Consider the following 56,167-nt stretch of genomic DNA (forward strand, 5'->3'; position numbering starts at 1 on the left):
TCTCAAAGGAAACCTCTTGACGAGGTTCATAAATTTACTGGCTATTCGGCACGCTGTTGAGTTCTCAAAGAACACGCGCACACCGTCACTCGTCACATTTAGTGATTCGATCCGGGGCTTCTATGTTCCGCCGCACTCCGTTCCGGTTTCTCTCCGGCCCGTTCCGTGCTGACATGGAGAAAGTTACACCCCGCCGAACGCGGAGACAAATCGGGGTCCTGGGGCCATGTCTTCGCAGGTGGGAGCACGTGCAACGACCCTAGATCCGGATCATGTGTGATCGGGACCACTCAACCGAGTTTTCCGTGCGGCGCCGACGGCAAGTGCACGGCCACCGACAGCCCTCCGCCGTGCACCGCCGTGGCGTGCACTTGACCCTCGTGAGCTGCGACAGCAGCCCTCACGATGGACAGCCCGAGCCCGGTGCCGGTGCGCGCGGTCCGGTCGGTGCCACCCCGTCGGAACGGCTCGAACAGCTCTTCCACCCGATCCGGCGCGATCACCGGCCCGGACGACGACACCCGCAGCAACGTCCATTCCGGGCCGCCTTCAGTGCGCACCTCGATCCACCCACCAGGCAGGTTGTGGCGCACGGCGTTCTCCAGCAGGTTCCCCGCGATCCGCTCCAACAAGGCGGGATCGCCGACGGCGGGCGCCGGGGCCGTCACGAACGACACCCGCAGCTGACGGTCCTCCGCCTCCGGCCGCGCGGCCTTCCACGCCCACTCCACCACGGCGTTCAGGTCCACCGGCTCGCGCACCGCCAGCCCGATCCCGTCCGTGCGGGCGAGCAGCAGCAACGCGCTGACCAGCTGCTCGGCACGTTCCGTCGCGGCACGCACCACACCGGCCATGCGACGCAGTTCGTCGACATCGGCGTCCGGGTCGGCGAGCGTCACGTCGAGTTCGGTGCGGACCACGGCCAGCGGTGTGCGCAGCTCGTGCGAGGCGTTGGCGACGAACCGTCGCTGCGATTCGAACGCCGCCTGCAACCGGTCGAGCATCTCGTCGAACGTGTCCGCCAGTTCGGCGACCTCGTCGCGCGGGCCTTCCAGGCGCAGCCTCTCCCCCAGTGACTCGGCGGAGAGGCGGCGGGCCGCGTCGGTGACGTCGTGCACGGGTTGGAGCACGCGCCCGGTGATGGTCCAGGCGAGCAGGGCGGCGGCGGCCACGACGCAGAGGAATGCGACCGAGCCGGACCGCAGCACGTCGTCGCGGGCCTGTTCGCCGAGCAAATCGATGAGGGCGCCGGCGTCCACCTCACGTCCGTCGACGATGACGGTGCTGCCTTCCGCGAAGCGGGGCGACGAGGCGATGACGCGGCCGACCAGCAGCCAGCCGAGCAGGAGCAGCAGGCCGCTGACGAACGCGACCAGGCCCGTCGCGAGGAGGGTCAGCCGCGTCCGCAGCCCCGGTCCGCGCCTTCCGGCCAGCTCTGAGTTCAGCGTGGGCCTACTTCGGGGAGACCTGCCGTGGGCACGCGGTAGCCGGAGCCGACCACCGTGTCGATGATGCCCGGCTCGCCCAGCTTCTTGCGCAGCGTCATGACCGTGACGCGGACGGTGGTGGTGAACGGGTCGGCGTTCTCGTCCCAGACGCGTTCCAGCAGCTCTTCGCTCGACACGACCGACCCCTTGGCGGCGAGCAGCACTTCCAGTACGCCGAATTCCTTGCGGGTCAGCTCGACGGGTTGGCCGGCGCGGCGGACCGTGCGGCGGGCCGGGTCGAGTTCGACGTCGCGGGCGGTGAGCAGCGGTGGCGTGGCCGGGGTGGCGCGGCGGGCGAGGGCCCGGACGCGGGCGACCAGCTCCGGGAACGCGAAGGGCTTGGCCAGGTAGTCGTCCGCGCCGAGGGACAGGCCCGCGACCCGGTCGTCGATGCCGGCACTGGCCGTGAGCATCATGACCCTGGTCAGGGCGCCGGAGCTGAGGATCTCCTTGCACAGTTCGTCACCGGACATGCCGGGTAGGTCGCGGTCCAGCACGACCACGTCGTACCGGGTCACGGTCGCCTTCTCGTGGCCGGTCTCGCCGTCGTACGCGACGTCGACCGCCATACCTTCGCGCCGCAGGCCACGCGCGATCGCGTCGGCCAACGGCACCTCGTCCTCGACTACCAGGATCCGCACGCCACAACGGTGCCACACATCCCTGAGAGGCTGCTTAGCGTGAAGCTGTCGGTGCCCTGTCGGCGTGCTGTCGCAGGGGTGCCCCTGGCCGGGGATCCCCTCGCACATACCCAACCACGAGGGACCGACAGAGCGCGGGCGTCGGCGACTCGAACGCGCGACTCGCGGCGTCTGGGTGGAGGGCTCGCGTGTTCTGAGCGTTGAACTCGGGGGTCCCGAACGTAGGACTCACGTGTGCTGAACGTAGGACTCACGTGTGCTGAACGTAGGACTCACGTGTTCTGGGCGTAGGACTCACGCGGGGGTGAGACGCGGCAGCCCCCGGGGTGGCCGGGGGCTGCGGGTGCGGAGCGTGCGGTGTAGCGGAGCGTGCGTGGTGCGGAGCGTGCGTGGAGCGGTGGGTGGGGTGGGTGGGTGGGGTTAGTTTTTGGCGGTTGCGGGGGTGGCGGTGGGTTGGTCGGCTACTACCCACTCGGTGATGCGGCGGGCTACGTCCTGGGCGGTCAGGCCGCAGTCGGCCAGGACCTCGGCGCGTTCGCCGTGCTCCTGGAACGCCTGCGGGATGGCCAGGTCGCGGAGCGGGACGTCGACGGAGGCGTCGCGCAGTGCGGCGGCCAGCGCCCAGCCGAAGCCGCCGTGGCGTCCGCCGTCCTCGACGGTCACCACGAGGCGGTGTTCGGCGGCCATGGCGACCAGGTCGGCGGGTACCGGGAAGACCCAGCGCGGGTCCACGACGGTGACGCCGATGCCCTGGTCGGCGAGGCGCTGAGCGGCGGCCAGGCCCAGGGAGCCGAACGCGCCGACCGTCACCAGCAGGACGTCGTCGCCGGAGCGCTGGAGGACGTCGACCTTGCCGACGCGCTCCACGGCGGGCAGGTCGGGCCCGACCGACGCCTTCGGGTAGCGGACCACGGACGGCGCGTCGGAGATCCGGACGGCCTCGCGCAGCTCCTCGCGGAGCGTGGCGGCGTCACGGGGCGCGGCGACGTGGATGCCGGGGATGAGGCCGCAGATGGACAGGTCCCACATGCCGTGGTGGGACGCGCCGTCGGGGCCGGTGATGCCCGCGCGGTCCAGGACGACGGTGACGCCCTGCTTGTGCATGGCGACGTCCATCAGCAGCTGGTCGAACGCCCGGTTGAGGAACGTCGCGTAGATCGCCACCACCGGGTGCATCCCACCCATGGCGAGGCCCGCGGCGGACGTCATGGCGTGCTGCTCGGCGATGCCGACGTCGAAGCAGCGGTCCGGGTAGAGGCCGGCGAACTTGTCCAGCCCTGTCGGGCCGCGCATGGCGGCGGTGATGGCGACCAGGTCCGGCCGCTCGCCGCCCAGGGTCGCCAGCTCCTCCGCGAACACGTGGGTCCACGTGCGCTTGGACGGGCCGATGTTCTCGCCGGTGATGGGGTCGATGACGCCGGTGGCGTGCATCTGGTCGGCCTCGTGGTTCTCGGCGGGCGCGAAGCCGTTGCCCTTGCGGGTCACGGTGTGCACGATGACCGGTCCGCCGAACGACTTGGCCCGCCGCAGCGCCGACTCCAGCACGGCGTGGTCGTGGCCGTCGACCGGGCCGATGTACTTGAGGCCGAGGTCCTCGAACATGGCCTGCGGGCTGAGCGCGTCCTTGATGCCGCGCTTGGCCGCGTGCAGGGCCGCGTAGACGGGCTTGCCGACGATCGGGGTGCCCTGGAGGGCGTTCTTGCCGCGTTCCAGGGCGCGTTCGTAGCGGGGCTGCAGGCGCAGGGAGGAGAGGTGGTCAGCCAGGCCGCCGATGGTGGGCGAGTAGGAGCGGCCGTTGTCGTTGACCACGATCACCACGGAGCGGTCGACGCCCGCGGCGATGTTGTTCAGGGCTTCCCAGCACATGCCGCCGGTCAGCGCGCCGTCGCCGACGACCGCGACGACGTGCCGGCGCTCGCCGCCGAGCTGGTAGGCCTTGGCCAGGCCGTCGGCGTAGGAGAGGGCGGTCGAGGCGTGGCTGTTCTCCTCGATGTCGTGCTCGCTCTCCGACCGCGACGGGTAGCCGGAGAGGCCGCCCTTCTGGCGCAGCGTGTCGAAGCCGTCACGTCGACCGGTGAGGATCTTGTGCACGTAGCTCTGGTGGCCGGTGTCGAAGACGACCGAGTCCTGCGGCGAGTCGAAGACCCGGTGCACCGCGATGGTCAGCTCGACGACGCCGAGGTTGGGACCGAGGTGTCCGCCGGTCCGGGAGACTTTGTCGACCAGGAACCGCCGGATCTCGGCCGCGAGCCGCACCAGCTCGTCGGCCCCCAGCCGTTTCAGATCCGCCGGTCCGTGCACGGATTCCAGCAGCGTCACTGCGCTCCACCTCGCCCTGTGGTCGGCTCCCCGATTGCCCGGTCAGTCTACGGACGGAGGGCTGAGACGGCGCTCAGCGAACGGGCTTGAGCAGCGCGATGCACTCGACGTGGTGAGTCATCGGGAACGCGTCGAACGCCCTGAGCTGGGCCAATTCGTAGCCCTGATGGGCGAAGGAGGCGATGTCGCGGGCCAGGGCGGCCGGGTCGCACGCGACGTACACCACACGAGAGGGTCGACTTCGTGCGATGGCGGTCACCACGACCTTGCCCGCGCCCTTGCGCGGCGGGTCCAGCACCACGACGTCGGGTGGCAGGTCGGTGAAGTCGGCCGACTCCAGCACCGTCTCCGTGCGGCCCACGTACCAGTTGACCTGCGGCTGGTCGGACAGGTTGAGCTTGCCGTCCTCGACCGCGCCGTACGACGACTCGACCACCGCGACGGAACCCGAGACGCCGACCTGCTCGGCCAGCACGGACGCGAACAGGCCCACGCCGCCGTACAGGTCCCAGGCCCGTTCGCCGGGCTGGCAGTCCGCCCAGTCCCGGACCACGGCCGCGAACGTGTCCGCGGCGGCCGGGTGTACCTGCCAGAAGCCGTCCGCGCGCAGGTTCCAGGTCCGGCCCGCGGCGAGTTCGGTCGCCGTGCCGCTGCCGGCGCGGCGCCGTGCGGGTCCGGGCACGGGACGGCCGCGGCGCACGACCGGCGGGCCGATCTCGGTGAGGTGGACCTGCGCGCCCGCGTCACGGGTGACGACGAGCTCGGACTTCGGGGGCCACGTGCGGTCGACGACGTCCTTCAGCGCGTCCGGCACGGCGATGACGCAGTCGTCCACGGCGATGACCTCGTGGCTGCGGTGGGCGCGGAACCCGGCGCGACCGTCACGGCCGACGGCCATCCGCATCCGGGTGCGCCAGTCCTCCGGCCCGCCGGGCAGGTCCTCGACGATGACCTCCCAGTCGAGCTTCGCCAGCCGGTGCAGCTGCTCGCTGATCACGGCGGCCTTCAGCTCGCGCTGCGCCTGCCACGACGCGTGCTGCCAGTCGCAGCCGCCGCACAGGCCGGGGCCCGCGTACGGGCACGGCGGCTGGACCCGGTCCGGGGACGCCTCCAGCACCTCGACGGCGTCACCGCGGCAGAACGAGCCGCCGGTGTCCTCGGTGATCCGGACGACCACCCGTTCGCCGGGCAGCGCGTGCCGGACGAAGACGACGCGGCCCTCGTGCCGGGCGACGCAGTGCCCGCCGTGGGCGACCGCGCCGACCTCCACCTCGATGAGCCGCTGCTTCCAGGTCGCCGTCACTTGCCGTTCCTCTGATCCTCTTGGCCACGCTTGTCCAGACCGCGCCGGATGGCGCCGGGCGCGACGACGTCGTCTTTGTCGGTCACCTTCGAGGATGACGCCAGCTGCCAGGGCACGCTCGTCACCATGACGCCCGGTTGGAACAGCAGCCTGCCCTTCAACCTCAGGGCGCTCTGGTTGTGCAGGAACTGCTCCCACCAGTGGCCGACCACGTACTCCGGGATGAACACCGTCACCACGTCGCGCGGGTTGTCCGTGCGGACCCGTTTGACGTAGTCCAGGACCGGCCTGGTGATCTCCCGGTACGGGGACTCGATCACCTTCAGCGGCACCTTGAAGTTCTCCTTCTCCCACTCCTGCACGAGCCGGCGGGTGTCCATGTCGTCCACGTTGACCGTCACCGCCTCCAGGATGTCCGGCCGGGTCGCCTTGGCGTACGCCATGGCCCGCAGCGTGGGCATGTGGAGCTTGGAGACGAGCACCATGGCGTGGTTGCGGGCGGGCAGCAGCTTCTGCTGCTCCTTGTTCAGCTCCTGCCGGCGCAGTTCCTCGGCGACGCGGTCGTAGTGCCGGCGGATCGCGGTCATCAGGCCGTAGATGGCGGCCATCGCGGCGATCGCGATCCACGCGCCCTTGGTGAACTTCGTGATCAGCACGATCACCAGGACGGTGGCCGTCATCGCGAGGCCGAAGGTGTTGATCGCCTGCGAGCGGCGCATCCGACGCCGGGCGGCCGGGTCCTCCTCGGTCGCCAGCAGCCGGTTCCAGTGCCGGATCATGCCGGTCTGGCTCATCGTGAACGACACGAACACGCCCACGATGTAGAGCTGGATGAGCTTGGTGACCTCCGCGTCGAACGCGATGACCAGCACGATCGCCGCGCCCGCGAGGAACACGATGCCGTTGCTGAACGCCAGCCGGTCGCCGCGGGTGTGCAGCTGGCGCGGCAGGTACCGGTCCTGGGCGAGGATCGAGCCGAGCACCGGGAAGCCGTTGAACGCGGTGTTCGCGGCCAGCACCAGGATCAGCGCGGTGACACCGGTGATGAAGAAGAACCCGACCGGGAAGCCCTCGAACACCGCGCCCGCGATCTGGGCGACCATCGTCTTCTGCTCGTAGCCCGCGGGCGCGTTGACGAGCTGGTGCTCCGGGTCCTCGGCCATCTTCACGCCGGTGAGCTGGGCCAGCACGATCAGGCCCATCAGCATCGTGACCGCTATCAGACCCATCATGAGCAGCGTGGTCGCCGCGTTGCGCGACTTCGGCTTGCGGAACGCGGGCACGCCGTTGCTGATCGCCTCGACGCCCGTCAGCGCCGCGCTGCCGGACGAGAACGCCCGCAGCACGAGGAACATGAACGCCAGGCCGACCAGGTGGTCGTCCTCGGCCCGCAGCTCCAGGCCCGCGCTCTCGGCGCGCATCTCGTCGCCGAGGAAGAAGCCCCGGAACATGCCGTAGCCGACCATGAAGAGGATACCGACCATGAACGCGTAGGTCGGGATGGCGAACGCGCTGCCGGATTCCCGGATGCCGCGCAGGTTGATCGCGGTGAGGACGACGATCGCGACGACCGCGAACGCGACCTTGTGGGTGCCGACGAACGGGATGGCCGAGCCGATGTTCGCCGCCGCCGACGCGATGGAGACGGCGACGGTCAGGATGTAGTCCACGAGGAGGGCGCTGGCCACGGTGAGGCCCGCTCTGCGGCCCAGGTTCACCGTGGCTACCTCGTAGTCGCCGCCGCCCGAGGGGTAGGCGTGCACGTTCTGCCGGTAGCTCGCCACGACCGTCAGCATCACGACGACCACCGCCACGCCCACCCACGGCGCGAGGGTGTAGGCCGACAGACCCGCCACCGACAGCACGAGGAAGATCTCCTCGGGCGCGTAGGCCACGCTCGACATTGCGTCCGAGGCGAACACCGGCAGCGCGATGCGTTTGGGCAGCAGTGTGTGGGAGAGGCGATCGCTGCGGAAGGGCCTGCCGACGAGGAGGCGCTTGGCCGCGGTTGCGAGCTTGGACACGGGTCGAAAGCGTAAGGGGTCGCGTCCCCTGGTCGGACTAATCGTGGGTAGGTTCTCCGAAGACGTCGTTCGGGAGGCTTTCGTGCACGTGGTGATCATGGGCTGTGGCCGGGTGGGCTCGTCCCTGGCCAGGGCGTTGGAGCGCCTGGACCACCAGGTCTCGGTGATCGACAAGGACGCGCAGTCGTTCCGGAGACTCGGCCCGGACTTCCACGGCCAGCAGGTCGTCGGCAACGGCTTCGACCAGAAGGTGCTGGTCCAGGCCGGTATCGAGCGGGCGGGCGCGTTCGCGGCCGTGTCCAGCGGCGACAACTCCAACATCATCTCGGCGCGGGTGGCGCGGGAGACGTTCGGGGTGGAGGCGGTGGTCGCCCGGATCTACGACGAGAAGCGCGCCGCGGTGTACGAGCGGCTGGGCATCCCGACCGTGGCGACCGTGCCGTGGTCCACCGACCGGTTCCTGCGGATGCTGCTGCCGGAGGGCACGGCGACCGCGTGGCGCGACCCGTCCGGCACGGTGGCCGTCCTGCCCCTTGAGCTGCACGAGGACTGGGTGGGGCGTACGGTGCGCGACCTCGAGGACGTCGCGCGGTGCCGGGTGGCGTTCGTCATGCGGTTCGGCACCGGCGTGCTGCCCGACTTGCAGACGGTGCTCCAGGCCGACGACCAGGTGTACGTGGCCGCCCTGTCCGGCACCGTGACCGATGTGGCCGCGGCTGCGGCTCACGCGCCCGAGGAGAGCTAGTGCGTATCGCCATTGCCGGGGCCGGCGCGGTAGGCCGGTCCATCGCGGCCGAACTGGTGTCCGACGGGCACCAGGTCATGCTGATCGAGCGGGACCGCAACCACTTCGAGCCGCACACCGTGGAGCAGGCCGAGTGGGTGCAGGCCGACGCGTGCGAGCTGTCGTCCTTGGAAGACGCCGGGATGCAGCTGTGCGACGTGGTGATCGCGGCGACCGGTGACGACAAGGTCAACCTGGTGGTGTCGCTGCTGGCGAAGACCGAGTTCGCGGTGAAGCGCGTGGTGGCCCGGGTGAACGACCCGGCCAACGAGTGGCTGTTCACCGAATCGTGGGGCGTCGACGTGGCCGTGTCCACGCCGCGCATCCTGTCCGCGCTGGTCGAGGAGGCGGTGACGGTCGGCGACGTGGTTCGGCTGATGACGCTGCGCCAGGGTCAGGCGAACCTCGTGGAGATCACCCTTCCCGGTGACACGCCGCTGGCCGGGTCCCCGGTGAACGGGCTGGCGCTGCCGCGCGACGCGGCGCTGGTGACGATCCTGCGCGGCGGCCGGGTCATCGTGCCGACGCCCGAGGACACGCTGGAGGGCGGGGACGAACTGCTGTTCGTCGCCTCCGCCGCCGTGGAGAACGAGATCCGCTCGGCGCTGGGGTACTGACTCAGGCCCGCTCGGGTTGTCCCCTGGCGGCGGTCCGCCCACCTGCACGAATTGCCGTTCTGGTGACGTCGCTGCGGCTTGCGGCGCGTGGTTACGGGCTACCTGTGAGCCGGCGCGGAAGGGCCGTGACGCGGGTGCGTCCTGGGCGGCAGCCTCGTGGTGGAAGGCGCCGCGGATCGGTGAGGCCTGCCTCGATTCAGCCGGGTGTCCGGGCGGGCGGACGACGATGCGCCGCCCGTCTTCGCAGCTCGAGCCGGTGACGCTGTGCCGTCCCGGTGGTCCGGCTAGCGCGGGTAGTCGATCGCGCCGAATACCGTCCTGCTGCGCGTCATGATGTCCACGGACACGATGAGCTGGGCCTCAGCCAGGAGGTTGGCGCGCTCCTGCGAGCTGAGCGGCCACTGGCGCGCGGCGTTCAGCAGGTTCTGCGCGATGTCAACCGTGGTGGGTTCTTTGTCGAAGATCTTCACGCGACCCCCTCCGAAGACAGTCGCTGCTCGCATGCGACACACAACGCGCGCGAGCGCACACCAAGGATAATCGCGGAAGCCGTGCCGGCCACCGGGAGCACGTGGACGGCGAGCCTGGTGGCTGCACCTGGTGCCAGCGGGTCAGCCGCTCCCCCGTGACCGTGTGCCTGGGGCGGTCGCCAGTGCGTTAGCGGTGCGAGCCGGAAACGTCGTGATCTGCGCGGGCCGAGGTGCTTCAGCCGATCCGACCCCGCCTCACCGGCCCGTGGGTGTTCCCGCAGGGGCCGGTGAGGTGGGTCGGGGTGAGTCAGCGCTCGTCGGCCCGTGCGGGCTGCGGGCGGTGTTCGGCGGGGGCGTCGAGCATCTGCTCGTAGATGGTCGGCTTCGCGGCGTCGGGGTCGGACTCGGCCTGCGCCCGGAGGCGTTCCTCGGCAGCCCGGTTCTCCTCCTCCTCGACGGCGAGGACGGCCTTCAGCCGCTTGTCCGAACGGCGGACCGCCCACACGGTCACGACCAGCGCCACCGCCATCAGCGGGTAGCCCATGGCCAGCTTCGCCGCGGCCAGCCAGCCGACCGACGCCTCGTCGTACAGCCACCGCTGCACCACGAACCGGGAGCCGAAGACCAACGCCCACACGAGCGTGGCGATGTCGTAGTCGCGGACGCTCGCCTTGTCCTGTCTCCAGGACTGGCCCTGGCCGTTGAGGGCCGACCAGATCACGCCGGCCAGCGGCCACCTGACCAGGATCGAGCCCAGGAACACGCCGCCGTAGACGAGGCTCTGCCAGATGCCGAACAGGAAGAAGCCCTTGGCGTCACCGGTGCGGTAGGCGATGAACGCGGCGATGCCGACGCCGAAGACCGCCGAGATGGCGGGCTGGATGGAACCCTTGCGCATCGCCAGCACGATGCCGATCACGACGGCTGACGACAGCGCGCTCCAGATCGCGGGCATGAGCCCTGCGAACGCGTTCACCAGCACGAACACCACTACCGGCAACGAGGAGAACAGGAGGCCGCTGACGCCGCCCATCTGCTCGAGCATGGTGGGCTGCTTCTCGGACTCGTCCACTTGTGTCATGAAGCGTTCTGCAACTCGTAGTAGGGGTTGTAGAGCACCTTGCGGCCGTCACGCACCGCGATCCGCCCTCTGGCCTTGATCGTCCTGCCCGGCTCGATGCCCGCGATCCGGCGACGACCCAGCCAGACGAGCGTGACGCCCTCGGTGCCGTCGTACAACTCAGCCTCCAGCGTGGCGGCGGCGTCACGCGGGCAGAGCTCGACACTGCGCAGCCTGCCCAACACCGTCACCTCCTGACCGGACTTGCAGTCGCACGCGCGGATGGCCCCGACGGCCTCGGCTTTTCGGGACAGGTCGTCGGCGTCCAACTCACTGACGTCGGTGGTAAGCCGACGCACGAGGCGGCGCCAGTAGCCACCCCCAGTACCAGTCATCCCCGACTCCTGGAATGCGCGGGGCCTCGACGTCGAAGCCCGTCCAACAGCCAGCGTAACCGGGTACACCCGGTCGGGTATCCGACTGGGGGAGGATCTGGCGTCATGGGATCGTCACCCGCCGTTCTGCTGCCCGGCACCGCGTCCGACGAGGTGTTCGTGGCGTCGGTGTTCGCGGGGCCGCTGGCCGAGGCCGGGTTGACGTTGGTCGCACCGGCGTCCCGTGGTGTCCGGGCGCACATAGCGGCGTTGGACACCGCCTGGAACGGGACTCCGCTGGTCGTGGGCGGGGTGTCGCTGGGCGCGCACGTGGCGGCGGCGTGGGCGGTGCGGCACCCCGAGCGGTGCGCGGGCCTGCTGCTGGCGCTGCCCGCGTGGCACGGGGCGGCAATCGGGGCGCCCGCGTCGCTGGCGGCGTCGGCCAGCGCCTCCGTGGTGGAGGAGTCGGGCGTCGAGGCTGCGCTGGACGGGGTCGACGGGTGGCTGGGCGCCGAACTGCGGCGCGCCTGGCCCCGGTACGGGACGCGACTGGCGGAGGTGCTGCGGGAGGCCGCCGGGTCGTCCGCGCCGACGTTGGCCGAGTTGAGAGGGCTGCCGGTGCCGACGGGGGTCGCCGCCTGCACCGACGACCCCGTTCACCCGTTGGAGGTCGCTCGGGAGTGGGTCGGGGCGCTCCCCCGCGCCGCTCTGCGAACGACCACGCTGGCGGCGCTGGGCGCGGACCGGGAGTCCCTGGGCCGCGCCGCGCTCACCGCGTACCTGGACGCGTCGGGCTAGGCCTCCTGCTGGGCCTGGACGTGCCGGGCGATGGCCTCGGGCAGTTCGATCGGCAACGGCGTGCGCACCGGCATCGCCTGCTCGCCGCGCACCACGACCGTGTCCCTGACCAGCGCGTACAGCGCCTCGGTCGCCCGCAGGCCCAGCTCCTCCGTCGGCGCCGCCGCGATACCGCGCAGCATCCACCGGGGGCCGTCCACGCCCACCACCCGCAGGTGCACCTCGTTGTTGCGCGCCGCGATCTCCTCGCCCCACTCGCCGTTCTCCCGCAGGATCCGGAAGCCGTCAGCCTTGAACTGGGCGATCATCTCGCTGCTGACGTCCGGCCACAGCCGGTCCGACTTCGGCGCGGCGAACGCGCTGACGGTGAGCTGGCCGACCGTCGTGAGCAGGTGCACCGCCCGCACCGCGCCCGCCGGGTCCATCTCCACCTGGAGCTGCGCGCCGTCGGGCACGGGCAGCCGGATCGAACCCAGGTCCAGCCGGTTCAGTCCGTCGTCCGGGGCCAGCGACTCGTCGAACGGCCCCTCCTCGGCCTCCTCGACACCGTCGAACTCGACCTCGGGTTGCGCCGTCCCCCGGTTCGCGGAGTGCCTACCGCGCTTGCGGCGCCTACCGAACATCGCCTTCACCCCTCCGTCCGGGCGAGCACGTCGTGCCCGCCTGTAGAGCCGTAGCCGCCCTCTCCCCGTGCGGAGACGGGCAGCTCTTCGACTTCGCGGAACACAGCGTGCTCCACCTTTTGCACCACGAGCTGGGCGATCCGGTCACCCCGCGCGAGCACCACGGCTTCGCGCAGGTCGTGGTTCACCAGGCAGACCCTGATCTCACCCCGGTAGCCCGCGTCGATCGTGCCCGGTGTGTTGACCACGCTCAGACCGACACGCGCGGCCAGGCCCGAACGCGGGTGCACGAATCCCGCATAGCCCTCGGGGAGCGCGATCGCGATGCCGGTGCCGACCACCGCGCGTTCGCCAGGTTCGATCACCACGTCGGTGGTCGTCACCAGGTCCGCGCCGGCATCACCCGGTCGGGCGTAAGCCGGGACTGGCACGGCGGGATCGAGCCGGGACAACAGGACCTCGACGCTGGGCACGGCGGGCGAGACTACCCTGGTGACGTGAGCGAGAGTGCTGTGACCGCCCCCATCGTGTTCCGCGAGCGGCTGTACGTCCCGTGGTGGGGCTGGCCGCTGCCGCTGGCCGCCGCCGCGCTGCTGGCCGCCGAGATCCACATGGGGTTCCCCGGCGTGCGGTCGTGGCTGCCGTACGTCATCACGGTGCCGCTGGCCGTGCTGCTGATCGTGCGGATGGGTTCGGCGAAGGTCGAGGTGTCCGGCGGCGAGCTGCGGGTCGGCCAAGCTCACGTGCCGCTTGACCTGCTCGGCGAGGTCGAGGTGTTCGACTCGAGGTCGAAGCGGATGGCGATGGGGCCGAACCTGGACCCGATGGCGTTCGTGACGCACCGCGGGTGGGTCGGGCCGATGGTGCGGGTCGCGATCGACGACCCCGCCGACCCGACGCCGTACTGGCTGTTCAGCGTGCGTTCGGCGGAGAAGCTGGCGGCCCTGCTGCGCGATCGGTGACGGACTGCCGGTGGTCGGCGGCGAACCCGGACCGGCTCGCGTCGACTGGGACCGGGACGCCACCCCGGCGGTGGGGGTGAGCGCCCTGGTCTGGTCGTAGCTTCTTACTTCTGCGTTTCCTACTGCTACGTGCTTACTGCTGCGTGCCTGCTGCCCGTGTTGCGTACTGCTCTGGTGGGTCGCGTGTTCCGGTCGTGCGTCAGGCGCAGTCGCGGCAGATGTACTGGCCGTTGACTTCCTCGGCCAGCCTGCTGCGGTGGTGCACCAGGAAGCACTTCGAGCACGTGAACTCGTCCGCCTGCTTCGGCAGGACCTTGAACGTGAGCTCCTCACCGGACAGGTCGGCGCCCGGCAGCTCGAAGTTCTCGGCGGTCGCGTCCTCGTCGACGTCGACGACCCCGGACTGCGTTTCGTTGCGCCGCGCCTTCAGCTCCTCTAGGGAGTCCTCAGCGAGTTCGTCCGCCTCGCTGCGACGCGGTGCGTCGTAGTCGGTCGCCATGCTTCTTTCACCCCTGCGGTCTACGGAGACTGTTCGTGTCGCTGGTTAACGCACCAGCGCCCCAATTTGTGCCCCCCGTCCCCAGTGACGGAGGTCTCGCTCGTGCGGCCGGGCGTCAACCCCCTGTACGTCGACGCTTTCCGGTGTCCGGCGGTGCCCGGAGCGCCGAGAGGGTAGCTCATCGATCGGAGGGCCGCGCAGCGGGTTCCCCCTAATTGAGCAGACGGGTGACAGGCCCTCCGCACGCAGGCCCGATAGGCTTTGCACGGGCATTGCCCACCCGGCTCTCCCGTGCTGTGATGCCCGTCATGGGCGTTGACCGTCCGCGACCGGGTGGGTGCACCCCGCTACATACCCGCCCGAGACGCGGGACCGCGGGGCGCGGCATAGCCTGATCACCATCAGCATCGGTCCAGGGGAGGTCGACGGACGTGGGACCCGGTATGGGGAGCAGCGGGTCGTCGCGGTACCGGAAGCGACGGCCGTTGCCGGCGCTCGTCCTGTTCCTGGTGCTCGCCGTGACGGCGGTGGTGGTGTGGAACCGCGTGCTGGCGGACGCGGGGGACGTGGACGCCGCGATCAAGTGCAACCCGCCCGGACCTGCGCCTTCGGTCGCGTCCGCCGCGCCACCGGCCGGGCCGCAGGCCGCGCTGGGCTCCGTGCTGGAGCACGAGGCGCTGGACCGGACGGAGCCGGTTCCGGTCGGCGAGGTGCAGTTCCGCGTGTTCAACGCCAGCACGCAGCGGAACCAGGCGCGGTTCGTCGCGACGACGCTGGTGGAGCTGGGGTTGAAGCAGGCGGCGGAGCCGGGCAACGACCCGGTGTACCCGGCGCAGGACATGGCGTGCCGCGGGCAGATCCGGTTCGGCGCGCCCGGTGCGGGTGCGGCGCGGACGTTGAGCCTGATCGAGCCGTGCCTCGAGCTGGTGCGGGACGAGCGGCAGGACGCGACGGTGGACCTGGCGATCGGCCAGAAGTTCAGCGAGGTGAAGCCGAACAGCGACGCCCGCAAGGTGCTCGACCAGCTGGCCGCGTGGGCCGAGCAGCAGCCGGAGCAGCAGGGCGGACAGGCGGCCGAGGGCTCGACCCCGCAGTCCCTGAACGCCGACAACCTCCAGGCCGCCCGCGACGTCCACTGCTGAACCACCCGCCACGGGCGACCCCACGATGGTGATTCCCGTGAGTCCTACGTTCGCATCGCGTGAGTCCTACGTTCCGAACGCGTGAGTCCTACGTTCGGAACGCCCGAGTTCAACGTTCAGAACAAGGTCGGCCGGCTCTGGCCGTTCTGAGCGTTGAACTCGGGGTACGCGAACGTAGGACACGGAGGTTCCGAACGTAGGACTCACGGGCTCTGAACGTAGGACTCACGGTTAGACCTTGGCGAAGCCGCACTCCACCAAGGCGGTGAACAGGGCGTCGGCGATTCCCGGGGCGGCGGCGAACGTGGCGTCCGCACCCAGCTCCGGCGCCTCCCCCGGCAGGTGCACGACCGCACCCGCCTCACGGGCCAGCAACGCCCCCGCGGCCCAGTCCCACCGGCCCAGGGTGTGCTCGGCGTACGCGTCCAGCCGCCCCGCCGCCACGGCGCACAGGTCCAACGACGCCGCACCGGCCCGCCGCATGTCCCGCACCCGCGTCGCCAAGCCCGCCCACGCGTCCGCCTGACGCTGCCGCCGCTCCGCCCGGTACGCGAAGCCGTAACCCAGGAGGGACAAGTCCAATCGGGTGGCGTCCGACACGGCGAGCCGCCGCCCGTCCAGCCACGCCCCACCACCGCGCGCCGCCGTCCAGACCCGCCCACTGGCCGGCTCCACGACCGCGCCGGCCACCGACTCGCCGTCCACCTGGGCGGCGATCGACACGGCGTAGTGCGGGATCCCGTACAGGTAGTTCACCGTCCCGTCGATCGGGTCGACCACCCAGGTCAGCCCTTCGACGGCGGCGGTGCCCCCTTCTTCCTCGCCGATCACCGGCTCACCGGGCCGCAGCTCGGCGAGCCGCCGGCGGACGAGTTGCTCGGACGCGCGGTCGGCGGCGGTCACCACGTCGGTGGCGCTGCTCTTCGTGTCGACGTCGGTCACGGCGGCTTCGCGCATGGCCACCGCCAACTCGCCCGCCTCGCGGGCCACGAGCACGGCAGTGTCGACCAAGGAGCGCGGATCGAAACGCAACTGTTCCTCCTGCGTCACTCTCACGGGACTATCGGAGAACCGCAGGCTAATGTCTGCGGCCACGGTTACTGAATCGAGTAGGAAGGGCCACGGGGATGGGCATGACCCGCGGGTTCGGTGTGGACATCGGCGGTTCCGGCATCAAGGGCGGGCTCGTGGACCTGGAGGCGGGTGCACTGGACGGCGAGCGCCTGCGCATCATCACGCCGCAGCCGTCGACGCCGGACGCGGTCGCCGACGTGGTCGCCGAGATCGTCGAGAAGTTCAACTGGGACGGTCCCGTGGGCGTCACCCTGCCCTGCGTCGTCAAGCACGGTATCGCGCACAGCGCCGCGAACGTCGACCAGGCGTGGATCGGCACGGACGCGGCGGCGCTGTTCGCCCAGCGCCTCGGCCGGCCGAAGGACCAGGTCGTCGTGCTCAACGACGCCGACGCCGCCGGTATCGCCGAGATGCGCTTCGGCTCGGGCGTCGACCGGGACGGCCTGGTGGTGCTGCTGACGTTCGGCACCGGCATCGGCAGCGCCCTGTTCCTGGACGGCAAGCTCGTGCCCAACACGGAGTTCGGCCACCTCGAAGTCGACGGCCACGACGCGGAGAAGCGCGCCGCGGCCTCGGTGAAGGAGGACAAGGGCCTCACGTGGGCGGAGTGGACGCCGCGCGTCTCCCGGTACATCAACGTGCTGGAGGACCTGATCTGGCCGGACCTGGTGATCGCGGGCGGCGGGGTCAGCAAGAAGGCCGAGAAGTGGCTACCGCTGCTCGAGGTGCGCACCGAGGTGGTCGCCGCCGCGTTGAAGAACGACGCGGGCATCGTGGGAGCCGCGGTAGCCGCCGCGCAAGGTCTCCGCCACTGATTTGCGCACGGTTCCACCTGCGAGAACGCGTGTCGGACCACTCCGGAGGACGCCGCGGCGCAACGGCACGCGATTCTCGTCGTTACAATGGAACGGTGCCCCGCTGACGAACGATCCGGCGGGGGATCCCCCGTACTCAGGCGACCGAGGTTCGCGCCCTTCGGTTTGCCTTGATCGACAGTCGTGAAAGGGCGTACGTGGCAGCCGCGAAGACGACTCAGGCAGCTAAGGCTGACGCCGAGGAGACGCCCAAGGCCACCTCGGCGAGGAAGGCCCCGGCCAAGAAGCCGGCGGCGAAGACCGCCGCGGCGGGGAAGACGGCCACGCGGGCGCCGCGCAAGACGGCCGCCAAGGCCGCCACTGCCGCGCCCGGCAAGGTGAAGAAGGACGGCGAGGATCCCGAAGACCTCGAAGGCGCTCCTGATGCCGAAGACCTGGTCGAAGACGTCGAGCTGATCGACGAGCCGGTCGAGGAGGAGCCCGCCGAGGAGGAGGCCAAGCCCGGCGAGGGCGACTTCGTCTGGGACGAGGAGGAGTCGGAGGCCCTGCGGCAGGCCCGCAAGGACGCCGAACTCACCGCCTCGGCCGACTCGGTCCGCGCCTACTTGAAGCAGATCGGCAAGGTCGCGCTCCTCAACGCGGAAGAGGAGGTCGAACTCGCCAAGCGCATCGAGGCAGGCCTCTACGCCGCCGAGCGGGTGCGCCGGGCCGAGGACGAGCAGGAGAAGCTGACCCCGCAGATGCGCCGTGACCTGCGGTGGATCGTGCGGGACGGCGAGCGGGCGAAGAACCACCTGCTGGAGGCGAACCTCCGGCTCGTGGTGTCGCTGGCGAAGCGCTACACCGGTCGTGGCATGGCGTTCCTGGACCTGATCCAGGAGGGCAACCTCGGTCTGATCCGCGCGGTGGAGAAGTTCGACTACACCAAGGGCTACAAGTTCTCCACGTACGCGACGTGGTGGATCCGCCAGGCGATCACCCGCGCGATGGCAGACCAGGCCCGCACCATCCGCATCCCGGTGCACATGGTGGAGGTCATCAACAAGCTCGGCCGCATACAGCGTGAACTCCTGCAGGACCTGGGCCGCGAGCCCACGCCCGAGGAGCTCGCCAAGGAAATGGACATCACCCCGGAGAAGGTGCTGGAGATCCAGCAGTACGCCCGGGAGCCCATTTCGCTGGACCAGACGATCGGCGACGAGGGCGACAGCCAGCTCGGTGACTTCATCGAGGACTCCGAGGCCGTGGTGGCCGTGGACGCGGTGTCGTTCACGCTGCTCCAGGACCAGTTGCAGTCGGTGCTGGCGACGCTGTCCGAGCGCGAGGCGGGTGTGGTGCGGCTGCGGTTCGGCCTCACCGACGGCCAGCCGCGCACGCTGGACGAGATCGGCCAGGTGTACGGCGTGACGCGGGAGCGGATCCGGCAGATCGAGTCGAAGACGATGTCGAAGCTCCGGCACCCGTCCCGGTCGCAGGTCCTGCGCGACTACCTGGACTAACAGCACCACCAAAGATCACTCAGAGCAAGGGCCTCGTCGGTTGACACCGGCGGGGCCCTTGTTCTTTTGCCGCAATGTCACCCGATCGGAGGACTGCTAACGATCACTCTCCGTGCTGTCCTGGAAGTGGCGCAGCTGCCGGGGGGCAGCATTGGGGACGCGCCGTGCAGGGGGAGAACCATGAGTGAACGTCGCACTGACGCACGCCTTTCACGCCTCGCCGCGGCCGAGGCACTCGACCGGCACCAGTGGCCGGAGCACGCGAACAACGGGGAGGAAGGCGACTACCCGTACGTCGCCAACTACTCCAAGGGCCTGCCGCACGACAAGGTCGGCGAGGTCCAGTCCGAGGCCTACAACACGATGTTGCGCGCCTTGGCGACCGGGCGGTCCGAGGACTTCGAGCGCATCCCGCTCGACCAGGGCACCCGGTTCACCAACCCGCAGTCCGGCCTGGCGTTCGACCTGGAGGGCCCGGACGCGCAGTCGCTGGCCATGCCGCCCGCGCCGCGCATCGACAGCCCGCGCAACTCGGCCGAGATGGTCGAGCTGTACTGGATGGCGCTGACCAGGGACGTCCCGTTCACCGCGTACGACACCGACCCGCTGATCGCGGAAGCGGCGGACGAGTTGTCGCGGTTGAGCGACTACCGGGCGCCGAAGGTCGGCGGGCGGGTCACGCCCGACACGATCTTCCGCGGCCACGCCAGGGGTGACCTGCGGGGACCGTTCCTGTCGCAGTTCCTGCTGCGCGACATCCAGTACGGCACGCTGCGCATCCCGCAGCTGCACGACACCGTGCGGCCGGACCGCGACTTCCTGACCGACTTCAAGGAGTGGCGGGCGGTGCAGGAGGGCGCCCGGGTGCCCGGCATCGAACGGGACCACGTCAACCGCCGGTACCTGCGCACACCCCGTGACCTGGGCAACTACGTGCACTTCGACGCGTTGTACCAGGCGTACCTGAACGCGGCGCTGATCCTGCTCGACCTGGGCGCGCCGGTCGACACCGGCAACCCGTACGAGCACTCGGTGAACCAGGTCGGCTTCGGCACCTACGGTGCGCCCCACCTGCTGTCGCTGGTGACGGAGGTGGCGACGAGGGCGTTGAAGGCGGTGTGGTTCCAGAAGTGGTTCGTGCACCGGCGGCTGCGGCCGGAGGCCTTCGGCGGACGGGTCCACGCGCACCTGTCCGGGCTGCGCGACTACGACATGATCGACCGCGAGGTGCTGGACTCGGAGGCGGTCAAGCTCACCCACGAGAAGCACGGGTCGTACCTGCTGCCGCAGGCGTTCCCGGAGGGCTCGCCGACGCACCCGTCGTACGGCTCGGGTCACGCGACCGTCGCGGGGGCGTGCGTCACGGTGCTGAAGGCGTGGTTCGACGAGTCCTGGGTGCTGCCCAATCCCGTCGTGCCGAACGCCGACGGCACGGCCCTGGTCCCGTACACGGGTGGCGACGCGCTCACCGTCGGCGGCGAGTTGGACAAGGTCGCGGCGAACATCGCGACCGGCCGGAACATGGCGGGCGTGCACTGGCGGTCCGACTTCACCGAGTCCGTGCGGCTCGGCGAGTCGGTCGGCATCGGCATCCTGCGGGACCACGTGCGGGTCGGCCACGAGGACGCCTCGTTCGGGCTGACGCGGTTCGACGGTCGTCGCGTGACCATCTGACGGGTGGGGGAAAGGATCGTGAACCGGCCGATCGTGTCCTGATCGTGTCCGGATCGTGGAATCGGGAGCCGTGTTCGCTCTGGGCTGACCAAAGTGTTACCGATCACAGCTCCGACCCCCGGTGACCCACCTTTTGGCCCAACGAGTGTGCGTCCAACGCCGTATCAGCAGGTCATGAAACCGTTGCCACGACAGCGGAACGTGAGCACGGACCGTTCGATCCGGTGGAACCCAGAGGTTCGGACCACTCCGACGCCGGGTAAATGACGAGTGACGCGGGTCGCCACGGTCAGGGGAACACTGACTTCCGCCCGAACGTCTGCAAGAGTGAAGGCAGCGAACACGGCGCACCCGCCAGATGCGAAGTGGTCGCAGCTAGGTGTGAGGGCACCGATCCCCGGTGCCGGGACGGAGGGAGATTTCCATGACTACGACGCTCACCCGCCCCGCGTTGACCGCTGCCGACCGCTGCGACCGCTGCGGGGCTGCTGCCCAGGTTCGCGCCGTGCTCCCCTCCGGGGGCGAGTTGCTGTTCTGCGGGCACCACGCCCGTGAGCACAGCACCAAGCTGCGCGAACTCGCTGCCGAGCTGCAGCAGGGCTGACCACCACGAGCCCTGACTGGGCTCGTAGCACCCTAGCCGTCCGGGGCGGGGATCCGAGAGGGTCCCCGCCCCCCTGCATTTTCCTGGGCCGTCTGAAGGCTTCCCGACGCCGGCGGACGTTGACGCGGAGTCCGTTGCACGCCACGGAGAGTCGCGGTGCTGGAGTCGCGGTGCGGGAAGTCGCGGTGCAGGGAGCTGCGGGGCACGGAGCAGCAGGGCACGGAGCTGCGGTGCCGCTCAGACCTCGCCGAGCACGGGCTCGAAGGCGAGTTCGGCGGCGCCGATCAGCTTGGCGTCACGGCCCAACGGCGACGAGACGATGCGGGTGCCGCCGACGGCGCGGGACACCAGGGATCGCTTCTGCACGGTGCGCCGGAGCTGGTCGACCATGGACTCGGGCAGCGCGGTGAACAGGTCGCCCAGCACCACCAGTTCCGGTCCCAGCATGTTGACCACGGTGACCAGGCCCATGGCCAGCCACTCGGTGAACTCGCCGAGCCGGTGCGCCACGCTGTCCGGCGACCCGGCCAACGACCGCAGCTCGGCCACCACGGTGCCGCGCGGCGAGTCCTCGGGCAGGGACAGCGCACGGCAGAGCGCGGCCTCGCCGACTTCGGTCTCCCAGCAGCCCTGACAGCCGCAGTAGCAACGCCTGCCGCCGGGGCGCACGACCATGTGCCCCAGCTCGCCCACGTAGCCGCCGGTGCCGCGCAACGGCTGGCCGTTGGAGATCACGCCGCCGCCGATGCCGACGTCGGCCGAGATGTAGACCACGTCGGACGACTGGCGGGCCGCGCCGCGCACGTGTTCCGCCAGTGCCCCCAGCTCGGCGTCGTTGCCGACCTGGACGGGCACCTTGAGCACCGACGACAGCCGTTCGCCCAGCGCCACGTCGGTCCAGTGCAGGTTGGGCGCCTCGTGCACGAGCCCGTCCGCACGCCGGACCACGCCGGGCACGGAGACTCCGACACCGACTGCTTGCACGTCGAGCTCGTCGGCGAGGAGCTTCGCCGAGTCGGCGACGTGCGTGATCACCTCGCCGGGGTCGCGGGACCGGTGGTGCAGGTTCCACGAGTCCCGGCCGAGGATGTCCCCGCCGAGGCCCACCATGGCCATCGCCACCTGCTCGACGCGGACGTCGATGGCCATCACGACCGCGGCGTGCGGCTGCGGCAGCACGAGCAGGGACGGGCGGCCCGCGCCGGAGCGCTGGGCCGGCACGCGCTCGGCCACCACCCCGGACTCGGCCAGGCCGTCCACCAGGGCCTTGATCGTGCTGCGGTTGAGACCGAGCTCAGCCGCCAGCGACGCCCTGGTGGACGGGCCGTCCACGTGCAGCCGGCGCAGCAGCGCCGTGCGGTTGTGCCTGCGGACCTCGTCGGGTCGTGCTCCCGCGGTCGGTGTGCTCACGTCAGCGGACGGTGGTGGCCGCCCGGCGGCGGGACAGCGCGTCGACGCTCGCGGCGAGCAGCAGGACGAGGCCGGTCACGATGAACACCACGGCGGCGGGCTGCTTGAGCAGGCCCATGCCGTTCTGGATGATCGCGAGCACCGCGCCACCGATGACCGCGTCGCGCAGCTTGCCCTTGCCGCCGAACAGCGACGTGCCGCCGATCACGGCCGCGCCGACCGCCATCAGCAGCGTGTTGCCGCCACCGGCGTTCGGGTCGACCGAGCCGACCTTCGACGAGTAGACGATCGCGCCGATGGCCGCCAGCGTGGAGGCGATCACGAACACGCTCATCCGGATCTGCGCCACGTTGATGCCGGCGCGGCGGGCCGCTTCCTTGTTGCCGCCGACGGCGTAGACGTGCCGGCCGTAGCGGGTGCGTTCGAGCACGAACGTGCCGATGACCAGCAGCACGAGCACGATCGGCACCACGAACGGCACGCCCGTGATCACCACGACGCTGCTCTGCGAGCGGTTCAGCGTCAACGCGTAGGTGGCGACCGCGGCCAGCAGCACGACCGCGCCGACCTTGGCCAGCACCATCGGGGTGGGCGACGCGACCAGGCCGCGGCGCAGCCGGCTGAAGTGGCGGCCGAGCACGACCGCCGCGTAGCCGCCGGTCGCGAGGACGAACAGCGCCCACGAGCCCGCGGTGCTCAGGTTGCCGTTGGCCACGTTGAACAGCGTGTCGTCGTTCAGGCCGAGCGTGCCGCCCTGACCGATGAACTGGAGGATGACGCCGCCCCAGGCCAGGAACAGCGCCAGGGTCACGACGAACGACGGGATGCCGACGCGGGCGACGAGGAAGCCGGTGATGGAGCCGATGGCGGCACCGACGCAGACGGCCAGCAGCATCTCGACCCACGCGTTGGCCGGCACGCCGAACAGTGCGATGCCCAGCGCCACCAGCGACAGCGCCGTGCCCGCCCAGATCCGCATCATGGCCGCGAACACGGCGGCCAGCACGAGGATGCCGCAGAACAGGTAGAAGACGGTGTCGCCCATGCCGCCGAGCAGGTTGCCGCCCTTGACCAGGTGCAGCGCCATCACCGAGGCGCACACACCGGACGCGGTGCCGGCGGACAGGTCGATCTCGCCCAGGAGCAGGACGAACACCAGGCCCATCGCGATGATCACGACGCTCGCGCCCTGGGCGAGCAGGTTCGCGATGTTGCCGAGGGTCAGGAAGGTGTCGGCCAGCGAGCTGAACACGATGAGCAGCACGATCACGCCGAGCAGCGCGGGCAGGGAGCCCAGTTCGCCGCCGCGCAGTCGGGCCACGTAGTCGCGCGCCGCCTCACCGGTGGACTGGGAGGTGGTGTCGATGCCGAAGTCGGAGATTGCGGCGCCCTGCGGGGTGTCCTGCGGGGACGTCTCGCTGGTGGTCTTGGACATGCTGCGTTCCTCGTCGTGGGGTGCTTGGCCGGGCGGGCGGCCGTCACTGGCGGACATCAGATGGTGGCGGTCTCGGGGCGGGCGATGCCCAGGTCCCCGGAGCGCCCGGCGGTGATCAGCTCGACCACCTGGCCGTGGGTGACGTCCTTGGTGTTCACCTCGGCTGCCATCCGGCCGAGGTAGAGGCACGCGATGCGGTCCGCGACCTCGAACACGTCGTTCATGTTGTGGCTGATCAGCACCACGCCCAGGCCCTGCTCGGCGAGTCGCCGGACCAGGTCGAGGACCTGGCGGGTCTGCGCGACGCCCAGCGCCGCGGTCGGCTCGTCCAGCAGCACGACCTTGCTGTTCCAGAGCACGGCCTTGGCGATGGCGACGGTCTGGCGCTGCCCACCGGACAGCGACGCGACCTGCGTGCGCACCGACTTGACCGTGCGGACCGAGAGCGAGGTCAGGGTCGTGCGGGCGGCCTGCTCCATGTCGGCTTCGTTGAGCATGCCGAGCTTGCCGCGTTCCCGGCCGAGGAACATGTTCTGGACGATGTCGAGGTTGTCGCACAGCGCGAGGTCCTGGTAGACGACCTCGATGCCCAGGTTCGCGGCGTCGCGCGGCCCGTGGATGTGCACTTCGTCGCCGTTGAACAGGACCTGACCGGAGTCGGTCGGGTGGATGCCCGCGATGCACTTGACCAACGTCGACTTGCCCGCGCCGTTGTCGCCGACGAGGGCGGTGACCTGGCCGGGGTGCACGTCGAAGTCGATGTCGTGCAGGACGTGCACGGGACCGAAACTCTTGTTGATGCCGCGAAGTTCGAGGATCGGCTCGCTCACTGGATTTCCTCCGTCTAACCCTTTTTTGCCCCACACACGGGTGGGCGCGCCGAGGCGGGGTGCGTCTCCCACACCCCGCCCCGGCGCGAGCTGGACTACTTGATGCCGAGCTCGGTGCAGACGGCGGCCAGGTCGCCGGCGCAGATCTCCGTCGCCTTGACGAAGCCCGCGTCCACGACCGTCTTGACCTTGTCCTTGGTGATCAGCTGAGCGGGCAGCAGGACCGACTTGACGTCGCGGTTGCCCTTGGTGTCCTTGGTGACGCCGGTGGCCAGCTTGTCGGCCGCCGCCGTGTCGCCCTTGGCCAGCGCCGCGGCCAGCTTGGCGGTCGCCTCGGCCTGCTCGTTGATCGGCTTGAACACGGTCATGAACTGGTCGCCGCGCAGGATGGCCTGGAGGCCCTCCGGGGTGGCGTCCTGGCCCGTGACCGGGACCTTGCCGTTCAGGCCGTACTTCTTCAGCACGGTGATGACCGCACCCGCGAGGCCGTCGTTGGCGGCGACGACGCCGTCGACCTTCTGGCCGTTGCCGGTCAGGATCTGCTCGAAGGTGGTGCCACCCTTCTGGTTGTCCCAGTTGTCGATCGGCTGGGACTGGACCAGCTTGAGGTCGCCCGAGGCGTACTTGGGCTCCAGGACCTTCTTCTGGCCCTGGTGGAAGAGGGTGGCGTTGTTGTCGGTCGGCGCGCCCTCGATCTCGATGATCTCGGCCGGCTTCTTGCCCGGCGCGAGCGCGGCCAGGCCCTGGACCATGCCCTCGCCCTGGAGCTCGCCGACCTTCACGTTGTCGAACGAGACGTAGTACTTCGAGCTGCCGCCCAGGTTCAGCCGGTCGTAGTCGATGACCGGGATGCCCTGCGCCTCGGCCTTCTTCGCGACCGTCGCGCCGATCTCGCTGTTGGGCGTCGCGATGATCAGGACCTTGACCCCGGCGTTGATCATGCCGTCGGCGAGGGTGGAGAACTTCTGGACGTCGCCCTGGGCGTTCTGGATGTCGGCTTCGAGGCCTTCGGCCTTGAGCGCCTTCTCCAGCAGCGGCTTGTCGAAACCTTCCCAGCGTGCGGAACTGGCGGTCTCGGGGAGAATGACGCCGACCTTCGCGCCGCCCGAGCCGCTGTTCGTGTTGGTGTCCGTGGTGTTGCCACCGGTGGACGTGTTGGCGCCACATGCCGTCATGGCCACGGCGAGGCCGGTGCCAACGGCGATGAGAGCGAGGCTCTTGCTGCGCATCCGCCATCCCTTTCACGCAGAAGCGAAAATGTTGTGGCGCACAACGTATGCCGGGACAGGCGGTGACCGGAAGCACACTTGACCGGTCAAGTAGGCACGATGCGCTAACGACGAGGTAACCGAACGGTCATCTGACTACGCCTAATGTCGCAGTTGGCTACACCAGGTCACCAAGAGCGCAGCGTGGCGATGCGCTCTTCGAGCTGCTCGATGCTGGCCATCGCGGTCGGCGGACCCCCGCAGTACTCGCGCAGCTGGTTGTGGATCTTGCCGTGCGGCTTCTTGGTGCGGTGGTGGTGCATGGCCACCAGGGTGTTGAGCTCCTTGCGCAGCTGGGCCAGCCGTTCCTGCACGCCGGCCGCGCGGGCCGGTGCGGGCGGAGGCGGCGCGGCGACCGGGCGCTTGCCGGCCTCGACCAGCTGCTTCTCCTGCCGCTGCCGCAGCAGCGCGCGCACCTGATCGGGTTCCAGCAGACCCGGCAGGCCGAGGTACTCCTGCTCTTCGTCACTCCCCGCGAACGCCGCCGTGCCGAACGAGGAGCCGTCGTAAATCACCTGATCGAGTTCGGCCGACGCGCCGAGGGCGGTGAACGCCCGCTCCTCCTCGCCCGGCTCGTCCTTGACCTGGTTCGCCTGGGCCAGCAGCTCGTCGTCCCAGCCGTCCTTCTCGCGGTGCGGCTTGCCGAGCACGTGGTCGCGCTGCTGCTCCAGCTCGCTGGCCAGGCCGAGCAGGACGGGCACGCTGGGCACGAAGACGCTGGCCGTCTCGCCCTTGGCGCGCTGCCGCACGAACCGGCCGACGGCCTGGGCGAAGAACAGGGGCGTCGACGCGCTGGTGGCGTACACGCCGACGGCCAGCCGCGGCACGTCCACGCCTTCCGACACCATCCGGACGGCGATCATCCACCGGTCCCGGGTGGCGCCGAACTCGGCGATCCGGCCGGACGCCTTCGGGTCGTCGGACAGCACCAGGGTCGCGTCGTGGCCCGTGTGCCGCTTCAGGATCTCCGCGTAGGCCTTGGCCACGGTCTGGTCGGTGGCGATCACCAGGCCGCCCGCGTCCGGCATGCCGCCCTCGCGCAGCTGGGTCAGGCGCATGTCGGCGGCCTTGAGGACCGACGGCATCCACTCCCCCGTCGGGTCCAGCGCCACCCGCCACGCCCGCGCGGTCTGCTCCTGCGTCAACGGCTCGCCGAGCCGCGCGGAGAACTCCTCCCCCGCGCTCGTCCGCCAGCTCGCCTCACCGGAGTAGGCGAGGAAGATCACCGGCCGGACCACGCCGTCGCGCAACGCGTCCGCGTAGCCGTAGGAGTGGTCCGAGCGGCTGCGCTGGACGCCGTCCGGGCCCGGTTCGTAGCTGACGAACGGGATCGGCGAGTCGTCCGAGCGGAACGGGGTTCCCGTCAGGCACAGCCGGCGCACGGCGGGCGTGAACGCCTCGCGGATCGCGTCGCCCCAGGACTTCGCGTCGCCGCCGTGGTGGATCTCGTCCAGCAGGACCAGCGTCTTGCGGTTCTCCGTGCGGACCCGGTGCAGCATCGGGTGCGCCGCGACCTGGGCGTACGTGAGGGCGACGCCGTGGTAGTCGCGGGACGTCACCGCGTTGGTGTTGCGGAAGTTCGAGTCGATCGCGATGCCCACGTCGGCCGCCGCCTGCGACCACTGGTGCTTCAGGTGCTCGGTGGGGGCGACGATGGTGATCGCCTCGACCGTGCGGTCAGCCAGCAGTTCCGCCGCGACGCGCAGGCCGAACGTCGTCTTGCCGGCGCCGGGGGTCGCGACCGCGAGGAAGTCCTTGGGCTTCGCGGCCAGGTACTTGGTGAGGGCGCGCCGCTGCCAGGCGCGGAGGGGACGGGTCGTGGCGACTTGCGGTTGCGACAACCTCGAAACCCCTTCTGCGCTGATCAGCGGCGGTGCCCTGCGGGTGGTGCGGCGTCCGTGCGGCGCTGTTGCGGTGGTGGACACGCAAATGCCCTCGGTGCGGGTGACCGTCGAGGGCATGGACAGCCTACCCGCTGCGCCCTCGGCACACGGGCGCCGATGCCGCGAAATCACCCGGGATGCACCATGCTTGATGTTGCGATGGGTTCGCCGAGGGACGAGACAGCACGCAGCGCGGGTCGCAAGGGGCCCCTGCGTCTGTTGGCGCGCACGCTGTCGAAGGCGTGGGAGGGGAGCATCTTCTCCGAGGCGGCCGAGGCGGCGTTCTGGCAGGTCTTGTCGTTCCCGCCGCTGTTGCTGGGATTGCTGGGCAGCCTCGGGTACCTCGGGGACTGGTTCGGGCCGGAGGTCGTCAGCGCGGTCAAGGACCGGATCATCTCGACCTGCCGGACGATCTTCAGCCAGGACGTGGTCAACGAGGTGATCGTGCCCACCGTCGACCAGATCCTCACCACCGGCAAGGGCGAGATCGTCTCGGTCGGGTTCCTGATCTCGCTGTGGGCCGGGTCGTCGGCGATGTCGTCGTTCGTGGACGCGATCACCGCGGCGCACGACCAGTACGGGGTGCGCAACGAGGTGTGGCAGCGGATCTTCGCGCTGCTGCTGTACATGGCGAGCCTGGTGCTGCTGATCGTCGGCCTGCCGGTGCTGGCCCTCGGCCCCGACCTCCTGCCGCAGGTGTTCCCGGATTCGTGGCAGCCGGTCATCGAGTCGTGGCTGAGCGCGTTCTACTACCCGGGCATCGCGGTGCTGCTGGTGGTGGCGTTGGCGACGCTCTACAAGGTGTCGCTGCCGAACAAGCTGCCGTGGCACCGGCTGATGCCGGGGGCGGTGCTGGCGATGGCGGTGTTCCTGCTGTCGTCCATCGGGCTGCGGCTGTACATCCAGTGGATCACGACGACCGGGTACACGTACGGGGCGCTGGCGACGCCGATCGCGTTCCTGCTGTTCGCCTACCTGATCGGGCTGGCGATCACGCTGGGCGCCTACTTCAACAGCGCGTTGCAGGAGATGTGGCCGGCGCGGATGACCCGGCGGCAGCGGCGGCGGTGGCAGCGGCTGGAGATCGAGCGGGCGGCCGAGCGGCGGCGGGCCGACAAGGGGCGGCAGGTGTCGCGGGGTGACGCCGCCGGACCGAGCGGGTCTGCTGGTTCGGGCGGTTCGGGCGGTTCGGGCGGTTCGGGCGGGTCTGCCGGGCCGAGCGGGTCTGCCGGGCCGAGCGGGGCGGCTGGTTCCGGCGGTGCGGCCGGATCTGCTGCGGCTACCGGCACCGCGCCGTCGCCGGCGGACACCAACCACACGGTGCCGTTGCCGGTGGAACGGGTGAAGCCGCGGCCCGAGCGCGAATCGCGCGGTGTCTGAATCGCACGACTCACCCCGGCACGCGGGTGGCGCGCCGGGGTGTCGGACTTCCGCGGAGGTCTACTCGCCGCCGCCCTTGGGCAGGCCCTCGTAGATCTTCTTGCAATCCGGGCAGACGGGGGACCCCGGCTTGGGCGACTTCGTCACCGGGAACACCTCGCCGCACAACGCCACCACGTGCGTGCCCATCACCGCGCTTTCCGCGATCTTGGCCTTGCGCACGTAGTGGAACATCTTCGGGGTGTCGTCCCCGGTGTGGTCCGTGCCTTCCGGCCGGGTCTCCACCTCGGGCAGAGTCTGCGTGCTCACGGGCTCAGCGTACCTGGGATGATGGACCCTCGTGAGTACGCCGAGCATCACCGACGAAGTCCGATCCGCCCTGGCCGAGAACCGGCCGGTGGTCGCGTTGGAGAGCACGATCCTGTCCCACGGGCTACCGCCCGGCCGCAACCGCGAGGTCGCCGAACGGCTCGAAGGCGTGGTGCGCGCCGCGGGCGCGGTGCCCGCCACGATCGCCGTGCTCGGCGGTGTGCCCAAGATCGGGCTGACCCCCGCCGAACTCGATTACGTCTGCGATCCGGCCAACGACCTGGTGAAACTGTCCCGCCGTGACCTGGGCGCCGCGTACGCGTTGAAGCGCGACGGCGCCACGACGGTCGCCAGCACGGCGGCGTTGGCGGCTGCGGCCGGGATCGGGGTGTTCGCCACCGGCGGTCTGGGCGGCGTGCACCGCGGCGCGCGGGAGACGTGGGACGTGTCCGCCGATCTGGACGTGCTGGCCACGACACCCGTGCTGGTGGTCTGCTCGGGCGTGAAGTCGATCCTCGACATGGGCGCGACGCTGGAGCTGCTGGAGACCCGGTCCGTGCCGGTGCTCGGCTTCGGCACGGACCGGTTCCCCGCGTTCTACCGGCGCGAGTCGGAGTTCGACGTGCCGTGGCGGGTGGATTCGGTGGCGGACGCGGCGGCGGTCGTGGCGGCGCACCGGACGGTGCCGGGTTCGGCGGGCGTGCTGCTGGCCAACCCGATCCCGGTCGAGTTCGAGATGGCCGCCGACCTGCACGAACGGCTGCTGACCGAGGGCCTGGAGCTGCTGCGCGAGCGTGACGTGCACGGCAAGGAGGTCACGCCGGTGCTGCTGGAGCACTTCCACACCGCGAGCGCCGGGGTGAGCCTGGACGCGAACGAGGCCCTGGTGGTGTCGAACGCCTCGTTGGCCGCGCGGGTGGCCGTGGAGCTGGCGGCGTGACGGGGATCGTGGTCGTCGGCGACGCCGGGCTGGACGTGGTGGCCCGGCACGCGGGGCCGATCGTGCACGGCGGCGACTCGCGGGCGTCGGTGACCATCGAGCCCGGAGGTGCGGGCGCGAACACGGCGGTGTGGCTGGCCGCCTGCGGCACGTCACCCGTGCTGGTGGCGCGCGTCGGCGCGGACTCCGCCGGTCGGCAGGTCCACTCGGAGCTGACGACGGCCGGGGTGCGGTGCGCGTTCGCGGTCGACCCCGAGGCGGCTACGTGCTGCGTGGTGGTGCTGGTGGACGACACCGGCCAGCGGAGCATGCTGCCCGACCGGGGCGCGAACGCCCGGTTCTCCCCCGACGACCTCGACCCCGGGCTGCTGCGGGACGCGTCCCACCTGCACCTCTCCGGGTACGTGCTGCTGGACGCGTCGTCGCGGGCGGCCGGGGTGGCGGCGTTGCGGGCGGCCCGGGACGCGGGGCTGACCACGTCGGTCGACCCGCAGTCGGCGGCGTTGATCTACGACGGGTTCCTGGACGACGTGCGCGGGGTGGACGTGCTGCTGCCCAACACCGAGGAACTCGTGGCGCTCACCGGCTCGGCGTCGCCCGCTTCGGCGTCCGCGCTGCTGGACGTGGTGGGTGCGGTGGCGTTGACGTCCGGCGCGGACGGTGCGAGCTGGGTGGACCGGGACGGCGTGGTGTCGGTGCCGGCCGAGGGCGTCGAGTGCGTCGACTCGACCGGGGCCGGTGACGCGTTCGACGCCGGGTTGCTGGCGGCGTGGCTGTCCGGGGCGTCACGGCGCGAGGCGCTGCTCGGCGGTGTGCGTGCGGCGGCTCGGGCGGTGTCCGGTGTCGGCGCCCAACCCGTTCGACCGGGGGTGCCTCCGGGGGTTTCTCAGCCGTCGATGACGTGATGGTCGCGGGCTTCGAGGGCGCGGTGCTCCTGGGCGAAACGGCTGGGCTTCTCCGCCTTGCGGGGAGGCCGGTCGTTCGCGATCAGCACCGCCATCCACGGCAGCGGCACGGACAGCACGATCAGGGCCAGGGCCAGCCACCAGGTCTCGTAGAACACCATCGCCAGGATGAGGCACGGGATGCGGGCGCCCATCATGATCGCGTACTTGCGCTTGCGCGCGGCGTGCTGCTCCTCGAAGGAAGGAGCCGCTTCGGTGATGAGCACCGGTGTGCCTTCGCGCTCGGGACTGGCCATGCCTCCATCGTCCCACTGCGTGGTCCTGACCGGTACCTGCCCGGTATCGAATTCACAATCGCCGCGCGTCGGGCCCGCTGACCGTACGATCCCGCTGTGGTCGCCCTTGATCGCCTGGTGGACGTGCTCGGGAGCCTCGGCACGCACCTGAGCTGCGCGCCGCGGGGGCGGGACGTGCAGCTGCGCGGCGTGGCGCTGCACGATCCGGCGGAGCACACGCAGGCCGCGCCGGACGACGTCCTGCTCGGGTTGGGTGTGCCGACGCCCGCCGCGGCGGCCCGGCTGGTCGGTGGGACGTCGGCGGCGGCGGTCGTGCTGCACGGGTCGCCCCCGTTGGACGAACGGGTGGTCGCGGCGGCGAAGCGGTCCGGGGCGGCGGTGCTGCTGGTGGACCCGTCGGTGCCCTGGGGGCAGTTGGCGAACGTCGCGCAGACGTTGGTGCTCGGCGGTCAGGGTTCCGGTGACCTGTTCGCGGTGGCGGACGCGATCGCGGCGGTGGTCGGCGGGCCGGTGACGATCGAGGACCAGCAGTCTCGGGTGCTGGCGTACTCGTACCGGCAGCAGGACGTTGACCCGGTGCGGGTGCAGACCATCCTGGGGCGGCGGGTGCCGGAGGAGGCGTGGCAGGCGCTGGACGCGTACGGGGTGTTCACCCACCTGGCGCGGTCCGACGAGCCGCTGTTCGTGCCGAAGCTCACCGACCGGCTCGGCGGGCGGCTGGTGGCGGCGGTGCGGGCGGGGCGTGAGCTGCTGGGGTCGGTGTGGGTGGAGGTGGACCGCAACGTCGACTCGGGGCGTGCGGCGGCGCTGGTGGACGGGGCGCGGACGGCGGCGTTGCACCTGCTGCGGGCGCGTGCGTCGGCGGACCTGGAGCGGCAGGCCGAGGCCGACCTGGTGATCGAGGCGCTGGACTCCGGTGCGCCGGGGAACCTCGTCCGGCTGGGTTTGCCGTCTTTCGACCTGCGGGTCATCGCGGTGCAGGCGCACGCCGGTGAGGGTGAGCACGGGGCGGCGTTGTTGGCGTTCTCCCGGGCGACGGCGGGTTTTGGCTGGTCACGACCAGGGCGCTCGGCGTTGTTCGGCAACGTCCTGTACACCGTGCTGCCGTGCGGGGAGGACCCTGCGGCGGCCGTGGAGTGGGTGCGGGCGCTGGCGCGTGAGCTGCCCGCGGAGGCCGTGGTGATGGCGGGGATCGGCGGGCGGGCGGACGCGACGTCGTTGCCCGCCGCGCGGGATGAAGCCGACGAGTGCCTGGCGCTGTCGGACGGTGAGCCCGTGGTGTACGACGCGGCGTGGGCTCGGGTGTTGCTGCGGCGGTTGGCGGGGGTGGCGGAGGCCGGGCGGTTGCCGACGCGGGGGCCGGTGGCGGACCTGGTGCGGCACGACGCGGAGCACGGGACGCAGTACGCGGTGACGTTGCGGGCGTGGTTGGCGGCGCAGGGCGACGCGCGGGAGGCGGCGCGGGCGCTGGCCGTGCACCCGAACACGTTGCGCTACCGGATGCAGCGGATGGCGGCGGTGACGTCGTTGCCGTTGGACGACCCGGACCAGCGGTTGGCCCTGGCGATCGCGCTGGCCGTGACGCTGGGCGCGTTCTGAGCGTTGAATTCGGGTGTTCTGAACGTAGGACTCACGCGACCGGAACGTAGGACTCACGCGTTCGGAACGTAGGACTCACGCGTTCCGAACGTAGGACTCACGGTTCTGGGGGTTGGGTGGGCGGGGGTGGGTGGGGCGCGGGACGATGGCGGGGTGCTCCCTGATCTTTCTGCCGACCTGACCGCCCGGCTGCGCGCGGCGTTCCTGGCCGCCGACTACGACGCGGACGGGGTGGTCGACGTGCTCGGGCCGCAGGCCCACGCCGCGCTGGGCCGCGGTGAGCCCGAGGCCGCCCGGCGGGCCACCCGTGACGCCGGTGCGCTGGGCACCCTGACCCGCCTGTTCCTGCTCGGTGACACCGAGTCCGAGGCCGCCGTCCGGCAAGCCCTGCCCGACGTCGACCTGGACACCGCCGTCAAGGCCGAGGTGCTGCGCGCCGACGGGGACGGGTTGCGGGCGGGGCTGGACATCCGGCCCTACGGCGACGACGAGGGCTCCTGGTGGGTCATCGCCGACCAGGACTCCGAGCAGCGCGGCGGACCGGTGCCGACCGACCACGTGCTGGGTGTCGGCCACGCGTCCATCAGCCTGGCCCGCGCCACCTCCCGCCGTCAGGTCGGCACGCTGCTCGACCTGGGCACGGGTTGCGGCGTCCAGGCCCTGCACGCGAGCCGCCACGCGCAGAAGATCACCGCCACCGACCTGAGCGAGCGCGCGCTGGCACTGGCGGCGGGCACCTTCCGCATCAACGAGGTCGACGTCGAGCTCCGCCAGGGCGAGTGGTTCGGCCCCCTGCGCGGCCGGCGGTTCGACCAGGTCGTGTGCAACCCGCCGTTCGTCGTCGGCCCGCCCCGCGTCGACTACGTCTACCGGGACTCCGGCCTCGCCGGTGACGACGCCAGCGCCCTCGTCGTCCGCCAGATGCCCTCCTTCCTCAACGAGGGCGGTGTGGGCCAGCTGCTGGCCTCCTGGCTGCACCGCAAGGGCGAGGACTGGGCGGACAGGGTCTCGGCCTGGCTACCGCACGGCGGGGTGGACGCGTGGTTCGTGCAGCGGGACATCGCCGACCCCGCCCTGTACGTCGGCACCTGGCTGCGTGACGCGGGCGTTGACCCGCGCAGCGACGAGGGTCGCGCCAAGGCCTCGGCCTGGTTGGACTGGTTCGCCGAGAACGACGTCGAGGGCGTCGGGTTCGGCTTCGTCACGCTGCGCCGCACCGACACCGAGCACGCCGAGGTCGTCTGCGAAGACCTCCGCCAGGCCTACGACGACCCGCTGGGCCCGGAGTCCGCCGCCTGGCTGGACCGGGTCGCCTGGCTGCGCGCCACCGACAACGCCAAGCTCCTGGCCACCCGCTTCGACGTCCCGGAGACGGTCCTCCTGGAAGAGGTCTCGGCTCCGTCGGAGGAGGGCTGGGAGTCGGTCGTCCGCCGCCTCCACCGCACTGACGGCCCCGGTTGGCAGCACGAGCTGGACGAGACCGCGGCGAAGCTGCTGGCGGGTTTCCGCGGCGCGCTCCCCCTGGAAGACCTGGTCGCGCTGCTCGCCTACGCCCACGACCTGGACGCCGACGCGCTCGCCGAAGCGGCGCTGCCGGTGGTCCGCGAGCTCGTCCGGCACGGCATGGTGGTGCCCGCGTGAGAGCGGTGGTGGCGCGCGTCACAGAGGCGTCCGTCACCGTGGACGGCGAGGTCGTGGGCGCGATCGAGGAGCCCGGCCTGTTGGTGCTGCTGGGAGTGCATGTCGACGACGGCGCCGACAAGGCGCACGTGATGGCCCGGAAGCTCCACGAATTGCGCGTCCTCAGGGACGAAGAGTCGTGCGCCACAACGGGTGCACCGCTGTTGGTCGTGAGCCAGTTCACACTCTACGGCGAGACGAAGAAGGGGCGGCGGCCGTCCTGGACCGCCGCCGCACGCCCTGAGCACGCGGAGCCGTTGATCGATCAGGTGGTCGCGGAACTGCGGCGGAAGGGCGCCCGGGTGCAAACCGGGCGGTTCGGCGCGATGATGTCCGTACGGAGTGTGAACGACGGTCCGTTCACCGTGTTGGTGGAACTCTAGATCCCTCTCAGCCAATCCTCAGGATTCGGCGCGCAACCGCTGTGACGGCAGTGACGTCTCTTGGTCATGGGAAGCGGGAACCATTTCGCCCGGGTTCGCGTTTCCCAAGTGTCAGACACCGAAAGGTGCGCCGCGCAACGCAGCGCGGAGTGTGCGACACGACCGCACTGCCAGCCCGCGACACAAGGGGGAGGGAGCTCCATGACCGTCCCGAGGCTCCTCGACCGACAGGTCGGGAACGACACGGCCATCACGACCACCACGAGCGCCGAGCTGGACCTGGACGCCCAGGGACCTGCCGCCGACCTGGTTCGAGTCTACTTGAACGGCATCGGCAAGACGGCGCTGCTGACCGCGGCCGACGAGGTGGAACTCGCCAAGCGGATCGAGGCGGGCGTCTTCGCGCAGCACAAGCTGGAGACCCATCCCGGTCTGCCGGATGAGCGCCGCCGCGAACTGCGCGCGTTGATCCGCGATGGTCACATGGCAAAGAACCACCTTCTCGAAGCGAATCTCCGGTTGGTCGTTTCCCTTGCGAAGCGATACACCGGACGCGGAATGCCGCTGTTGGATCTCATCCAGGAAGGCAACCTGGGCTTGATCCGCGCGGTGGAGAAGTTCGACTACACCAAGGGCTTCAAGTTCTCGACCTACGCGACCTGGTGGATCCGCCAGGCGATCACCCGGGGAATGGCGGACCAGGGCCGCACGATCCGGCTGCCCGTCCACCTCGTGGAGCAGGTCAACAAGCTCGCCCGGATCAAGCGCGACCTGCACCAGCAGCTCGGCCGCGAGGCGACCAACGAGGAGCTGGCGAAGGAGGCGGGGCTGACGCCGGAGAAGGTCGTCGACCTGCTCGACCACGCCCGCGACCCGGTGAGCCTCGACATGCCCGTCGGCGCCGAGGAGGACGCCCCGCTGGGCGACTTCATCGAGGACTCCGACGCGACGGACGCGGAGAGCGCGGTCATCTCCGGCCTGCTGCAGGACGACCTGCGGCGCGTGCTCTCCACGCTGGAGCCGCGCGAGCAGTCGGTGATCCGGCTGCGGTACGGCCTGGAAGACGGCCAGCCGCGCACGCTGGACCAGATCGGCAAGCAGTTCGGCCTGTCGCGGGAGCGGGTGCGGCAGATCGAGCGCGAGGTCATGTCGAAGCTCCGGCAGGGCGAGCGGGCGGCGAAGCTGCGGGCCTACGCGAGCTGACGCGATACAGCAGGAGTCACCCCCGTCAGCAGGATTGACTTGTGACTCCTGTCACGGCACGGTCGTGCGTTACACGAGCCATGCGACGCCTCCGCCCCATTGCGCGGAGGCGGTCGCACGCTGAGGAAGGTCGGGGCGGTCGGGGGCCGGCCCGGCCTTCCGCGTTCAGCGCCTAGAGCTCCAGGTACTCGGCGAGCCGCTCGCGGAAGAACCGGACGTGCGCCTCGCGCTCGTCACCGGTGTACCCGCGCGGCACGCCCTCCACGATCATCACCAGGCACAGGTACGCGCGGTAGAGCGCGATCCGGGTTCGTTCCGACTCGGTGAACGCGTCCGTGCCGTAGCCGGCGGCGAAGTCGTCGTCCAACTCGGCGAACAACGCCACGGTCGCGATTTCGGCCAACGGGTCGCCGAACAGCGCGCGCTCCGGGTCGATGATGCCCTCGATCCGGAGACCTCCACCCCGGCTGTCGGCCAGGAAGATGTTCGCCTCCCACAGGTCGAAGTGCACCAACACCGGTTCGGCGACCTCGTCCAGCAGGTGCGCGCGGGCCGCGAACGCCGGCCGCACGTCGGGCAACTCCACGCCGAACCGGTCCGCGTCGGCGAGCACGGCGTCCACCATCTTCGTGAACGCCTCACGCCACGTCGGCGCGTTCGGGCCCTGGACGTAGCCGAACACGTCACCCGTGATCCGGTGCAGGTCACGGACGATCACGCCCAGCTCACGCCGCAACGCCCCGTGCTCGGCGTCGCTCAACCCCGGCCGTGCGGCGGACCACGGCTCGCCCGCCAGCGCCGTCATCAGCAGCAGGCCGTCCTCGTGCAGCAGGACCTCCGGCACCGGCAGCCCGTGCGCCGCCATCAGCTCGAACGCCAACGCCTCCGTGCGCATCAGGTCGCGTTCGTACGTCAGCAGCGGCACGTCCGAGGGCGGCGCGACCTTCAGCACGGTCACGCGACCATCCGCCGCCGTGAGCCGGTAGGCGGTGTTGAACATGCCCTCCGTCAGCTCGACGTGCTCCGCGAGCGGCACCCCGAGGACGCGGCGGACGAGGGCGTCGAGTTCGGCTTCGGGGAGCCGGCGCTTGGTGAGACTGTCGACCACGACGCGAATCACATCACGGCAACGGGACGCGGCGGCGGTCTCGGTATAAGTTCGGCGGAACCCGAAGCGCGCAAGGGAGCCCGCGACGTGCCTCCGCCGAACCTCTTGGCACCTGAGTTCCAGTACACCGACGTCCTGCCCCTGGCCAAGGACAACCACACCGAGTACCGGCTCGTCACGCCGGACGGGGTGTCGGTCGTCGAGGCCGCCGGCCGGACGTTCCTCCAGGTCGAGCCGGAAGCGTTGACGCTGCTGGCCAAGGAGGCCATCCGGGACATCCAGCACCTGCTGCGGCCCTCGCACCTGGCCCAGCTGCGGGCGATCGTGGACGACCCCGAAGCCAGCGGCAACGACCGGTTCGTCGCCATGGACCTGCTGCGCAACGCGTGCATCTCGGCGGGCGGCGTGCTGCCCATGTGCCAGGACACCGGCACCGCCATCGTGATGGGCAAGCGCACCGAGTCCGTGCTGACCGGCGGAACCGACGCGGAAGCCCTGTCGCGCGGCATCTTCGAGGCGTACCAGGAGTTGAACCTCCGGTACTCGCAGATGGCACCGGTCAGCTTCTGGGACGAGAAGAACACCGGCACCAACCTGCCCGCGCAGATCGACCTGTTCACCGCGCCGGGCGTCGAGCCGAAGTACGAGTTCCTGTTCATGGCCAAGGGCGGCGGGTCGGCCAACAAGACGTTCCTGTACCAGGAGACGAAGGCGCTGCTGAACCCGTCGCGGCTGGCCAAGTTCCTGGACGAGAAGCTGCGCTCGCTCGGCACCGCGGCCTGCCCGCCGTACCACCTGGCGGTCGTCGTCGGCGGTCTGTCGGCGGAGCAGAACCTGAAGGTCGCCAAGCTCGCGTCCGCCCGCTACCTCGACGGCCTGCCGACGGAGGGTTCGGCGCTCGGGCACGCGTTCCGGGACGTCGACCTGGAGCAGCAGGTGCTGGAGCTGACCCGGAACTTCGGCATCGGCGCCCAGTTCGGCGGCAAGTACTTCTGCCACGACGTGCGCGTCATCCGGCTGCCCCGGCACGGCGCGTCCTGCCCGGTCGGCATCGCGGTGTCGTGCTCGGCGGACCGGCAGGCCAAGGCGAAGATCACCCCCGAGGGGATCTTCATCGAGCAGATGGAACGCGACCCGGCGCACTTCCTGCCCGACGTCCACGGCGAGGAGCTGTCCGACGAGGTCGTGCAGATCGACCTGACGCGGCCGATGTCGGAGATCCGCGCGACGCTGTCGTCGTTGCCGGTGAAGACGCGGGTGTCGCTGACCGGGCCGCTGGTGGTGGCGCGGGACATCGCGCACGCCAAGATCATGGAACGGCTGGACGCGGGCGAGCCGATGCCGCAGTACCTGAAGGACCACCCGGTGTACTACGCCGGGCCGGCCAAGACGCCCGAGGGTTACGCGTCCGGGTCGTTCGGGCCGACGACGGCCGGGCGGATGGACTCGTACGTCGAGCGGTTCCAGGCGGCCGGCGGGTCGCTGGTGATGCTGGCCAAGGGCAACCGGTCCAAGCAGGTGACGCAGGCGTGCCAGGAGCACGGCGGGTTCTACCTGGGTTCGATCGGCGGACCGGCGGCGCGGCTGGCGCAGGACTGCATCCGCAAGGTCGAGGTGCTGGAGTACCCCGAGCTGGGCATGGAGGCGGTCTGGAAGATCGAGGTGGAGGACTTCCCGGCGTTCGTCGTGGTGGACGACAAGGGCAACGACTTCTTCGCCGAGACCTCCGCCCCGACCCTCCAGATCACGTTCCGCAAGTAGCTGCTCAGAGGTCGAAGACGCCCAGTTTGGTGCCGCGCGTGAAGAAGTCCCACTCGCTGTAGGTGAAGCGCTGTGGGGCTTCTTCAGGCCGGTTGCTGTTGCGGACGAGCACTTCGTCGGCCGTGCGCATGACCTCGACGCAGTTGGAGCCACCACCGCTGAACTTGGTCCACTGGTCTAGCTTCAGGGTCATCAGGTCTCCTCCGTGATCCGGGTCAGGAGTTCACGGCTTTCCTCCACCCCCAACGCCTTCGCACGGGTGTAGTCGAACCAGCGGCTCGTCTTGTCGACCTGGTTGGGCGCGTCCACGAAGTGATCTCCGAACGGGGTGTCGACGCTGACCAGCGACGGCAGCTTTTCGGGAAGCCGGAACAAGGTCAGCGTAGTGCCGCTCAACGCGTGCGCCCCTGCCCCTTCGGGCATGACCTGGACCACGACGTTCTCCATCTCGGTCAACCCCAGCACGTGCTTGACCTGGTCGCGCATGACCTCCGGCCCGCCGATGTTCGCCCGCAGCGCCGGTTCCGCGATCACCGCCCACAGCTGGAGGGGCGGTTCGCGGTCGGTCAGCAGCGCCCGGCGCTCCATCCGCAGGTGGAGGTTCTTCTCCAACGCCTCGCCGCCGAGGCCGACGCCGGCCATGAGCGTGCGGGCGTAGGCCTCGGTCTGGAGCACCGCCGGGATCAGCTCGAACGACGAGTACAGGGCCTCGGTGGCGATGGCTTCCACGTCGAGGATGCGGCGCAGCCAGGGGTGGATCGCGCCGCCGATCTTGCTCTTCGGCCGGCGGCGGTGCGCCTCGGAGTTGAGGCCGAGCAAGTCGTCCCGCGTCGCGTCGTCCGCCCGGTAGAGGTCGAGCAGCTTCTCCAGCTCGGCCTGCTTGACGCCGCTGATCGCGTTCTCGATGTTGCTGATCTTGGTCATGGTGCAGTGCAGGACCTCGCCCACACGTTCGCGGGGCACGCCCGCTTCCTCGCGCATCCGGCGCAGGGTGGTGCCGATCTGGATGCGGGCGGCACTGCGGTGGGGGCTGGTCATCGCTCTCCTCGATCATCACCCGATCGGGACTTGTGTGCACCTTGTACATACGAGATAGTCGCCCCGAATTCGAAGAGTATATGACCATGAGCGGGGAGTGACTACATGGGGTCGACGTTCCACCAGCTGAGCCTAATCGAGACGGTGGGAAGCCGGGTGAACTTCCGGGAGATCACGCGGACGACGGTCTCCGAGGGGGAAGAGCTGCACGCGTGGATGGTGCGGATGCTCTCCAAGCACCGCTGCAACCTCGGCCTGTACGTGGCCGAGGCGGGCGCGGTCACCGACGAGGGCGACGAGATCGACGCCGACCTGTGGCTCGCGTGGGACGGGGTGGCCGCGTTCGCCACGACCGAGTGACGACCGGGTGACGACCCGACTGACGACCGGGATCAGTCGCCGATGTCGACCCAGTAGCGCCGGACGGCGCCGTGCTCGCCGTGCTGGATCTCTTCGAGGACTCCGCCGTGGCGCTCGATCGTCTTCATCGACGGGGTGTTGTCGGCTTCGCAGATGATCAGCACGCGGTCCAGGCCGTTGGCGCGTGCCTCCTCGAGCATCCGACCCAGCGCCCAGGTCGCCAGCCCGCGCCTGCGCGCGGAAGGCCTGATGCCGTAGCCGATGTGGCCGTACCGCTGCACGAAGTCGTCCAACCCGTACCGGAGCGCGATCCCGCCGAGCACCCGGCCGTCCTCGGTGATCCACCGGTAGGTGCAGCGCATCCGGCCGGGTTCCGCCTTCGCCGGGTCCGACTCGGCCGCCAGCCGGGCCACCCAGGCCGTGAACCCGGCGTACGAGTCGACCTCGTCTGACGGCCACAGCCCGAAACCGTCCTCGTGGACGCCCGGTCCCCAGTCGGCGCGCGCGTCGAGCCACGCGGCGTGGAGGCTCGTGGTGGGCGCGGTCAGGTCGAGCGAGGTCGCGGGGTGCGGGGGTGTGGGGTGTGGTGTCACGCCCTGTCCTCGCGGGCTTCCAGCACGAGTCGGCGTGAGCCGAGGGGCGCGTCGAGGGTGACGTTCAGCGGCACGTCCCGCAGCTCCTGCGTGCACATGCCGCCCTTGGGGGGCTCGTAGTAGGTCGTCACGAGGGTGATCAGCACCTGGTCACCGGACTGCGCGGTGATCTCGGCGCTCGCCGTCTTGCAGCCGCCCGCGATGCCGACGACCTGCACCGTCCGGCCGTCCTCGGACGTCCACGCCTGCCGCTTGTAGTGGTCCGGGAGGGTGCCGCCGTCGATCCGCTCGGCCTGCACCTCGGTCGGCCCGCCGGACAACGGCGCGGCACTGGTCTGCGGGGGCGGCTGGGGCGGCTGGGTCTCCCCCGACGTCTCCCCCGACGGCGGTGACAACGTTGTCGAGCCAGACGGCGAGGTGGCCGACGTGGCCGAGGACGCCGTGGTGGAAGCGGACGTGCCGGGCGGGGCGCTGGTGGTGGTGCTGCACCCTGCCAGCGCGAGCAGGGCAAGGGCGACGGCGACCTTGACGTTCCTCATAGCTTGAGGACGTTACTCGGGCCGCATCAGGTTGCAGCGCGTTGCCGTGCTGGTACCCGGCCGACCGGGCAGAGGCCGACCGGGCACCGGGGAGGCAGGCCCTACTTCACGGCCTGCCGAAGGGTGAGCACGACCTCGCGGTCGCCCAGCGGCGCGTCGAGCTTCGTGGTCAGCGGTGGGTAGCGGATGTCCATGGTGCAGGCCTGCGTGCCGGCGGGCTGGGTCTCGACCAGCTCGACGTGCACCTGCCGGGCGTCCTGCTTGGCGAGTTCGACGCTCGCCTTGCTGCATCCGCCCTCCAGGCCGATGACGCCGAGCACGCTGCCGTCGCCCTCGGTCCAGACGACGCCCGGCGCGCCCTCGGGCAGCAGACTCGCGTCCAGCTTGTCCTTGGGCACCTGCTTGCCGCCCGGCGGCACGGGTGCCTCGAACTCGGACTCGGGCGACGTGGGTGCGGTGGACGGCGCGGACGACTCCGTGGTCAGCACCGGACCGCCGGCGTCCGGTCGGCCGATGCCGCCCTGCGAGGAGCAGCCGACGAGTGCGACCAACAACGCGCCCGCACCCAGCGCGGTTCCAAGGCTTCTCATATGGACAGGACGGAGCCACCCGGTGTCCGGGTTGCTCCGTCCTGTTCACAGTTACCTGTTCGGGTGATCCGACCGGTTCAGGGCCGCCTTGATGCCCGTCACCGCGTGGCGCAGCGCGTCCATGCGCCGCGCCGAGGCCAGTCCGGCGTGGTACAGGTGGAACTCCTGGACGCCGGCCTCCGCGTAGGCCAGCCACTCCTTCAGCAGTTCGTCACCGTCCGCCGGCTTCGGCGGCAACGCCAGCACGTACGCGGCAGTGCGCACGTCGGCTTCCGCGCGCAGGGCGCGGATCGCGGGCAGGGACGCGTCCGCGCCCGGCCAGCACGTCAGGGTCAGCACGTCGACGTCGGTGTCGACTCCCCCGGCGACCGTCGCGAACGGTCCGGTGCCCCACGGGTCCGCGGTCGCGTGGGCGGCGATGCGGGTCGAAGGGGACTTCGCCCGGATCAGGCCCACCAGCTCGCGGCGCAGCGCGCGGGAGATGCCGGTGCGCACCTCGCGCACCTCGTCGGCCCGGTCGCCCAGCGCCTCTTCCACGCTGCCGACACCGTTGTCGACGCCGCTGTCGACGCCGTTGTCGATCGCCGCGCGCACCACCGCGCGCAAGCCGTCCGGGTCGGTGTAGCGGTCGGCGCAGGCCGCGCAGAAGCACAGCGACAGCAGTTTCTGCTGCACGGCCGACCAGTCCGCACCGTCGGTCTTCTCGTGGTGCCCGCCGTGGAAGAACCCGAGCGGCCCGCAGGCCTCCAGGACGATCCCGTCCGGCCGGCCCAGCTCCAGCACCTCGGACACCAGCGTCCGGGTGTACTCGACGACGTCGTCGTTCGACGGGCACAGCGCGTACGGGTACCGGTCGCCGAAGGCGTTGCGCACCACCACGTCGGGGTTCGCATCGCCCAGCCGGCTGCTGTGGGTCAGCACGGTCCACGCGTACACCGGCAGCCCGGCCGCACGCAGCGCGTCGGACGCCTCGCCGTACGAGTCCTCACTGTCCATCCAGGACGGCTGTGCGGGAGCCAAGCGCTTGCCCCGCCACGCCTCCTCCCGCACGGGCAGGTAGAACGCCGCGTGCCTGGCGTCCACCATCCGCCGCTCCGGGTGGAACGGCGTCGCCGCCCGAACGGTGTGGTACGACGCGGCCAAAGCGACCGCGTCCACGCCGAGCGACGCGACGCGGTCGACCGCGGACGGGTCGCCCACGACGTCCCAGGGGTACAAATGCGCAACGGTGGTCACCACCGGGGGCGCTTCCTCTCATACGACGGGTCGTGCTCCTGCATGTAACCGGTGTCGTCGCGCTGCACGAGGCCGCACGTCCGGTAGTTCTCCGCGAGCCGGGCCAGCGCGTCGCGGTCCAGCTCGACGCCCAGCCCCGGAGTGGTGGGCACCGGCAACGCGCCGTCGACGAACGTGAACGGCGTGGTGATCACGTCGTCCGCGGCGTTCCACGGGTAGTGCGTGTCGCACGCGTAGTTCAGGTTCGGCGTGGACGCGGCGAGGTGGGTCATCGCGGCCAGGCTGATCCCGAGGTGCGAGTTGGAGTGCATGGACAGGCCGATGCCGAACGTCCGGCAGATGCCGGCCAGCTCCTTCGACCGGGACAGGCCGCCCCAGTAGTGGTGGTCGGACAGGATGACCTGCACCGCGCCCACCTCCACCGATTGGGCGATGTGCTCGAACGCGATCACGCACATGTTCGTCGCCAACGGCATCGGCGCGCGTGCCGCCACCTGCGCCATCCCGTCGATGTCCGGCGCCGGGTCCTCCAGGTACTCGACCACGCCGTCGAGCGCCTCGGCGACCTTGAGCGACGTCTCCGGCGTCCACGCCGCGTTGGGGTCGAGCCGCAGCGGGTGGTCCGGGAACGCCTCGCGCAGCGCGTGGATCGCCTCGATCTCCTGCTCGGGCGGGTACACGCCGCCCTTGAGCTTGATCGACCCGAAGCCGTGGCGGTCGATCAGCAGCCTGGCCTGCGCCACGATGCCCGCCGGGCCCAGCGCCTCGCCGAACTCGTCCGGCTCGGCGCCGGGGTGCCCGGCCCACTTGTAGAAGAGGTAGGCGCTGTACGGCACGGCAGACCGCACAGCGCCGCCGAGGAGGTCGCTGACCGGTCGGCCCGACGCCTTGCCGCGGATGTCCCACGTCGCCACCTCGAACGGCGAGAACACCCGGTCCACAGTGGACTCGACGGTCAGCGGACCGGTCAGCCCGTGCCGGTCCGACCCGGCTTCGCCGCCCAACGCCGTCGCGATCCGCGCGTGCATCTCGTTCAGCGAGTGCACGTCGAGGCCGATCAGGGCGGGTGCGGCGGTGCGCATCCGGGTGAGGTGGCCGATGTCGCCGTAGCTCTCGCCGAGCCCGGAGATCCCCTCGTCGGTGTGCACCTCCACGATCGTGCGCAGCGCCCACGGCTCGTGCACGCCCACCGAGTTCAGCAGCGGCGGGTCGCGGAAGGCCACCGGTGTGATGACGATGTCGGTGATCTTCATGCGGTCAGGCTCCGTCCCGCCGCGATGATCTTCTCCAGTTCCGCCACGTGCTCCGGGGTCGGGTCGAGCAGCGGCGGGCGGACGCCGCCGACGTCGAGGCCGGTACCCCTCACAGCGGCCTTGACCAGCGACACCGCGTAACCGGGCACCCGGTCGCGCAGCTCCACCAGCGGCTTGTAGAACTCCAGCAGGTAGCTGGTGACCAGCGCGTCGTCACCGGCGTGCACGGCGTTGTAGAAGCCGAGCGAGATCTCCGGCGCGAAGCAGAACACCGCCGACGAGTACAGCTCGACGCCGATGCCCCGGTACGCGGGCACGGTCAGCTCGGCCGTCGGCAGGCCGTTGAAGAACTGGAACGGCTTGTCCACCGCCGAGCGCACCGCGAGCACGATGCGCTGCAGCAGGTCGATGTCGCCGAGCCCGTCCTTGAACCCGATCACCTTCGGCAGCGACGCGATCTCCACGGCCGTCTCCGGCGTGAACACCGCGTTGTTGCGCTGGTACACGATCAGCGGGAGTTCGGACGCCTCCGCCACCTCCGTCACGTACCGGACCAACCCCTTGGGCGGGTTGGTCACCAGGTACGGCGGGAGCAGCAGCAGACCGTCCGCACCGGCCCGTGCGGCGGCGTCCGCGATCCGCTTGGTCGTCGGCAGCGGGCCGCCCGCGCCGGAGAACACCGGCACCCGCCCGGCCGTCGCCTCGACCGCCACGGCCACCGCCCGTTCGACCTCCGCCGGTTCCAACGCGTGGAACTCGCCGGTGCCGCAGGCGACGAACACGCCACCCGCACCCGCCGCCACCCCGCGCTCGACGTGCTCGGCCAGCACGTCCTCGGCGAGCCCGCCGTCCGTGCCGAACGGCGTCACCGGGAAGAACAGCACCCCATCCAGTTGCATACCCAGACCTTCATCCCTTGATCGCTCCGGTGGTGATCCCACGCAGGAAGGACTTTTGCGTTTCCTCGCGCGGCAGCGCACAGGCGGCGAACGCGCTGACGAGGAGGTGGAGCAGCAGGGGCACCATCGGCGCTGATGAGCGAGTCCCCGCCGACGTGGCAGTGGTTCGGGTGCGGTTCCGCGGGGCGACCCCGAGGTCGGGGCCGCCCCGCGGGGTGGGCTGCGACGGCACCGCCGCCACTGGCCGTCGCCCCCACGTTCCGAGCGGTGCGCACCGGTGTCGCCCCGGGCGGGTGGACTGCGCTCGTCCGGGTTTCGCGCGACACCGGTCGTTCACCGGAATTCACCGGTTCGGCCGAAGCCGCCGTTCCGGTGGGGTCTGCGCCGGCGCGGAGCCGCGCGCCGGGAGACTTGGTGCGGACCTTCGGCACGCGACGGGTCGGTGCCGGCGGCGCGCTGAAGCGCACCGCTTCGCTCGCCGGCCCGTACCCGCAGGTCGGGCGCATGACAGGACCCGCAACGGTCGCTACAGCGACGGCCGTGGCGCACCGGCGGGAGGGTGTCATGGACGGTGGCTCCTCTTCGCAGCCATGCTGTTCATATATATGAATCGCGGTCGTACTTGTGAACGTGTTGGGCGGACTGTAAGAATCGGCGCAGCGACGTGTCAAGTGCGTGTTGCCGGAACATTTCCCGTGGAGGACTTGGTGACTGGACCCGCGTCACCCGCTCGGCCGAACGCGGTCAAGTCGGCCGATCGGACTGTGGAACTGCTCGAAGTGCTGTCGTCGTCGGACCGCCCGCTGACGCTGACCGAACTGCACCGTGAGCTGAGCTACCCGAAGTCGAGCCTCTACATGCTGTTGCAGACGCTCGTCGCCCGCGGGTGGGTGGAACTCGACCCGAGCCGCGGCACCTACGGCATCGGCGTGCGCGCGCTGCTCGTCGGCACGTCGTACCTCGACCACGACCCGGTGGTGCAGGTCGCCATCCGGGTGATGGAACAGGTCCGCCGGGAGATCAACGAGACGGTCCACCTGGCCCGGCTCGACGGCGGGGACGTGGTGTACCTGGCGAGCCGCGAGTCCGAGCACCACCTGCGCGTGGTGTCCCGCGTCGGCCGCCGGCTGCCCGCGCACGCCACGTCGCTGGGCAAGGCGCTGCTCGCCGCCCGCACCCCGGCCGAGGTCGACGCGATCCTGCCCGCGCGGCTGGACCCGCTGACCCCCAACACGATCATCGAACGCCCGGCGCTGCACACGCAGCTCGCGGGGTTCCGCGCGATCGGCTACGCGCACGAACGCGAAGAGAACACCCCCGGCCTCGGCTGCTTCGCCGTCGCCCTGCCGTACCGGAACCCGGTGCTCGACGCGATGAGCTGCTCCGTGCCGCTGGGCCGGCTCGACCCGGACCACGAACGACAGGTCATCGAAGCACTGCTGCACGCCGCCCGAACGATCACCGAACTGCTCCGCCAGTTCGGCCGCTGATACCGATTGCCGAAAGGGCTCACCGTGACCGCACGAATCCTCATCACCGGCGCCGCAGGCATAGTCGGCACGCTCATGCGCACCCGGCTGGCCGCGCCGGACCGGACCCTGCGCCTGCTGGACATCGCCCCGTTGCCGCCGGCCGCCGAAGGTGAGCAGGTCGAGCTGGTCACGGCGTCGGTGACCGACGCCGCCGCCATGGCGGCGGCGTGCGAGGGCGTCGACGCGGTGATCCACCTCGGTGGGCACAGCCTGGAACGGCCGTGGGCGGACATCCTGGACGTGAACATCAACGGCACGCACGTGGTGCTGGAGGCGGCGCGTCAAGCCGGGGTCAAGCGGGTGGTGCTGGCGAGTTCCAACCACGCCGTCGGGTACTACGAGCGTTCGTCGGGTGAGGCGGGCGACTACCTGTTCCCGCAGCCGGACACGTACTACGGCGTGAGCAAGGTGGCGCTGGAGGCGTTGGGGAGCCTGTACGCGTCGCGGTACGGCATGGACGTGATCGCGATCCGGATCGGGTCGTGCTTCGAGAAGCCGCGTGACTCCCGGATGCTGTCGACGTGGTTGTCGCCCGACGACGGCGCGCGGCTGTTCGAGGCCTGCCTGTCGGCGCCGTCGCCCGGGTTCCGGGTGGTGTGGGGCGTGTCGGACAACAAGCGCCGGTGGTTCTCGTTGGCCGAGGCGGAGGCGCTGGGCTACAAGTCCGAGGACGACTCGGAGGTCTACGCGGCCGAGGTGCTGGAGGCGAGCGGTGAACCGCCGGCCGATTCACCGGCCCGCGTGTACCTGGGTGGCGTGTGGTGCAGCTCCGAGTTCGACACCGCGGTGAAGGAGGCCGGTCGATGAGCGGCGTGCAGGGGTACGACCCGCGGACCGGTGCGGCGGTCGGTGAGGCGGTGCCGGAGACGTCTGACCGCGAGGTCGACGCGGTGGCCCGTGCCGGGGCGGCGGCGTTCCCGTCGTGGTCCGGGTTGCCGGCCGTCGAGCGCGCTTCCGTGCTGGACGCGGTGGCCGACGCGTTGGACGGATCGGCCGCGGAGCTGGTGGAGATCGCCGACGCGGAGACGGCGCTGGGCGTGCCTCGGTTGACGACGGAGTTGAAGCGGACCACGAACCAGCTGCGGCTGTTCGGTGACGTGCTGCGCGAGGGCAGCTACGTCGAGGCGACCCTGGACTCGGCGAACCCGGACATCATCCCGCCGCGCCCAATGCTGCGCCGGATGCTCCGTCCACTCGGGACGGTCGCGGTGTTCGCGGCGTCGAACTTCCCGTTCGCGTTCTCGGTGGCCGGCGGTGACACCGCGTCGGCCCTGGCCGCCGGGTGTCCGGTGGTCGTGAAGGCGCACCCGTCGCACCCCGGCACGTCGCGCTTGACGGCGCAGATCGTGGCATCCGTCGTGCCGGCGGGGGTCTTCGGCGTCGTGCACGGCCAGCAGGCCGGTGTCGCGCTGGTCAAGCACCCGGCGATCAAGGCCGTCGGGTTCACCGGTTCCACCGGCGGCGGCCGGGCGTTGTTCGACCTCGCGTCCGCCCGTCCCGACCCGATCCCGTTCTACGGCGAGCTGGGCAGCGTCAACCCGACCGTGGTCCTCCCCCAAGCCGCCGCCGCGCGGCCCGAGGGATTCGCCGCGGAGTTCGCAGGGTCGCTGACGCTCGGCGTGGGGCAGTTCTGCACCAACCCCGGTCTGGTGTTCGCGCCGGAGAGCCTGGTGCCCGCGCTGGCCGACGCCGTGTCCGCGGCGGTGGGCGGCCCGATGCTCAACGAGCGCATGTCCGACTCGTACCGGTCCGGCACGGAGGGCTTGGCCGCGTCGGGCCTGGCGGCCCTGGTCGCGTCCGGCACCGCGCCCACCGAGGGCTGGAGCGTCGAACCCCGCCTCTACCAGGTCCCGCTGGACACGTTCGCGGAGAACCTGGAGAAGCTGACCGAGGAGCACTTCGGCCCGGCGGCGATCGTGGTGACCTACACCGATCCCGCCGACCTGGAGCCGGTCCTCCCCCGCCTGCCCGGCACCCTCACCGGCACCGTGCACGCGAGCGATGCCGAGCACGACGCGGCCGGCCGGATCGCGGAGTCGCTGCGCCCGGTGGTGGGACGGCTCATCTTCAACGGCTGGCCGACCGGCGTGGCGGTCGCCTGGGGCATGCACCACGGCGGACCTTGGCCCTCCACCACCAACCCGCTCCACACGTCCGTCGGTGCCACCTCGATCCGGCGGTGGGTCGCACCGGTGAGCTACCAGTCCTGGCCGGACGCGCTGCTGCCGGCCGAGCTGCGCGAGGACAACCCGCTGGGCATCCCCCGCCGGGTGGACGGGGTGCTGGACGTCCACTGAGCAGGTCGTGATGGGCTCGGATCACGAGTCCGGCCGGGTCGACGCTCGTCGGCCCGGCCCGGCCCGGCCCGGCCCGGCCCGACGCGGCGCGGCTCGGCTCGGCTCGGCGAGCAGGTTCGGCGCGGGACGACGCCCTGCGGCACCGTCCGGCTCCCCGGCTCACGACCCGGCCGCACCGTCCCGCCGGACGCCGCCGCTCCGCTCGACAGCACTTGCCTGGACACCGTCCGCTTGGACGCCGTCCGGGCCGACACCCTCACGCTCGGCACGTTGTCGGGCCTGGCGCGACGCGACCAGGCTCGCCGCAGTCGTGATCAAGAGCACCACCACGATCACCCCGAGCGACGTCAGGATGGGGATCTCCGGCGCCCAGGAAACGCCGTGGTGGTGCAGTGCTTCGAGGATCAGCTTCACCCCGATGAACGCGAGGATCACCGCGAGACCCTTGGCGAGGTGCACCAACCGGTCCAGCAGGCCACCGACCAGGAAGAACAACTGTCGCAACCCCATCAACGCGAACGCGTTGGCGGTGAGCACCAGGAACGGCTCCTTGGTCAGGCCGAAGATCGCCGGGATCGAGTCCACCGCGAACAGCAGGTCCGTCGTCCCGACCGCCACCATCACGATCAGCATCGGCGTGACCAGCCGACGCCCGTCGACCCGCGTGGTGAGCGAAGCGCCGTCGTACCGCGAAGACGTGGGCAGCACCCGACGCACCTTGCGCAGCACCGCGTTCTCGGCGACCTCCTCCTCGTCCCCGCCCGGCCCCTCCTTCAGCATCTTCCACGCCGTGAAGATCAGGAACGCGCCGAAGGCGTAGAACAGCCAGTCGAACCGGGAGATGGCCTCGGCGCCGACCGCGATGAACAACGCGCGCAGCACCAGGGCCAGCACCACACCGACGATCAGCACCTTCTGCCGGTACTCGCGCGGCACGGCGAAGCGGCCCATGATCAGCACGAACACGAACAGGTTGTCCACGCTCAGCGAGTACTCGGTGATCCACCCGGCGAAGAACTCGCCACCGTACTGCGGACCCGCGAACGCCAGCACACCCAACCCGAACAGCACGGCGAGCCCGACGTACACCGAGACCGACACCAGCGATTCCCGGAACGACGGGTCACGCGGGTTGCGCGCCACGAGGTAGAAGTCGAACGCGATCACCACGGCGATCCCGCCCAACGTCGCGATCCACACCCAGGTGGGCAGATCCATCTGTGAGCCCTTCGTCAGCCGGTCAGCCGATCATTCCGCAACCGATCATTTCGCAGCTGGTGATCTCACCACAGTCCGCGCGCTTCCGTCGCGCACGTACCGCGGCTTCCCGCAACACCCGAGCATGCGTCACGTAACGCTCGTACCACCGCTGCGCCGACTCGTTGCGCGAACGCACGTGATGCAGCCAGTGCGACGCGATCCGCTCGTGCAGCCACAGGAACCCGACAGCGGCGTGAACCCGCCGCCGAGCAGAGCCTCGTTCCAACCACTCCGGAGGGCAGGACGACGGGCCACACGGGCGCGATCGTTGCGGGACCTGCCGATACCCGGAATTGTCGTACCCCGTCCCTAAGGTCGGATCAGGGGTCTGTTCGGCGGAGCACCCCTGACACCACAACCGATCAGGAACGGTGCGGACCGACGATGACGACGACCTATCGGATCTCCATCGACGACAGATCGGGCGCGACGCTGCGAGGGCGGGTCCACATCGTCAACCCCGACGCGGAGAGGGTCCCGCCGGGGCGCGACTTCGCGCTGCGGTTGATCGTCGAGGTGTGGCACCGCGTCCGCGAGGACTACCTCTTCACGTCGTCCGGCGAGAACCTGCCCGACGACCGGGTGCACCGCGACCCGACCGAGCTCCGGGCCGTCACGGAGGGTTCGGAGCTGAGGGAGGAGTTCGAACGGCTGTGGGCACTCGACCACGGCGCGGAGGTTCGCCTGTCCGACGAGCAGGTGGCGGAGATCGAAGCGTGCCGCGAGATCCGCGACCACGGGCAGCGGGAGTCCGCCAGACACGCGCTGAAGGCGAGGTACGGCGTCGAGTCCCTGTCCGTGAGCTTCGACGGGACTCCCCACCTCCGGACCACCCGCGACGGTCACGCGTTCCACGACCGGGCGGGTGGGATCGTCACGGACTACACCCTCGGCGAGATGCGGAACTGGCCACCACCGTGGGACTTCGGCGACGACGTCGACCCGGACGACTTCGACGAGGACGAGTACTCGGACAGGCTGGATCGGATGGCCCTGGAGGACTACCCGTACACCGAGTTCAGGATCACCGTGAAGGACGACCGCTACCTGGACCACCTGGGTGGCGGCATCCACCTCGCGACCACCCTCTTCGGCGAGTTCGGCCGGTAGGGATCGGGGCGGGCACTGCCGGTCCGGACCTCGGCACCGGTCACCACGATCCGACGACCGGGTCGTCGTGCTCGCGCTGCCGCCACGCCTCGGTGATGCGTCCGAGCCGGCCCGGTGCGGCGATGCCGCGCACGGTCGCGATCTTGTCGTCCCGGAGCTCCAGGACGCCCACGCCCACCACTCGATCGTCCACCACGGCGATCAGGGCAGGTGAGCCGTTGACCACGCCGGCGTGGAACGCCACGGAGCCGCCGACCAGCCTCCGCTTCGCCGGGGTCGCCTTGAAACCGGCCCGCAGGGCGTTGGCGACCCGCCCGGGGTCCGTGTACCGCAGCAGCTTCTCGGTCAACCCGGCGCCGTCGGAGATCGCGGCCACGTCGGCGGTCAGCAACGCGACCAGCCGATCCGTGTGACCGGAGGAGGCGGCGGCTATGAACGCCTCGACGATCCGGCGCGCCGTGGCGCGGTCGACCTCGCCGACGCTGCGCCCCGCGCTGACGTGCCGCCGGGCGCGATGGGCGTGCTGCTGGCTCGCGGACTCGGTGATGTCGAGGATCTCGGCGATCTCGGCGTGGCTGTAGGAGAACGCTTCGCGCAGCACGTAGACGGCCCGCTCGACCGGCGGCAGGCGTTCCAAGAGCGTCAGCACCGCCAACGTCACCGACTCGCGCTGCTCGAAGGTGTCGGCCGGACCCAGCATCGGGTCGCCGTCGAGCAGCGGTTCGGGCAGCCAGGCGCCGACCGCGCGCTCGCGCCGCGTCTTCGCCGAGCGGAGCCGGTCGAGGGACAGGTTGGTGACCACCTTCGTCAACCACGCCTCGGGCACCTCGATGTGGTCCCGGTCGGCCGCCTGCCAGCGCAGGAACGCGTCCTGCACCATGTCCTCCGCGTCCGCCGCCGAGCCCAGCAGGCGGTAGGCCAACGAGGCCAGCCGGTCCCGGCTGGCCTCGAAACGCTCCACGGTCGCGCTGTCCATGGACACCACGCTAGGCGGTGACCGCTTTGGTCGAGCGGGTGGACGCGGTCGCCAGGCGGTGCCTGCGGGTCGGCATGCCGAACGTCGGGTGGCCCACGCCGTAGGCCGCCGTCCGCAGGATGAACGACTTGAAGCGCGCCGCCGCACGTCCGCGCAGGGCCCACGACTTCGACCGCACGTCGCCGTCGACCGCCTGGAAGATCGCGTCCTGCCGACCGAGGCTGATGTGGTTGCCGACGTAGGACAGCGAGGTCTTCGCGATCTTGCGGCCGGTCAGGTCCCCGATGATCGCGGCCACCGCCTGGATGCCGGTGTACCCCGCCGAGGCGCAGGACATCGGCAGAGGCCGACCGTTCTCGCCGATGACGTGAACGCTGTCGCCCGCGGCGTAGACGCTGGGGTGCGAGACCGACCTCATCATGCGGTCGACCAGGATCTGGCCGGTCTCCGCGACTTCGAGCCCGCTGGCGGCGGCGATGGGGTGGACGGCGAACCCCGCGGCCCACACGGTCGCGTCGGCGGCGAGACGGGTCCCGTCGGCGGTGATCGCGCCCGTCGACTCGACGCGGTCGACGGTGGCGTGCTCGTGGACCTTGATGCCGAGCCGGTCGAAGGCCCGCAGCAGGTGGGGACGGGCCTTCGGGCCCAGCCACCCGCCCAGTTCGCCGCTGGTGGCGAGGGTGACGTCGAGTCCGGGCCGGGATTCGGCGATCTCGGTGGCGACCTCGATCGCGGTCAGGTTGCCGCCGACGACCAGCACCGTCCCGCGCTCGCCCAGCTCGTTCAGGCGCCGGCGCAGGCGCAGCGCCGAAGGCTTCGTGGCGACGTGGAAGGCGTGCTCGTCCACACCCGGGACGCCGTGGTCGGCGATGGTGCTGCCGAGCGCGTAGAGAAGGGTGTCGTACTCGAGCCGGTCGGTTTCCCCGCCGTCGGTCACGGTGACGGTCCGCTGCTCGACGTCGACCGCGGTGACGTGCGCCACGCGCAGGTTGATACCGGTGCCCGTGAAGACCTCCTTCAACTCGTAGCGGCGCAAGTCCTGACCGGCGGCGAGCTGGTGCATGCGGAGCCGCTCGACGAAGTCGGGTTCGGCGTTGACCACGGTGATCTCGACGTCGTCGGGGTGGAGGCGGCGGGCGAGGTTTCCAGCGGCGTAGGCGCCGGCGTACCCGGCTCCGAGGACGATGATGCGGTGCGGCATGTTCGTGCTCCTGTCTGGTTCGCTCGCCCCTCTGAACGGGACAGCGCCGCGATCCCTGACAGGGTCGGACTATGACCTGGATCACCGCGGGCGTTCGAGCAGGTGACCGGGCGGGTCGGCCGGGCCGATCGGGTCGGCCGGGCCGATCGGGTTGGCCGAGCCGATCGGGTTGGCCGGGCGGGTCGGCCGGGCCGATCGGGTCGGCCGGGCCGATCGGGTTGGCCGAGCCGATCGGGTTGGCCGGGCGGGTTGGCCGAGCCGATCGGGTTGGCCGGGCGGATTGGCCGAGCCGATCGGGTTGGCCGGGCGGATTGGCCGAGCAACCCGATCGGGTCGGCTGCGCTCAGGGGGTTGCCAGTGCCTCCGTGGGTGGGAGGCGGCTGGCTCTGATGGCGGGGTAGGGGCCGGCCAGGGCGCCGATCGCCATGGTGGCGGCGATGCCGCCGGTGGTGGCCCAGGCCGGTACCAGCGAGGGCCAGTCCTGGTAGGTGGCGTAGCCGGTGGTCACCAGGATGCCCAAGAGGGTGCCGGCGGCGCCGCCGAGGGCGGACAGAAGTAGTGATTCGACCAGGAACTGGCTGCGGATCTGCCCTCGGGTCGCGCCCAGGGATCTTCGGAGGCCGATCTCGGCCCGGCGTTCCAGCACCGAGACGACCATGGTGTTGGCCACGCCCACGCCGCCCACCAGGAGGGCCACCGCGCCCAGGCCCAGGAGGAGTGCGTTCAAGGTCTCGTCGGTGGCCTGCTTGGCAGCCAGGGCGTCCGAGGGCCGGGAGACCTCCACTTCGTCCGGGTGCTCGGGGTTGGCGGTAGCGGCCAGGGCGGCTTGGACCTGGTGCACGGCGTCGTCGCGGGATCTGGCGTACACGGTGGTCGGGTAGCCGTCGAAGCCCAGGCGCTGTCGGGCCACCGGCCAGCCGACCAGGGCAGCGGTGTCGAGTTCGGGTGCCAAGGGCGCCGGGTGCAGGACGCCCACCACGGTGAACCACTCGCCGCCCACGTGAACGAGTTCGTTCGGGGCGGCCACGCCGAGGCGTTCGGCGGCCTTGTGGCCCAGGACGACGGCCGGGTAGGCGGCGGTGGCGTCGTTGAGGAACGTCCCCTTGGCGACGGTCCCGCCCACCGTCTCCAAGAGGTCGGTCCTAGTCGCCAGGACCGCGATGCCGCCGGATTGGGTTTTTGGGATGTGGTCGTTGCGGTAGACGTTCGCGTCGACCACGACGCCGGTCGCGGTGCTGGAGGTGACCGGATCCATCCGGCCGATCATGCCCACAGACTCGGAGGGGAGGTGCGTCTGCTCGCCGAACAGGGTCTGGCCGGGACCGACGGTCAGCAGGTTCGTGCCCAGCGCGGCGAGGCGGCGGTCGAGGTCTTCGCGGCTGGACGTGGAGATGCCCACCACCGAGATCATCGCCGCGATGCCGATGGCGATGCCCAGCGCGGACAGCACCACCCGGGTCGGTCTGGCACGCAGGCCCGCGCCGCCGACGCGCAGCACGTCGGCCGGTGACAGGCGTGCCGGCCGCAAGCGTGCCGGTGACGGGCGTGCTGGTCGCAGGCCTGCCGGTGACGGGTGTGCTGACGACGGGCGTGCCGAGTGCAGGTCAGCCATCACCCACCACCCGGGTCGGCCTGACACGCAGGCCCGCCGCCGACACGCAGCACGTCGGCCGGTGACGGGTGTGCTGGTGACAGGTGCGCCGAGTGCAGGTCAGCCATCACCCACCACCCGCCCGTCGCGCACGGCCACCCGGCGGGGCAGGGTCGCGGCGACCTCCCGGTCGTGCGTGATGACCAGGACCGTGGTGCCGGTCTCGTTGAGGGAGCGCAGCAGGCGCAACACCCCGTCACCCGACTGCGAGTCCAGGTTGCCGGTCGGCTCGTCGGCGAGCAGCAACGCGGGCCGCCCGACCACCGCCCGCGCGATCGCCACACGCTGCCGCTCGCCACCGGACAGCTCGTGCGGCCGGTGGCCGGCCCGATGCCCGAGACCGACGGTTTCCAGCGCCTCCGCAGCGCGTTGCCGGCGTTGCCCCAGCCCCGTGCCCGTGTAGAGCAGGCCGTCGGCCACGTTGTCCACTGTGGACACACCGGCGGCCAGGTGGAACTGCTGGAACACGAACC

General features: G+C 70.8%; 56 protein-coding genes (1 of these 56 cut by a window edge). 23 read left to right on the top strand and 33 right to left on the bottom strand.

Going from position 1 to position 56,167, the window contains the following annotated elements:
• Positions 1–290: 290 nt before the first annotated feature.
• The 5 genes from OQ02_RS04885 to OQ02_RS04905 all read right to left on the bottom strand — a co-directional run bounded on the left by OQ02_RS04885 (position 291) and on the right by OQ02_RS04905 (position 7,774).
• On the bottom strand, positions 291–1,433 hold the full coding sequence (locus tag OQ02_RS04885) for a sensor histidine kinase (RefSeq protein ID WP_033437390.1): 1,143 nt from the start codon (positions 1,431–1,433) through the stop codon (positions 291–293).
• A gap of 8 nt (positions 1,434–1,441) precedes the next feature.
• On the bottom strand, positions 1,442–2,128 hold the full coding sequence (locus tag OQ02_RS04890) for a response regulator transcription factor (RefSeq protein WP_033437065.1): 687 nt from the start codon (positions 2,126–2,128) through the stop codon (positions 1,442–1,444).
• A gap of 420 nt (positions 2,129–2,548) precedes the next feature.
• Complete coding sequence (dxs, locus tag OQ02_RS04895) at positions 2,549–4,447, bottom strand: 1-deoxy-D-xylulose-5-phosphate synthase (protein WP_033437066.1); 1,899 nt, start codon at positions 4,445–4,447, stop codon at positions 2,549–2,551.
• A gap of 73 nt (positions 4,448–4,520) precedes the next feature.
• Positions 4,521–5,750: a class I SAM-dependent RNA methyltransferase gene (locus OQ02_RS04900; protein ID WP_033437067.1), complete on the bottom strand. Its 1,230-nt coding sequence runs from the start codon at positions 5,748–5,750 to the stop codon at positions 4,521–4,523.
• Entirely contained in the window at positions 5,747–7,774 is a 2,028-nt protein-coding gene (locus tag OQ02_RS04905) for an APC family permease (RefSeq protein WP_033437068.1), read from the bottom strand. The genes OQ02_RS04900 and OQ02_RS04905 overlap by 4 nt, the downstream gene beginning before the upstream one ends.
• Before the next feature lie 82 nt (positions 7,775–7,856).
• Between OQ02_RS04905 and OQ02_RS04910 the strand changes: the two genes are divergently transcribed.
• Both OQ02_RS04910 and OQ02_RS04915 read left to right on the top strand, forming a co-directional pair.
• Entirely contained in the window at positions 7,857–8,519 is a 663-nt protein-coding gene (locus tag OQ02_RS04910; RefSeq protein WP_033437069.1) for a potassium channel family protein, read from the top strand.
• Entirely contained in the window at positions 8,519–9,175 is a 657-nt protein-coding gene (locus OQ02_RS04915; RefSeq protein ID WP_033437070.1) for a potassium channel family protein, read from the top strand. The genes OQ02_RS04910 and OQ02_RS04915 overlap by 1 nt, the downstream gene beginning before the upstream one ends.
• Positions 9,176–9,459: 284 nt before the next feature.
• Here the strand turns inward: OQ02_RS04915 and OQ02_RS04920 are convergent, their stop codons facing one another.
• The 3 genes from OQ02_RS04920 to OQ02_RS04930 form a co-directional block, all read right to left on the bottom strand.
• On the bottom strand, positions 9,460–9,645 hold the full coding sequence (locus OQ02_RS04920) for a hypothetical protein (protein ID WP_033437071.1): 186 nt from the start codon (positions 9,643–9,645) through the stop codon (positions 9,460–9,462).
• Between the two features lie 307 nt (positions 9,646–9,952).
• Positions 9,953–10,726 (bottom strand): DUF3159 domain-containing protein, encoded by a 774-nt coding sequence (locus tag OQ02_RS04925; protein ID WP_081915406.1) that lies wholly within the window; start codon positions 10,724–10,726, stop codon positions 9,953–9,955.
• Entirely contained in the window at positions 10,723–11,100 is a 378-nt protein-coding gene (locus OQ02_RS04930) for an OB-fold nucleic acid binding domain-containing protein (RefSeq protein WP_033437072.1), read from the bottom strand. The genes OQ02_RS04925 and OQ02_RS04930 overlap by 4 nt, the downstream gene beginning before the upstream one ends.
• A gap of 105 nt (positions 11,101–11,205) precedes the next feature.
• Between OQ02_RS04930 and OQ02_RS04935 the strand changes: the two genes are divergently transcribed.
• Positions 11,206–11,877 carry an alpha/beta fold hydrolase gene (locus OQ02_RS04935; RefSeq protein WP_033437073.1) on the top strand — a complete coding sequence of 224 codons (672 nt, stop codon included), beginning with the start codon at positions 11,206–11,208 and terminating at the stop codon, positions 11,875–11,877.
• Here the strand turns inward: OQ02_RS04935 and OQ02_RS04940 are convergent.
• Entirely contained in the window at positions 11,874–12,500 is a 627-nt protein-coding gene (locus OQ02_RS04940) for a DUF3710 domain-containing protein (protein WP_033437392.1), read from the bottom strand. The two genes, OQ02_RS04935 and OQ02_RS04940, sit on opposite strands and share 4 nt — an antisense overlap.
• A gap of 5 nt (positions 12,501–12,505) precedes the next feature.
• Positions 12,506–12,973 (bottom strand): dUTP diphosphatase, encoded by a 468-nt coding sequence (dut, locus tag OQ02_RS04945; RefSeq protein WP_033437074.1) that lies wholly within the window; start codon positions 12,971–12,973, stop codon positions 12,506–12,508.
• 24 nt (positions 12,974–12,997) lie between these two features.
• Here dut and OQ02_RS04950 point away from each other — a divergent pair, with 24 nt between their 5' ends.
• A complete protein-coding gene (locus tag OQ02_RS04950) occupies positions 12,998–13,462 on the top strand; it encodes a DUF3093 domain-containing protein (protein ID WP_033437075.1) in 465 nt (154 codons plus the stop codon).
• Positions 13,463–13,661: 199 nt separating this feature from the next.
• Here OQ02_RS04950 and OQ02_RS04955 read toward each other — a convergent pair whose 3' ends face one another.
• Positions 13,662–13,961, bottom strand: coding sequence for a DUF4193 domain-containing protein (locus OQ02_RS04955; protein ID WP_033437076.1), 300 nt, complete (start codon positions 13,959–13,961; stop codon positions 13,662–13,664).
• 443 nt (positions 13,962–14,404) lie between these two features.
• Between OQ02_RS04955 and cei the strand changes: the two genes are divergently transcribed.
• Positions 14,405–15,103, top strand: a complete 699-nt coding sequence (gene cei / locus OQ02_RS04960) for an envelope integrity protein Cei (RefSeq protein ID WP_063747011.1) — start codon at positions 14,405–14,407, stop codon at positions 15,101–15,103.
• Between the two features lie 231 nt (positions 15,104–15,334).
• Here cei and OQ02_RS04965 read toward each other — a convergent pair whose 3' ends face one another.
• Positions 15,335–16,135, bottom strand: coding sequence for an inositol monophosphatase family protein (locus OQ02_RS04965; protein ID WP_081915438.1), 801 nt, complete (start codon positions 16,133–16,135; stop codon positions 15,335–15,337).
• A 95-nt stretch (positions 16,136–16,230) separates the two neighbouring features.
• Between OQ02_RS04965 and ppgK the strand changes: the two genes are divergently transcribed.
• The 4 genes from ppgK to OQ02_RS04985 all read left to right on the top strand — a co-directional run bounded on the left by ppgK (position 16,231) and on the right by OQ02_RS04985 (position 20,769).
• Positions 16,231–16,992 carry a polyphosphate--glucose phosphotransferase gene (gene ppgK, locus OQ02_RS04970; RefSeq protein WP_033437078.1) on the top strand — a complete coding sequence of 254 codons (762 nt, stop codon included), beginning with the start codon at positions 16,231–16,233 and terminating at the stop codon, positions 16,990–16,992.
• Positions 16,993–17,162: 170 nt separating this feature from the next.
• Positions 17,163–18,491: an RNA polymerase sigma factor gene (locus OQ02_RS04975; protein ID WP_197043220.1), complete on the top strand. Its 1,329-nt coding sequence runs from the start codon at positions 17,163–17,165 to the stop codon at positions 18,489–18,491.
• Between the two features lie 180 nt (positions 18,492–18,671).
• Complete coding sequence (locus tag OQ02_RS04980; protein ID WP_033437080.1) at positions 18,672–20,165, top strand: vanadium-dependent haloperoxidase; 1,494 nt, start codon at positions 18,672–18,674, stop codon at positions 20,163–20,165.
• A 424-nt stretch (positions 20,166–20,589) separates the two neighbouring features.
• Complete coding sequence (locus OQ02_RS04985; protein WP_015800348.1) at positions 20,590–20,769, top strand: DUF7455 domain-containing protein; 180 nt, start codon at positions 20,590–20,592, stop codon at positions 20,767–20,769.
• A 237-nt stretch (positions 20,770–21,006) separates the two neighbouring features.
• Here the strand turns inward: OQ02_RS04985 and OQ02_RS04990 are convergent, their stop codons facing one another.
• The 5 genes from OQ02_RS04990 to OQ02_RS05010 form a co-directional block, all read right to left on the bottom strand.
• A complete protein-coding gene (locus tag OQ02_RS04990; RefSeq protein ID WP_033437081.1) occupies positions 21,007–22,179 on the bottom strand; it encodes an ROK family transcriptional regulator in 1,173 nt (390 codons plus the stop codon).
• A 1-nt stretch (position 22,180) separates the two neighbouring features.
• Complete coding sequence (locus OQ02_RS04995; protein ID WP_033437082.1) at positions 22,181–23,614, bottom strand: sugar ABC transporter permease; 1,434 nt, start codon at positions 23,612–23,614, stop codon at positions 22,181–22,183.
• Between the two features lie 56 nt (positions 23,615–23,670).
• Positions 23,671–24,444: an ATP-binding cassette domain-containing protein gene (locus OQ02_RS05000; protein WP_033437083.1), complete on the bottom strand. Its 774-nt coding sequence runs from the start codon at positions 24,442–24,444 to the stop codon at positions 23,671–23,673.
• Between the two features lie 95 nt (positions 24,445–24,539).
• Positions 24,540–25,673, bottom strand: coding sequence for a sugar ABC transporter substrate-binding protein (locus OQ02_RS05005; RefSeq protein ID WP_033437084.1), 1,134 nt, complete (start codon positions 25,671–25,673; stop codon positions 24,540–24,542).
• 167 nt (positions 25,674–25,840) lie between these two features.
• Positions 25,841–27,553 carry a DEAD/DEAH box helicase gene (locus tag OQ02_RS05010; RefSeq protein WP_033437085.1) on the bottom strand — a complete coding sequence of 571 codons (1,713 nt, stop codon included), beginning with the start codon at positions 27,551–27,553 and terminating at the stop codon, positions 25,841–25,843.
• A 186-nt stretch (positions 27,554–27,739) separates the two neighbouring features.
• On the opposite strand from OQ02_RS05010, the gene OQ02_RS05015 reads away from it, so the two are divergent.
• Entirely contained in the window at positions 27,740–28,975 is a 1,236-nt protein-coding gene (locus OQ02_RS05015) for a YihY/virulence factor BrkB family protein (protein WP_156076888.1), read from the top strand.
• A 60-nt stretch (positions 28,976–29,035) separates the two neighbouring features.
• Here OQ02_RS05015 and OQ02_RS05020 read toward each other — a convergent pair whose 3' ends face one another.
• On the bottom strand, positions 29,036–29,284 hold the full coding sequence (locus OQ02_RS05020; protein ID WP_033437086.1) for a DUF3039 domain-containing protein: 249 nt from the start codon (positions 29,282–29,284) through the stop codon (positions 29,036–29,038).
• 31 nt (positions 29,285–29,315) lie between these two features.
• Between OQ02_RS05020 and OQ02_RS05025 the strand changes: the two genes are divergently transcribed.
• Together OQ02_RS05025 and OQ02_RS05030 are read left to right on the top strand one after the other, a co-directional pair.
• Positions 29,316–30,224: a pseudouridine-5'-phosphate glycosidase gene (locus tag OQ02_RS05025; RefSeq protein WP_033437087.1), complete on the top strand. Its 909-nt coding sequence runs from the start codon at positions 29,316–29,318 to the stop codon at positions 30,222–30,224.
• The gene (locus tag OQ02_RS05030; protein WP_033437088.1) at positions 30,221–31,129 is read left to right on the top strand and encodes a carbohydrate kinase family protein; all 909 of its coding nucleotides are present in this window, start codon (positions 30,221–30,223) and stop codon (positions 31,127–31,129) included. The genes OQ02_RS05025 and OQ02_RS05030 overlap by 4 nt, the downstream gene beginning before the upstream one ends.
• On the opposite strand, the gene OQ02_RS05035 is transcribed toward OQ02_RS05030, so the two are convergent.
• On the bottom strand, positions 31,111–31,425 hold the full coding sequence (locus OQ02_RS05035) for a DUF3099 domain-containing protein (protein ID WP_033437089.1): 315 nt from the start codon (positions 31,423–31,425) through the stop codon (positions 31,111–31,113). The genes OQ02_RS05030 and OQ02_RS05035 overlap by 19 nt on opposite strands.
• Before the next feature lie 96 nt (positions 31,426–31,521).
• Between OQ02_RS05035 and OQ02_RS05040 the strand changes: the two genes are divergently transcribed.
• From OQ02_RS05040 to OQ02_RS05055, 4 genes are all read left to right on the top strand, one after another.
• Positions 31,522–33,024 (top strand): PucR family transcriptional regulator, encoded by a 1,503-nt coding sequence (locus OQ02_RS05040; protein WP_033437090.1) that lies wholly within the window; start codon positions 31,522–31,524, stop codon positions 33,022–33,024.
• A gap of 153 nt (positions 33,025–33,177) precedes the next feature.
• Positions 33,178–34,665, top strand: coding sequence for a DUF7782 domain-containing protein (locus tag OQ02_RS05045; RefSeq protein WP_033437091.1), 1,488 nt, complete (start codon positions 33,178–33,180; stop codon positions 34,663–34,665).
• Positions 34,662–35,087: a D-aminoacyl-tRNA deacylase gene (gene dtd, locus OQ02_RS05050; RefSeq protein ID WP_033437092.1), complete on the top strand. Its 426-nt coding sequence runs from the start codon at positions 34,662–34,664 to the stop codon at positions 35,085–35,087. The genes OQ02_RS05045 and dtd overlap by 4 nt, the downstream gene beginning before the upstream one ends.
• A gap of 201 nt (positions 35,088–35,288) precedes the next feature.
• On the top strand, positions 35,289–36,290 hold the full coding sequence (locus OQ02_RS05055; RefSeq protein WP_033437093.1) for a sigma-70 family RNA polymerase sigma factor: 1,002 nt from the start codon (positions 35,289–35,291) through the stop codon (positions 36,288–36,290).
• 172 nt (positions 36,291–36,462) lie between these two features.
• Here OQ02_RS05055 and OQ02_RS05060 read toward each other — a convergent pair whose 3' ends face one another.
• Entirely contained in the window at positions 36,463–37,398 is a 936-nt protein-coding gene (locus OQ02_RS05060; RefSeq protein WP_033437094.1) for a phosphotransferase family protein, read from the bottom strand.
• An 87-nt stretch (positions 37,399–37,485) separates the two neighbouring features.
• Here OQ02_RS05060 and OQ02_RS05065 point away from each other — a divergent pair, with 87 nt between their 5' ends.
• Entirely contained in the window at positions 37,486–39,159 is a 1,674-nt protein-coding gene (locus OQ02_RS05065; RefSeq protein WP_033437095.1) for a fumarate hydratase, read from the top strand.
• 4 nt (positions 39,160–39,163) lie between these two features.
• Here OQ02_RS05065 and OQ02_RS05070 read toward each other — a convergent pair whose 3' ends face one another.
• Both OQ02_RS05070 and OQ02_RS05075 read right to left on the bottom strand, forming a co-directional pair.
• Entirely contained in the window at positions 39,164–39,352 is a 189-nt protein-coding gene (locus OQ02_RS05070; protein ID WP_033437096.1) for a DUF397 domain-containing protein, read from the bottom strand.
• Positions 39,352–40,197 carry a helix-turn-helix domain-containing protein gene (locus tag OQ02_RS05075; protein ID WP_033437097.1) on the bottom strand — a complete coding sequence of 282 codons (846 nt, stop codon included), beginning with the start codon at positions 40,195–40,197 and terminating at the stop codon, positions 39,352–39,354. The genes OQ02_RS05070 and OQ02_RS05075 overlap by 1 nt, the downstream gene beginning before the upstream one ends.
• A 105-nt stretch (positions 40,198–40,302) precedes the next feature.
• Here OQ02_RS05075 and OQ02_RS05080 point away from each other — a divergent pair, with 105 nt between their 5' ends.
• Entirely contained in the window at positions 40,303–40,557 is a 255-nt protein-coding gene (locus tag OQ02_RS05080; protein WP_033437098.1) for a hypothetical protein, read from the top strand.
• 32 nt (positions 40,558–40,589) lie between these two features.
• On the opposite strand, the gene OQ02_RS05085 is transcribed toward OQ02_RS05080, so the two are convergent.
• The 6 genes from OQ02_RS05085 to OQ02_RS05110 all read right to left on the bottom strand — a co-directional run bounded on the left by OQ02_RS05085 (position 40,590) and on the right by OQ02_RS05110 (position 45,667).
• Positions 40,590–41,150: a GNAT family N-acetyltransferase gene (locus tag OQ02_RS05085; protein WP_051771846.1), complete on the bottom strand. Its 561-nt coding sequence runs from the start codon at positions 41,148–41,150 to the stop codon at positions 40,590–40,592.
• Positions 41,147–41,689, bottom strand: a complete 543-nt coding sequence (locus OQ02_RS43595) for a hypothetical protein (RefSeq protein WP_156076889.1) — start codon at positions 41,687–41,689, stop codon at positions 41,147–41,149. The genes OQ02_RS05085 and OQ02_RS43595 overlap by 4 nt, the downstream gene beginning before the upstream one ends.
• A 101-nt stretch (positions 41,690–41,790) precedes the next feature.
• Positions 41,791–42,279: a hypothetical protein gene (locus OQ02_RS05095; protein WP_033437100.1), complete on the bottom strand. Its 489-nt coding sequence runs from the start codon at positions 42,277–42,279 to the stop codon at positions 41,791–41,793.
• Between the two features lie 51 nt (positions 42,280–42,330).
• Complete coding sequence (locus OQ02_RS05100; protein ID WP_231499881.1) at positions 42,331–43,515, bottom strand: hypothetical protein; 1,185 nt, start codon at positions 43,513–43,515, stop codon at positions 42,331–42,333.
• Positions 43,512–44,768, bottom strand: coding sequence for a glucarate dehydratase family protein (locus OQ02_RS05105; protein WP_033437101.1), 1,257 nt, complete (start codon positions 44,766–44,768; stop codon positions 43,512–43,514). The genes OQ02_RS05100 and OQ02_RS05105 overlap by 4 nt, the downstream gene beginning before the upstream one ends.
• Positions 44,765–45,667, bottom strand: coding sequence for a 5-dehydro-4-deoxyglucarate dehydratase (locus OQ02_RS05110; RefSeq protein WP_033437102.1), 903 nt, complete (start codon positions 45,665–45,667; stop codon positions 44,765–44,767). The genes OQ02_RS05105 and OQ02_RS05110 overlap by 4 nt, the downstream gene beginning before the upstream one ends.
• 707 nt (positions 45,668–46,374) lie before the next feature.
• Between OQ02_RS05110 and OQ02_RS05115 the strand changes: the two genes are divergently transcribed.
• Genes OQ02_RS05115 through OQ02_RS05125 form a run of 3 tightly spaced genes read left to right on the top strand, consistent with a single transcriptional unit; the run spans position 46,375 to position 49,496 of the window.
• Positions 46,375–47,157, top strand: coding sequence for an IclR family transcriptional regulator (locus OQ02_RS05115; protein ID WP_051771973.1), 783 nt, complete (start codon positions 46,375–46,377; stop codon positions 47,155–47,157).
• Between the two features lie 24 nt (positions 47,158–47,181).
• Positions 47,182–48,006 carry an NAD-dependent epimerase/dehydratase family protein gene (locus tag OQ02_RS05120; RefSeq protein WP_033437103.1) on the top strand — a complete coding sequence of 275 codons (825 nt, stop codon included), beginning with the start codon at positions 47,182–47,184 and terminating at the stop codon, positions 48,004–48,006.
• Positions 48,003–49,496: an aldehyde dehydrogenase (NADP(+)) gene (locus tag OQ02_RS05125; RefSeq protein WP_033437104.1), complete on the top strand. Its 1,494-nt coding sequence runs from the start codon at positions 48,003–48,005 to the stop codon at positions 49,494–49,496. The genes OQ02_RS05120 and OQ02_RS05125 overlap by 4 nt, the downstream gene beginning before the upstream one ends.
• Before the next feature lie 159 nt (positions 49,497–49,655).
• Here OQ02_RS05125 and OQ02_RS05130 read toward each other — a convergent pair whose 3' ends face one another.
• Positions 49,656–50,714, bottom strand: coding sequence for a TerC family protein (locus OQ02_RS05130; protein ID WP_081915409.1), 1,059 nt, complete (start codon positions 50,712–50,714; stop codon positions 49,656–49,658).
• Positions 50,715–51,140: 426 nt separating this feature from the next.
• On the opposite strand from OQ02_RS05130, the gene OQ02_RS05135 reads away from it, so the two are divergent.
• Entirely contained in the window at positions 51,141–51,866 is a 726-nt protein-coding gene (locus OQ02_RS05135; RefSeq protein ID WP_033437105.1) for a hypothetical protein, read from the top strand.
• 40 nt (positions 51,867–51,906) lie between these two features.
• Here OQ02_RS05135 and OQ02_RS05140 read toward each other — a convergent pair whose 3' ends face one another.
• The 3 genes from OQ02_RS05140 to OQ02_RS05150 form a co-directional block, all read right to left on the bottom strand.
• Entirely contained in the window at positions 51,907–52,842 is a 936-nt protein-coding gene (locus tag OQ02_RS05140) for a sigma-70 family RNA polymerase sigma factor (protein WP_033437399.1), read from the bottom strand.
• A gap of 10 nt (positions 52,843–52,852) precedes the next feature.
• Positions 52,853–54,043: an NAD(P)/FAD-dependent oxidoreductase gene (locus tag OQ02_RS05145; RefSeq protein WP_033437106.1), complete on the bottom strand. Its 1,191-nt coding sequence runs from the start codon at positions 54,041–54,043 to the stop codon at positions 52,853–52,855.
• A gap of 343 nt (positions 54,044–54,386) precedes the next feature.
• Positions 54,387–55,571: an ABC transporter permease gene (locus OQ02_RS05150; protein WP_231499882.1), complete on the bottom strand. Its 1,185-nt coding sequence runs from the start codon at positions 55,569–55,571 to the stop codon at positions 54,387–54,389.
• Here OQ02_RS05150 and OQ02_RS45565 point away from each other — a divergent pair.
• On the top strand, positions 55,559–55,720 hold the full coding sequence (locus tag OQ02_RS45565; RefSeq protein ID WP_231499883.1) for a hypothetical protein: 162 nt from the start codon (positions 55,559–55,561) through the stop codon (positions 55,718–55,720). The genes OQ02_RS05150 and OQ02_RS45565 overlap by 13 nt on opposite strands.
• Positions 55,721–55,754: 34 nt before the next feature.
• Here the strand turns inward: OQ02_RS45565 and OQ02_RS05155 are convergent, their stop codons facing one another.
• Positions 55,755–56,167, bottom strand: the 3' portion of a protein-coding gene (locus tag OQ02_RS05155; RefSeq protein WP_033437107.1) for an ABC transporter ATP-binding protein. 253 nt of this gene lie beyond the right edge of the window; the window shows 413 of its 666 coding nt (coding positions 254–666); the start codon falls outside the window, past its right edge; its stop codon occupies positions 55,755–55,757.

It is taken from the genome of Saccharothrix sp. NRRL B-16314 (genome assembly GCF_000716595.1).
Taxonomy (GTDB): Bacteria; Actinomycetota; Actinomycetes; order Mycobacteriales; family Pseudonocardiaceae; genus Actinosynnema.

What these genes read in the sequence shown, in the direction of transcription:
- OQ02_RS05105 (WP_033437101.1), bottom strand. Translation starts at nt 44,768, where the DNA reads ATGAAGATCACCGACATCGTCATCACACCGGTGGCCTTCCGCGACCCG.
- OQ02_RS05145 (WP_033437106.1), bottom strand. Translation starts at nt 54,043, where the DNA reads ATGCCGCACCGCATCATCGTCCTCGGAGCCGGGTACGCCGGCGCCTAC.
- ppgK (WP_033437078.1), top strand. Translation starts at nt 16,231, where the DNA reads ATGGGCATGACCCGCGGGTTCGGTGTGGACATCGGCGGTTCCGGCATC.
- OQ02_RS04930 (WP_033437072.1), bottom strand. Translation starts at nt 11,100, where the DNA reads ATGACTGGTACTGGGGGTGGCTACTGGCGCCGCCTCGTGCGTCGGCTT.
- OQ02_RS04985 (WP_015800348.1), top strand. Translation starts at nt 20,590, where the DNA reads ATGACTACGACGCTCACCCGCCCCGCGTTGACCGCTGCCGACCGCTGC.
- OQ02_RS05075 (WP_033437097.1), bottom strand. Translation starts at nt 40,197, where the DNA reads ATGACCAGCCCCCACCGCAGTGCCGCCCGCATCCAGATCGGCACCACC.
- OQ02_RS04980 (WP_033437080.1), top strand. Translation starts at nt 18,672, where the DNA reads ATGAGTGAACGTCGCACTGACGCACGCCTTTCACGCCTCGCCGCGGCC.
- OQ02_RS05070 (WP_033437096.1), bottom strand. Translation starts at nt 39,352, where the DNA reads ATGACCCTGAAGCTAGACCAGTGGACCAAGTTCAGCGGTGGTGGCTCC.
- OQ02_RS05110 (WP_033437102.1), bottom strand. Translation starts at nt 45,667, where the DNA reads ATGCAACTGGATGGGGTGCTGTTCTTCCCGGTGACGCCGTTCGGCACG.
- OQ02_RS05005 (WP_033437084.1), bottom strand. Translation starts at nt 25,673, where the DNA reads ATGCGCAGCAAGAGCCTCGCTCTCATCGCCGTTGGCACCGGCCTCGCC.
- OQ02_RS04995 (WP_033437082.1), bottom strand. Translation starts at nt 23,614, where the DNA reads ATGTCCAAGACCACCAGCGAGACGTCCCCGCAGGACACCCCGCAGGGC.
- OQ02_RS05035 (WP_033437089.1), bottom strand. Translation starts at nt 31,425, where the DNA reads ATGGCCAGTCCCGAGCGCGAAGGCACACCGGTGCTCATCACCGAAGCG.
- OQ02_RS05130 (WP_081915409.1), bottom strand. Translation starts at nt 50,714, where the DNA reads ATGGATCTGCCCACCTGGGTGTGGATCGCGACGTTGGGCGGGATCGCC.
- OQ02_RS04935 (WP_033437073.1), top strand. Translation starts at nt 11,206, where the DNA reads ATGGGATCGTCACCCGCCGTTCTGCTGCCCGGCACCGCGTCCGACGAG.
- OQ02_RS05095 (WP_033437100.1), bottom strand. Translation starts at nt 42,279, where the DNA reads ATGAGAAGCCTTGGAACCGCGCTGGGTGCGGGCGCGTTGTTGGTCGCA.
- OQ02_RS05140 (WP_033437399.1), bottom strand. Translation starts at nt 52,842, where the DNA reads ATGGACAGCGCGACCGTGGAGCGTTTCGAGGCCAGCCGGGACCGGCTG.
- OQ02_RS05135 (WP_033437105.1), top strand. Translation starts at nt 51,141, where the DNA reads ATGACGACGACCTATCGGATCTCCATCGACGACAGATCGGGCGCGACG.
- OQ02_RS05015 (WP_156076888.1), top strand. Translation starts at nt 27,740, where the DNA reads ATGCTTGATGTTGCGATGGGTTCGCCGAGGGACGAGACAGCACGCAGC.
- OQ02_RS05125 (WP_033437104.1), top strand. Translation starts at nt 48,003, where the DNA reads ATGAGCGGCGTGCAGGGGTACGACCCGCGGACCGGTGCGGCGGTCGGT.
- OQ02_RS04955 (WP_033437076.1), bottom strand. Translation starts at nt 13,961, where the DNA reads ATGGCGACCGACTACGACGCACCGCGTCGCAGCGAGGCGGACGAACTC.
- cei (WP_063747011.1), top strand. Translation starts at nt 14,405, where the DNA reads ATGGGGAGCAGCGGGTCGTCGCGGTACCGGAAGCGACGGCCGTTGCCG.
- OQ02_RS05080 (WP_033437098.1), top strand. Translation starts at nt 40,303, where the DNA reads ATGGGGTCGACGTTCCACCAGCTGAGCCTAATCGAGACGGTGGGAAGC.
- OQ02_RS04925 (WP_081915406.1), bottom strand. Translation starts at nt 10,726, where the DNA reads ATGACACAAGTGGACGAGTCCGAGAAGCAGCCCACCATGCTCGAGCAG.
- OQ02_RS04940 (WP_033437392.1), bottom strand. Translation starts at nt 12,500, where the DNA reads ATGTTCGGTAGGCGCCGCAAGCGCGGTAGGCACTCCGCGAACCGGGGG.
- OQ02_RS05055 (WP_033437093.1), top strand. Translation starts at nt 35,289, where the DNA reads ATGACCGTCCCGAGGCTCCTCGACCGACAGGTCGGGAACGACACGGCC.
- OQ02_RS43595 (WP_156076889.1), bottom strand. Translation starts at nt 41,689, where the DNA reads ATGAGGAACGTCAAGGTCGCCGTCGCCCTTGCCCTGCTCGCGCTGGCA.